This window comes from Cohnella sp. SGD-V74 (assembly GCF_003001675.1).
Taxonomy (GTDB): domain Bacteria; phylum Bacillota; class Bacilli; order Paenibacillales; family Paenibacillaceae; genus Cohnella.
Window position 1 is genome coordinate 57,672 of record NZ_PVYW01000004.1, and the last position, 57,671, is coordinate 115,342.

A 57,671-nucleotide genomic window follows, 5' to 3' on the forward strand; every position below is an offset into this window, starting at 1 on the left:
CGGCCGTTAAGGAACGGGTCCTCTCCTGGAGAGAAGAGGCTGCTGTCGAACAGCTCTTGCGTCGTTGCTCCTCGGGCCATGAGCAAGGAGTCGCGAGCCAGAAGCGCGTTCTCGATAATGGAGCGCCAACCGTCGGAATGGACGACGACGGTTTTGCCGTCGGCGCTGATCGGAGTCAGACCGTAATCTTCGGCAACGCTTCTCACGAACCCGGCAAAGTTCTGCATGATGCCCGTCTGGAAGCCGTAAACCCGTTCCCCATCCGTTCCATCGGACGGAAAGCGCATGGCCAGCTTCAGCGTATCCTCCCAGGACATCTTGTCCGCAGGCAAATCGATTCCGTGCTTGCGGAACAAGTCGACATTGTAATAGAGCGCGTTCGCGGAAAAGGAAGGAGCCAGCCCGTACAGTTTGCCGCCTTCCCCGCCTCTTATGGACTCGATTACGGAAGGATGGATGTCCTCGATATCGAAGCCGTCTTGCCGGATCAGCGGATCAAGGTCGACCAGTTGTCCGTCCGCTGCGAGCTTCTCATGAAAGGGCGAAGAGACGTTAATGATGTCGGGGGAGTTGTCCCGAATCTGCTGGAGAGTGTCTTCCGCCGTAGTCACGCCTTCGGAAGAGACCGGGGGCGTCAAGACTTCGAATTCGATGTTCGGATATTTGACTGCCAGCATATTGCCGTAGCGTTGATGGAAGTAGTTGCTGTCGCTGAACATGATCTTGAGTTTGACGGGCTTGTCGGGATCGAACGATTCGATTGTTCCGTCGCTGTCGGACTTGGAGCAACCCGTCAAGACGGTTGTTCCGAAGAGGATTAGAACGAGCGCGAATAAGGTGCGAATACGAGTGCGATCGGCGGTCATAAAGGTGCTTCTCCTTCTAAAGTCGTTTTGACATAGCTCTTGATCCGATCGATGTCGGGAACGAGAACGTCCATTCCATTGATGACGGCGTTCTTGAACGCGCCTGACTGCGGAATCTGGATGCCTTGCAAATTGCCGGTGTCCAGCTTGAGACCGAGACGGGCGAGCTCGAACAGATCGCCGGGCGGAATGCTCGTCTCGATGTAGGGGGCGATGCCGTTCAGCAGCTGAGGAAGCTTGAGCAGCGTCGTCGACGACTTCAGCTTGTCGGCGATCGCCGACAGGAATTTCCGCTGGCGTTCGGAGCGGGCGAAATCGGACAAGGCGTCGCTGCGGAACCGGACGTATTGCAGCGCGGTGAGCCCGTCGAGATGCTGCACGCCTTGCTCCAAGTTAATGTTGTATCTCGGGTTGTCGCGGTTGTCGGTATGTCTCATGTTCTTGTCGACCTCAAAATCGATGCCGCCCAGCTCGTCGATCAGCGAGATGAAGCCTTCGAAATCCGTATAGACGTAATAATGGATAGGCATCTCGATCAAGTTCCCGACCGTCTCCATCGCGAGCAGCGGACCGCCGAGCGTAATCGCGGCGTTCAGGCGGTTCGATCCGTGGCGCGGAATTTCCACGTAGGTGTCCCGCAGAAGCGAGAAGAGATGCGTGCCCTTGGAGACGGGATCGATCGAGACGACGATCATCGTGTCTGAGCGGGGTTTGACGGTGCTCTTGACGCCGCGCGAGTCGCCGCCCAGCAGAAGAATATTGATTCGCTCGTCCGCGAACCGCTCCGGCGGTTCGATGACGGCAACCGGAATGGGAGCGCTGCCATCTATCGGAACGACGGCGCTCGGCTGGTTGTCGGCAGGGGGCTGGTAGATTTCGCCGGCGAAAGAAACGATCGTGTAGATGTAGTAGGCCGCTATTGAAGCGATAATCAGAAAGACGCCCAGGCCTCCATATAGCAGCATTTTCTTTTTGCTCATGCGCGTCCTGGGGGCGCGCGATCTGGAGAGGTTCGTTGCTTCTGCTGATTCTCGATCCATAACGTCGTTCATCCTTCCCGAAGATTCGTTAACAATAATACGAGGCAAAGGGGAGGAAAGTTGTTCCATTCTCATGTTTTGTTTTGACAAAAGCCGACTAAACTGCTAGGATATCAACAGAATGCGTGCATTTCACACAGGGGAGAGAAAACAGATGAAAAAACCGTTTATACTCGTACTTATGCTTGTCATCCTGGGGGGAGTGCTGGCGGCGTGCGGGGCCAAAGATAAGAACGATGCGCAGAGCAGCCCGTCCGCGCCTGCGACGAAGTATAAAATCGCGCTGGTCACTCCGGAGCCGATCGGCGTCAACCCGTTCTTCCAATTGATGGACGAGGGCTTCAAGAAAGCGGGACAGGAGTTCGGCGTTGAAGTCAAGACGATCGAATCCTCGGATCCGGCTTCCATCGAGCAGAATCTGCAGTCGGCCGCGGCGGGAGACTTCGATCTGATTATTACGTCGACCTTCCAAGTGGAGGACGCGTTGAAGAAGATCGCGCCTCAATATCCGGACAAGTCGTTCGCGGTCATCGATACCGTCATTGATCTGCCGAACGTGCGCAGCGTCGCTTTCCGCGAGCATGAAGCCGCTTATTTGCTGGGCGCCGCCGCGGCGCTCGTGTCCAAGACCGGCACGGTTGGCAACGTCGTAGCGGTCGATATTCCGCTGATGAAGAAATATACGGGCGGCTTCGAGCAAGGCGCCAAGTCCGTTAACCCGGATGTCAAGGTTCTGGTCAACTACGTAGGCGGCTTTACGGATCCGGCCAAAGCGAAGGAGCTTGCCTTGCTGCAAAACTCGCAGGGAGCCGACTTCGTAGCCGGCATGTCCGCGGTAGGCGACTTGGGCGTCTTCGAAGCGGCTGCCGAAAAGGGCTTCTACACGTCTGGCCAAGATACGGACAATACCGACGGCAAGCAGGTCATTCTGGCTCAACTGAAAGGGACGGACGCCGTCGCTTACGAGACGGTCAAAGACTTCGTAGAAGGCAACTTCTCGTTCGAAGTGCGCGACTACGGTCTGAAGGAAGGCGGCGTGGGTCTCACGTACGTCAACAAGGAAAGCAAATCTCCGCTCAGCGACGCGATCGGCCAAGAAGCCGTTGACAAGCTGAAGCAGATCAATGATGATATCGTTGCAGGGAAAATCGTCGTAAGCGATTCTTTGCAATAATTCCATAGTCAATTCCATACTGCTTATTCGTAACCGGCTGCCTTAAGCAGCCGGTTTCCTACGCTTGCGACAAGGGATGGAGGCAAGTCCATGCTGCTCAAGATGGAAGGGATTTCGAAAAATTACGGCGACGTTCGGGCGAACCGGCAAATCGATTACGATCTGAAACCGGGAGAGGTGCACGCGATCGTGGGGGAGAACGGGGCCGGCAAAACGACGCTGATGCGCATTCTGTACGGAATGGAGCAGCCTTCCTCGGGGACGATCCGCATCGGAGGCCGCGAGGTTCGCTTTGCCGATCCGAAGGACGCCATTGCTCATGGCATCGGCATGGTTCATCAGCATTTCATGCTGTTCCAGAATTTCACGGTTGCGGAAAATATCGTGATCGGCAAGGAGCCGGGCAAGCTGCGGTTCGATCGTAAAGCCGCTATCGCCCAGGTGGAGGCGTTGTCGGAAAAATACGGGATCCGCGTGGACCCGAGAGCGAGAATCGTCGACTGCCCGCTGGGTGTTCAGCAGAGGGTGGAAATTCTCAAGGTGCTCTATCAAGGGGCGGAAATCATCATTCTCGACGAGCCTACGGGAGTGCTGACTCCGCTGGAGGTGGGCGAGCTGCTGGAAGCGATTCGTACGCTGACCAAGCAGGGCAAGAGCTTTATTCTGATCAGCCATAAGCTGAACGAGGTCATGAGCGCGGCCGACCGCATCACCGTCCTGAGGGACGGGGAGGTGACCGGCGTGCTGGAGGCGTCTCGGACCAGCATCGAGGAATTGTCCAGACTGATGGTCGGCAGGCCGCTCGCCGCGATGGACAAGCAGCCGGCCTTGCCGAAGGATAAGGTGCTGGAGGTCAAGGAGCTGTCCGTGCTCGGAAGCGGGAGCAAGCCTGCGGTAGATTCCGTCAGCCTGCACGTCAGAGCGGGAGAGATTGTCGGCATCGCGGGCATTTCCGGCAATGGCCAGTCGGAGCTGCTTCAGGCCATCTCGGGATTGATCAAGCCGGCCGGAGGAACCGTCGCGCTGCTCGGCGCCGACGTCACCGGGAAGTCGGCCCGAGAGTTCCGGAACGCGGGGCTGGCCCACATCCCGGAGGACCGCTACGTCTGGGGAGCCAGCAAGTCGGCGACGGTGGCGGAGACGGGAACGATGGGCCATCAGCGCAAGCTGGGCAAGCTCGGATTTCTGCAGGGGAGGATTGTAAAGGCACGCGTCTCGGAGTGGATCAAGCAGTATGCGATCAAGGCCGGCTCGCCGGACAACGAAACCCAGAACCTGTCCGGCGGCAATCTTCAGAAGCTGATCGTGGCCCGCGAGATTGCGCAGCAGACGCCTTTTCTTATCGCGGCGGAGCCGACCCGGGGAGTCGATATCGGAGCGATGGAGACGATCCACGAGCAGCTGCTGCGCAAAAGGGACGCCGGAGGCGCCATTCTGCTCGTATCGTCGGAGCTGTCGGAAATATTGAAGCTGTCGGATCGCATTCTCGTCATGTATGAGGGCAAGATCGTCGGGGAACTGCAAGAAGGGGATGCGACGGAAGAAAAGCTGAGTCTGTTAATGGTAGGGGGGAAGCGCAATGGATAAATGGAAGAAGCTGACGGCTTCCCTTCTCGGGCCGGCGGCCGCCATCGCGCTCGGCTTGCTCGCGGGATCGATCGCCATCGTCATTGCCGGGGGCTCGATCCTGGAAACCTATGCGGAGATGTGGAAGGGGGCGTTCGGCAGCCTCTACTTCCTCACCAGCACGCTTAATCGCGCCACTCCCGTCATTCTCGTCGGCCTGGGAGCCGCCGTCGCGTTCCGTTCGGGATTTTTCAACCTGGGAGCTCAAGGCCAGATGGCGCTCGGAGGCTTGGCGGCGGCGCTGACGGCGCTGTATGTGCCCGGACCTGGCTGGATCGTCGCCATCGTCTCCATGCTGGTCGGAATTGCCGCCGGCGGTCTGTGGTCGGCCTTCGCCGGGTATATGGACGCTCGCTTCCGCATGAACCTGCTGATCACGACGCTGCTGCTGAACTATATCGCAACGCTGTTCGCCAGCTATATGGTGGCCTATCCGTTCAAGGACAAGACCGGTTCGGCCGCGATGGCCCAGTCGCAGATGATCGATAACGCGATCTGGCTGCCCAAGCTGTTCAAGGGCATGCCCGCGCACGTCGGGCTGCTGCTGGCGCTTGTCGCGATGGTCGCGCTTTACGTGTATTTGACGAGAACCGTATCGGGATACGAAGCTCGGATGATGGGGGGCAACCCGCTGTTCGCCGTCTATGGGGGCGTCAGACGGACGCCCTTGATGCTCGGAGTCATGTTCGCCAGCGGCGGACTGGCCGGACTGGCGGGAGCCGGCGAGGTGCTGGGCTCGCAGTATCGGTACATCGACAATTCCTTCGTGGCGGCGGACTTCGCCTGGACGGGCATTATGGCCGCGCTGCTGGCGAACGCGCATCCGATCGGCACGGCGATCGCGGCCTTCTTCCTCGTCGCTCTGCAGACAGGAGGCATGGGCGTGGAGATGAATACCGACGTGCCGCTGGAGATCGGCGATGTCATTCAGGCGGTGCTGATTTTGTTCATTACCGTCAAATTCGTTCGGGGCTTCCGGAGACGCAGAAAGGAGGGGGACCCGAATGGAGCAGCTGTTTGATCTGGCTTTGTTCAATTCGGCGCTGCGCATGCTGACGCCGATTCTGCTCGCCGCGCTGGGGGGAGCCTTGTGCGCGAGAGTGGGACTGTTTAACGTCGGCCTGGAGGGTTTGATGCTGATCGGCGCGTTCTCGGCGATCGTCGGCAACCATTACTTCGGCAACACGGGAGCGGCCATCGCGTTCTCGATCGGCTGCGTGTCGCTTTTCGCGCTGCTGTTCGCCTATCTATGCATCCATTTGCGGGCCAACGTCATCGTCGTCGGCATCGCCATGAACCTTCTGGCTGCGGGGCTGACCACCTTCAGTCTGCGAACTTTATTTAACGTCAAGGGAGCTTATTATAATAAGGATATGGTCGGGCTTCCGAAGTGGGAGATTCCTTTGATCAAGGACATTCCCGTCGTCGGAGATATTTTGTCCGGCCATTCGCCGCTCGTCTATCTGGCAATCGTGCTGGTCGGAGCGATGTGGTACTATTTCTACCGGACGATCGGAGGCTTCCGCTTCCTGGCCGCCGGGGACAATCCGCTGGCCGCCCGGAGCCTGGGCATTCAAGTGCGGCGCTATCAGTATGGCGCGATGCTGGCGTGCGGCGTTCTGTGCGCGCTGGCCGGGGCGCAGCTGTCGCTTGGCCAGGTGACGATGTTCACGGAGGGCATGACGGCCGGTCGGGGCTTCATCGCGCTCGTGGCCACCATGCTCGGACAATCGGGGCCGCTGGGAGTCGCTGCGGCGAGCTTGCTGTTCGGGCTCATGGACGCTTTCAGCATTCGTCTGCAAGGCTTCGCGATGCCTTCGCATTTTACGCAGATGGTCCCTTACGCCGTTACGATCGCCGCGATGTTTTTTTTCAAGAACAAGGAATTCGTCAAGGACGCGCAAAGCTCGGGCACCAGCTCCAGATAGCCGGACCCCGGATCGGCGCGGAAGGATAGGAGGCGGCAACATGCATAACAAAGCGGAAAGATTAAAGAAGGCCAAACCGATCGCTCCGTCGGAGGCGCACGAAGCGCTCGGCGGGCGGCTGCCCCCGGGGCAGACGTTGACGGCCAAGTTTCCGATTCTGCACGAGGGGGATATTCCCCGATATGATATGGAGCAATGGCGGCTGACGATCGACGGAGAGGTGGAGGAGCCGCTTGAGCTGACGTATGACGACGTGCTCGGGCTGCCTGTCTCCCGAATCGAATGCGACATCCACTGCGTGACGCGCTGGTCGAAGTTCGGCACGCAGTGGGAAGGCGTGCTGTTCAGGGACTTGCTGTCCCGGGTCAAGCCGAAGCCCGAGGCCCGGTACGTGATGTTCCACGCCGACCCCGACTACGAGACGAACGTGCCGCTGTCCGATCTGCTGATGGATAACGTCATGCTTGCCTATCGTTACGATGGAGAGCCGCTGACTGACAAGCACGGTTGGCCGCTGCGCACGATCGTGCCGCACCGCTATTTCTGGAAAAGCGCGAAATGGGTGCGGCGGATCGAATTCATGACAGAGGATCGTCCGGGATTCTGGGAGCGCAACGGCTTTCACAATGAAGCCGATCCGTTTGCGGAGCAGCGTTTCTCCGGAGAGGCGCTGCCGATTCCCGAGGATGAGTGGACCAGGAAGGAGTTCGATTAAGATGTTACTGCCTATTCTGCAAGTCAATTCGGAGGATATCCCTCCTTACGTACTCGTATGCGGCGATCCGGGAAGGGCAGCGGTTATCGCCGCCCGCCTGGAAGGAGCCCGGGAACTGGCGTTCAGCCGCGAATACCGCACGTTCGTCGGACAGTACGAGGGCATTACCGTGGCAGTAGCCAGTCATGGAGTGGGGTCTGCCGGAGCTGCGATCTGCTTCGAAGAGCTCATTCGCGGAGGAGCGACGACATTGATTCGAGTAGGGACCGCAGGCTCCTATTCGGAGGAGACGCCGGCAGGCAGCCTGGTCGTCAGCACCGCGGCCGTTCGCGCTGAAGGGCTGACGCGCCAGCTTGTGCCGGACGGCTTCCCCGCCGTCGGAGACGGACGGGTCGTTCAGGCGCTGTATGAAAGCGCGCTGGAGCAAGGAGGAGTCGTCCGGCATGGCATTACGGTGTCGCTGGACGTCTTCTTCCAAGGAGCGCTGGAGATTCCGCATAAGGCCTACAAGCAGGCTGGAGCGGTCGCGGTGGAGATGGAAATCGCCGCGCTGTACGTCGTGGCGAGCCTGAGGGGAGCAAGGGCCGGAGCGATTGTGGCAGTGGACGGCTATGCGGATTCCGATCTCGCGGCGGAGTACGATCCGCATACGAACGTCGTAGCCCAGGCCGTCGAGCGGGAGATCGCCGCCGCTCTTGGCGCCGTGGTCAAGCTGTCCCGATCCGATCGCGGCTGAATTCGGGCCGCTTCTATCCGCCCCGGCCCGCGATGCGGAGGGGCGGAACTCCAAAATGCATATAAAGAGGACAAAAACTTCTCTCGTGGAAAAGCGTCGCCAAGCCTATAATAAAAGAGGCAGACAAGTTGGAAGCCGCGCGGACCGCCGCGCGAACAACCAAACCATGGGATGGTGGGAAATCAAATGAGCAAACCGCAGGTGGGCATTCAATTGTATTCCGTGCGCGACCGCAGCGAGAAGGACTTCTTGGGCACGATCAGGGAGATTGGCGAAATCGGTTACAAAAACGTGGAGCTGGCCGGCTACTACGGACATTCCGCGAAAGACGTGAAGCAGGCGCTGGCCGATGCCGGCCTTAACGCCCCTTCGGCGCATGTTGGCTTAACCGTGAACGATCCGGCGATCTGGGACAATCTGAAGAAGCAAGTGGAGTACGCGCAGGAGCTGGGACTGAAGCGGTTTATCGTGCCGTGGTATCCACTGGGAGACAACCCGACGCTCGACGACGTATACAAAATGGCGGACACGCTGGAGCAAGCGGGACGGATCGTGACCGAAGCCGGTCTCGAGTTCGGCTATCATAACCATGCGTTCGAGTTCAAGCCGGTTGGCGATAAACTGGTTATCGATCATATTCTGGAGAGAGTTCCGGCAGACTTGTTGTTCGCGGAATTCGATCTGGGCTGGGTGAAGGTCGGAGGGCAGGACCCTGCGGCATACGTGAACAAATATGCTGGACGTCTTCCGGTCGTTCATGCGAAGGATTTCAAAGAAGACGGCACCGACGCGGAGATCGGCAAAGGCTCCGTCGACTGGGATTCCGCGCTCGCGGCATGCGAATCGGCCGGCGTGGAATACGTCATCATCGAGCAGGAGCAATACGAGGTTTCTTCGATCGTCAGCGCGAAAAACAACTTCGAGTGGTTCAAGGCTCGGGGCTGGATTTAAGGCACTTAGAGAAGGCGTGACGGGGAAAGCCCGTCGCTGCCTTCCGTTTCATCGGTCGGCTTCTGCGTTTCCCGGCGTTCCGGGGACGCGAAGTCGGCCGTTTTCTATTTTCGGCGGGACGCCGCATTCTGTGCGGTATTCGACATTATTCATGTTTTTTCTGCACGTTTCTACTAGGTTTATCCGGTATTACCTGCTATGATACGACTGAAGCTAGACTAGATAGGGAGGAAATGTAACGTATGTTGAACAGCAGCCAAACTGACCTAAGAAGAAGGATCGCACTGCTCATGAGCTGCCTGCTGTTTCTAGGCTCTTTGCTCGCTATGGCCGCGGGAGACCGCCGGGCCGCCGCCGCTTCAGCCCCGTATGTTCCGCTGCCGGAGCCGCCTGCGGGTTACACGGGGCCATTGACCTGGATGGATTATACGCCCCCGGGAAGCCCCATCGGGCTAGGAGAGCGGTACATGCCTCGTTACTTGGACGTGGATGGAAACGGAGATGTATATGTTACGGAGACAAACTGGACGCTGGGCGCTCCCGGCAGGGTAGCGCGAATTTCCGGCGACGGACTATCCGTCACAGACGTTACTTATAATGGTAATTTTACATATCCGATGGGCATTGCGGTCGATAAAGACGGGAACCTGTATGTGGCGGACAACACGCAGATCAACGGGTCCTCCGCTCCCAACGCCGTTAGAATCATGAAGCTTCCGTACGGGGACGACGAATGGGATAACATTACGTACGGCGAATCGTTTGCTTACGGCTTCGGCGTTGCTGCGGATCCGCAAGGAAACGTGTATGTGGTCGACGGAAAAAATGGCAGCGCGCCATTCTCGCCGCGCATTATGAAGCTGGACGAGGACAAGGACGAGACCCCGGAGTGGGAGGATATTACCGGGGCGCCGTCGGTGTTTTCGTACCCCGTAGACATTGCGGCGGACGGGGCGGGAAATTTGTATGTCAGCCAGTCGCCTGAAACTGGAAGCCAGCAATCGCGCATGTTCAAGCTGCCGGTGGATGGCGGCTCGTGGACGGACATCTCGCCTGCGACCGCGGGGCCTGGATTTTTCGCCTCTGGTGTCAGTGTTGACAAGTACGACAACGTGTATTGGATCAGCTTATCCAACTCGCAGACGATGAAACTGGGTTACGGGGGAGGTTCCGAAGATTGGACGGAGATTGAATTGCTGACCGCGCCGTCTTCTCCCGTCCTGCGTTATGACGTTGCTGTCGACGGCGATAGAAACGTGTATAGTACGAGTCTTTCGAGCTACAACGTCAGCAAGCTAATGGCTTCCATCATCTACGACGGCAATGTCCCGAACGGCGGGGCCGTTCCCGTTGACCCTGTCGGCTACGAGGCGGGAGAGACGGCCTATGCGTCCGGCAACACGGGCAATTTGACGAAGACGGGCCATGCGTTCGGGGGTTGGAGCACCTCGGCCGGCGCGGGAGGCACGACATATCTTCCGGGCGATCCGATCGTGATGACGCAAAGCGTGAAGCTGTATGCGGTCTGGACGCCGATCCCGTCGTACACGGTTTCCTATCAGGCCGGGGAGGGCGGGACGATTGGCGGACCCGGCACCGAAACGGTGAGTGAAGGCGGATTCCCCGTCTCCGTCCCTGCAGTTACGCCAGACGAGGACTACACGTTCCTCGGCTGGAGCAGCGACGGCGGAGCAACGCTTCTAACGAGCGATCAACTGGCGGCAACCGCGATTAGGCGAAACGTGACGTACACGGCTTATTTCCAAGCGCCGGTTACGTTGACCGGTATCGCGCTGGACAGCGAAAATTATCGGCTAAGGGTGCGAGCAACGCACCAGACGGTGGTTGCCGCGGTTTATTCGGACCATAGCGAACGGACGATTACCTCGGGCGTCTCATTCTCTTCTAGCAATCCGGGAGTCGCCGACGTAGACGGAGCGGGGCTCGTAACGGCCAAGGCGGGCGGAACGGCCGTCATTACGGCCGAATATGGCAGCTTCCAGGCTCAGGCTGCCGTGAGCGTGTCCGCAGACACTGCCGCGGGATCGGGTGCATCCGGTCCACCGGCCCAGAACCCGGGAGCGGAAATCATTCTGGACGGGGTTAAGCAGGAGAAGCTGGCGACAGCCAAAGAAGAAACGGTGAACGGGAGAGTCGTCACAACGATCGTACTGGACAGCGAACAGGTCATCCGCAAACTGAATGCGGATAACAGCAAGCTGCTGACCATTCCGTTGCCCGGCGCACACGGCGACGTGGTCGGCCAGATGACGGGAAGTCTGGTCAAGGCGCTGGAGCGGAATGAGGCTGCGATACAGCTCGTCACCGGCACTGCGACGTACACGCTGCCGACGGCGCTCATTCAAATCGACCGCATCGCCGAACGGCTCGGAAGCGACGTTCAATTGGACAACATCGTGGTATCCATTCAAGTTTCCGAAGCTTCCGATGAGACATTGAGGCAGGCGAAGGAAGCTGCGGGACGTTATGGAGCGGAGCTGGCGGTGCGTCCGGTGAGCTTTACGGTATCTGCGTCCGACGGTTCGCGAACGGTGGAAGTCAGCCGGTTCAATAGTTACGTTGAACGGTCGATTACGCTGCCTGAAGGAACAGATCCAGACCAGATCACGACGGGCGTCATGCTTACGGAGGACGGCGAACTGCTCCATGTGCCGACCGTCGTCACCGAGCGGCAAGGTCAAGCGTACGCGCGCATGAACAGCTTGACCAACAGTACCTATTCGGTGATCTACAACCCTAGAGAAATGAGCGACGTCGCCAACCATTGGGCGAAAAAAGAAGTCAACGACATGGTTTCCCGGCTGATCGTTCCCGGCGTGACGGATACGCAATTTCGTCCTAACGCTCCGGTGTCGAGAGCGGAGTTCGCAGCGATCGTCACGCGCGCGCTCGGCATTCAGGAAGCGCCGTATGCAGGAGGCTTTGCCGATGTCCAAGCTGGAGACAGCTTTGCGGGAGCGGTGCAGGCCGCGATCGACTACGGACTGATCGGCGGATTCGGGAACGGCAAGTTCCTTCCGGATCGACTGATCAGCCGGCAAGAAGCGGCGGTGATTCTCGCGAAGGCGATGGAGGTCGCGAAGCTAAACATCGCGCTGTCCGCGGACGAAGCGGCACGATTGCTGTCCTCGTTCTCGGACGGCGGCGAAACGGCGAGTTGGGCGAGGAACGGCGTTGCGGCTGCGGTTCGCGCGAGCCTCATTGGAGGCCGAGGAGGGAAGCTTGACCCTGCGGCCAACGTGACCCGCGCGGAAACGGCCGTTCTCGTACGCCGGCTGCTGACGGCCGCCGAATTGATCAATCGGTAACGACATAAAATAAATCGATCGAATAGAAGCGGCCTTCGTTCTCGCAAGATGAGACGGAGGCCGCTTCCGTGCGTGCAGCCCGTACCGAAAATCGGCAGAAGCGCGACCGCCATGGACGCTCTTTCTTGAAGACGCATCGAACCCGGTGTAGTATGAAGGGACTGTCATCGGAAATCGAAAGGAACTTGAGCATGAGAACCTACATCGTCATCGGCGCCGGAATTCTCGGAGCGTCGACCGCATACCAGCTTGCCCGAAGCGGAGCCGACGTTGCCCTGATCGATCGCAAAGACGCTGGGCAGGCGACGGACGCCGCGGCGGGCATTATCTGTCCTTGGCTGTCGCAGCGGCGCAATCAGGCGTGGTATAGGCTGGCCAAGGCAGGCGCGCGCTATTATCCGGAATTGATCGAACAATTGCGGGAAGACGGAGAGACCGACACGGGGTACGCTCGAGTCGGGGCCCTTAGCATACATACGGATCCGGAGAAAATCGGCAAGATAGAGGAAAGGGCGCGTCTGCGTCGCGAGGAGGCGCCGGAGATCGGCGACATTGCGGTGCTGGACGAGTTGGAGACTCACAAGCTGTTCCCGTTGCTGGCGGAAGGGTGCCGCGCCGTTCGCATCGGCGGCGCCGCGAGGGTGGACGGCCGTGCGCTTCGCGATGCGCTCATCCGCGCTGCGGTTCGTCATGGAGCCGTTCTCGTCCGGGGAGACGCCGAGTTGATTTATGAGGGGACTCGCGTAAAGGGGGCGATTGCCGACGGGAAACGGTATTTGGCGGACGCCGTTATCGCGTGCGCCGGAGCGTGGGCAAGAGATCTGCTGCAGCCGCTGGGTCTCCGCTTTAACGTGAGCTTCCAGAAGGCTCAGATTATGCATCTTGAGCTGGAGGGCGATCAAGAAACCGACTCCTGGCCCGTCGTCATCCCGCCAAGCGATCAATATTTGCTCGCTTTCGAGCAGCGAAGGATCGTGATCGGGGCGACGCATGAGAACGGTGTCGAACGCAGCGATACGAGAATGACGGCAGGCGGCATGCAGGAAATTCTCAACAAAGGATTGGAAACGGCTCCAGGGCTGGCAGACGCCGCCTTCGTGGAGATGCGGACCGGGTTCCGCCCGTTTACTCCCGGATTTCTGCCTGTGATCGGCGCCGTGCCGGGATGGGAGGGGCTGCTCGCGGCCAATGGGCTCGGCGCGTCCGGGCTCACCGTTGGCCCTTATTTGGGAAGCCAATTGGCCAGACTGGCGCTTGGGCTGGAGACGGACATCGATTTGGGCGATTACGAGGTTGGGAAAGCGTTGCAGTCCTGAACGTCTGTCATTCCTCGCATGGAGGAGGGCGGTTTCGGATAAGGCTTCTTTTTGCTAGGATGAAGGGAGGCGTGATGACAAAGGAATGAGGTGGATGGAATTGGAGATTCGGCAACTGACGGAGCAGGACTACTATGAGAGGATGGCGCTGTCTCAGTTCGCGTTCCAGATGCGCTGGACGGAAGATCAGCTGGAGCAGCGAAAACGGACATACCTGCCCGAGCAGGACTGGGGCGTCTTCGACGGGGCGAATAAGCTGCTGTCCGCATTGACGCTGCTTCCGCTGGAAGTATGGGTCCAGGGGAAGAAGATGGCGATGGGCGGCGTGGCCGGCGTCGCGACATGGCCGGAGGCGAGAAGGCAGGGTTGCGTCGGCCGGCTGCTCTCTCATGCGCTGGAGACGATGAGAAACGAGGGGCAAAGCTTGAGCATGCTCCACCCGTTCTCTTTTCCGTTTTACAGGAGGTACGGGTACGAGCTGACGATCGAGCGCAAGAAGTATGCGATTCCGACCCGACTGCTGCCTTCCCGCAAGGAGACTCCGGGCGAGGTGAGAAGGATGGCGGAACCGGACGTCGCCGTTCTGGACGCGATCTATTCGGCTTACGCTTCCCGGTACAACGGGACGCTGGCGCGTTCGGCCGAGTGGTGGACGGAGCGGGCGCTGCGCAAAGAAGGGACGGCGGTCGTCTACTTCAACGAGGCGGGCTCTCCGGAAGGCTACGTGTTCTACGATTGCTTGGACAGCAAAATGACGGTGCACGAGATCGTCGCGTTGAGCGAAACGGCCAGGACGGCGCTCTGGACGTTCATAGCCAACCATGACTCGATGATCGGGGAGACGACGCTGTTCGCACCGATCGACGACGGATTTCCTTACCTGCTGGACGATCCCAGAATCGGGCAGGAGCTGCTTCCGTATTTCATGTCGCGGATCGTGGATGCGGAAGCATTCGCGAAGCAGTATGCCTGGGAACAGGGAACGGGCGAAGAGTCGGTGCTGCTGCGGCTGGAGGATCGGCATGCTCCTTGGAACGACGGAACGTTCCGGTTGTCGTGGAGCAAGGAAGGCGAAGGGACTTTGGAGCGTATTGATGGAGCAGAAGATTCCGAAGCGGACGTAATCGCCTGCGACATCCAGGCGCTGACAGCGATGCTGCTCGGAGAACGCAAGCCGACTTGGCTTGCATCGGTGGGCCGGGTTAGCGGCGCCGCGGAAAGCTTGAAGCGGCTGGAGCGGCGGATTCCGGAGAGAACGGCTTATTTGATGGATTTCTTCTGATTAATAAGCGTTCGTGTGTGTCCGATGGTTTGATATTTTTTGGAAGGTTGTCAACCGGGCGGAAGTTGTGATAAAATAAAAATACTGTTTTTGTAACGGGATTTAGGGGGTGTAAGCGATGGACGTCGTACTGAAAATTATCTTGGTCATCTTCTCGATCGGATTGATTGCGGTCGTTCTGCTGCAACGCGGGAAGAGCGCAGGCTTGTCGGGAGCGATCTCCGGGGGCGCTGAGCACTTGTTCGGAAAGCAGAAGGCTCGCGGAATCGATCTGTTCCTGCAGCGTCTGACGATCGGCTTGGCGGTTGGTTTCTTCATCCTTTCTTTGGTGGTTGCTTATTTCGTCAAGAACTAACGCGGGATAAGATCAGGCAGGGGGCGAGAGCTTCCTGCCTTTTTTGCATAGATGGCGCGCAGGAGGGAGATTCGTCCGATTGCCGAAGCCGCAATGTGTGTATACTATAATTGGACGAGGTGATTCGGATGCCGCTGTGCACGGAGCAGGAGCTGCTCGATTTTATGCGGGAGACCGCCTATAAACCATTAACGTACAAAGAGTTGGAGAAACATTTCGGCATCGAGGATGCGGAGGAGTTCAAGGAATTTCTGCGTCTTCTGACCGGGTTGGAGCAGGAGGGCAAGGTGCTGCTGACGCGCTCGAACCGTTACGGCGTTCCGGAACGGATGAATTTGCTGCGCGGGCGCATTCAAACCCATCCCAAAGGCTTCGCTTTTCTGATCCCCGAAGACAAGGAGCACCCCGACTTGTACATTCATGCCAATGACATGAAGGGGACGATGAACGGGGATATCGTGCTGGCGCGGGTGTCCGCGAAGAACGAGAACGGCAAGCTGGAAGGCGAGATCGTCCGCATCGTCAAGCGGGCGGTGACGCAGGTCGTCGGCCTGTTCCACAATCACGAGAGCTTCGGTTTCGTGGTGCCGGACGACAAGCGGATTACGAAGGATATTTTCATCCGGGCGGAAAATTTCATGGGAGCGGTGACCGGGCAGAAGGTTGTCGTGAACATCGTTACATACCCGGAAGGCCGCACGGCCGCGGAAGGCGAAATTATCGAGATTCTCGGCCATAAGGACGATCCGGGCGTGGATATTCTGAGCATTATCCGCAAGCACGGATTGCCCGAGGGCTTCCCTGGCGACGTGCTGGCCGAGGCGGAAGCCGCGCCGGATACGATTACGGAAGAGGAGATCGCGCAGCAGGGACGCCGCGATCTGCGAAACAAGGTCATCGTGACGATCGACGGCGAAGACGCCAAAGATCTGGACGACGCGGTGAACGTGGAACGGCTGCCGAACGGCAATCTGCTGCTCGGCGTTCATATCGCCGACGTCAGCTACTACGTGCGCGAGAAGTCCAAGCTGGACGAGGAAGCCTACAACCGGGGCTGCAGCGTCTATCTGGTCGATCGCGTCATTCCGATGCTGCCGCACCGGCTGTCGAACGGAATCTGCTCGCTTAATCCGCAGGTGGACCGGCTGACGATGTCGTGCGAGATGGAGTTCGAGCCGGGCACGATGAAGCGGGTCCGTTACGACCTGTTTACGAGCGTCATTCGCACGACGGAGAGAATGACGTATACGAACGTGCGGAAAATTTTGAACGACGAAGATCCGGAAGTGGCTGAGCGGTATTCGAGCCTTGTCGATACGTTTAAGCTGATGAAGGAGATGGCTTTGGGCCTGCGGTCGATGCGGATGCGCCGCGGCGCGATCGACTTCGATTTTCAGGAATCGAAGGTCATTGTCGACGAGCAAGGCAAACCGGTCGATATCGTCAAGCGCGAGCGGTCGATTGCCGAACAGATTATCGAAGAGTTCATGCTGGCGGCTAACGAGACGGTTGCGGAGCATTTTCACTGGCTGAAGGTGCCGTTCGTCTACCGGATTCACGAGGAGCCGACCAACGAGAAGCTGCTGACGTTCATGCAGTTCGCGAGCAACTTCGGCTACGCGGTGCGCGGCAAGGGAAATACGGTGCATCCAAGAGCGCTGCAGACGCTGCTGGAGGAAATTCGCGGCTCGAAGGAAGAGACGGTGCTCAGCACGATGCTGCTGAGATCGATGAAGCAGGCCAAGTACGAAGCGGAGAGTCTGGGTCACTTCGGGCTCGCGGCGGACTATTATACTCACTTCACGTCGCCGATTCGCCGTTACCCCGATCTCATCGTGCACCGCGTCATGCGCGAGGTGCTGGAGAACGACGGGGCTCTGCCGGAGAATCGCTATGATTCGCTGAACGCAAGGATGCCGGATATTGCCTCGCAATCGTCCGATCGGGAGCGCACGGCGGTTGACGCCGAGCGGGACACGGAGAAGCTGAAGAAGGCCGAGTATATGCTGGACAAGATCGGCGAGGAGTTCCCCGGCATCATCAGCGGCGTCACAAGCTTCGGCATGTTCATCGAGCTGGAAAATACGGTCGAAGGACTTATTCGTCTCAGCGATATGACGGACGACTATTACCACTTCCATGAGCTTCATATGGCGCTGATCGGGGAACGGTCGTCGAAGATTTACCGGATTGGCGACGAGGTCGAGATTCGCGTTGCCCGGGTGAACATGAACGAGCACACGATCGATTTCGAACTGGTCAACATGAAGCCGCGGAGCGCGGAGCGCGTCAGCTTCGTCGACGCGCGCGGCGGGCCGGGGACTGGGCCTGGGCGCAACGCCGCGCGCAAGCGCAAGAAGCTGAACGCCGCGGGCCGCTGGGTCGGCATTGGCGGCGGTGGCGGCTCGGGCTCCGGCGAGCGGAGCGGGCGCGGAGGTTCGGGCGGAGGCCGCGGGGGCGCAGGCTCGGGACGCGAGGAGCGCAACGACCGCCGCAAGGAGCGCGGTGCAGGACGCGGCGAAGCGGTGCCGGTCGAGCTGGACGGCGGCTTCTACAACAGCGTCGTCTCCGGCGGCGGGAAGCGGAAGAAGAAGCCGCGCGGCGAGGCGGAGAGCGTGAGCGCGCCGTTGCCCGCTGAAGCGCCGAAGCCCGTCCGGGTCGACGCTGAGGGTGGAAGCGGCGGCGCTCGAGAGAGCGACAAAGCGGCCAGAGGCAAGCGGCGCGGACCGGGGCTCGATATGTGGGGGCTGCCGCGTTCGGGCAACTACAAGACGATCGATGACGAGGCTGATGGCGGCAAGTCTTACGGCAAGCGCAAAGGCCGCGGGGACAGCGGCTCCAGGGGAGCGGGCAAACCGTCCAGGCCGTCCAAGCCTCTCGTCAAGCCGGATGCCGCGGTTCCGCAACAACAACAGCAGCAGGCCGGGGGCGGAGAGAAGAAGCCTCGGAAGCGCAAGAAAAAGAAAGAATAAAAAGAACCTTCCGGACAGGGCGTTGGATTGCCCTTCCGGAAGGTTTTTTTTGCTTTCCTATCCTGCGGAATGACCTCAAGCCCGCCGAAAGGGCTTATCTCACTCATTCCCGTGCAGGTCCACCGAATAAGCTCGTCCCACGGGCTCAACTCCGTCTAGTCAGCCGCCGATAGTTACAAACGTCTTGGGAAACGTTGTCAGCACTTCGACGCCGCCGGCGGTGACGAGCACGTCGTCCTCGATGCGGACGCCTCCGACGCCCGGGACGTAAACGCCGGGCTCGACGGTGAACGTCATGCCCTCGATAGCCGCGTCTTCGTTCTTCCCATGTATCGAAGGATATTCGTGTACGTCCATGCCGAGGCCGTGACCGAGCCGATGATTGAAGTACGGCCCGTATCCGGCTGCGGCGATTGTGTCCCGGGCGGCGCGGTCGAGGCTGCCGAGCGATACGCCGGGACGGATCGCTTCAATCGCCCGAAGGTTGCCTTGCAGCACGGCGTCGTAGATACGGCGCAGTTCATCCGACACTTCCCCGACCGCGAATGTGCGCGTGATGTCCGAGGCGTACCCGTCGGCATATACGCCGAGGTCGAACAAGATAAGCTCGCCTTCGGCGACCTTCCTCTCGTCAGGGGAGCCGTGCGGCAGCGCCGTTTTCGGACCCGTCAGCACCATTGTGTCGAAGGAAGGGCCGTCCGCCCCCAGCTTCTTCATTCGATACTCGAGTTCGGCGACGAGCTCGATTTCCGTTACGCCGGGCTTGACGAGGGAGACGCCTGCCCGGAGCACGTCCTCGACAAGGCGGACTGCGCGCTTCATGCGCTCGACCTCCTCCGGTATTTTCACCGCTCGCATCTCTCTTAACGGCAGACCGATGTCCACGTAACTTGAAGCTGACGCAACCGCGGAGACGGCTTCGAAGCGATTGACGTTGAGGTCGTCCTTTTCCACGCCTAATGCCGCCATGCCGGAAGGAAGAAGCCGTCCGAGAATCTCATATGCGTTGTCCGTATCCTGGTGCGTATGAATGCTCGCGACGGAGGAGGCCGCCTGGGCAGCTTCGTAATCGAGGGCGGGCACGAGCAGGCGAGCTTCTTCGCCTCTGGGCAGAACGAGCGCCAGCAGCCTTTCGTGAGGGTTGGTCGCAAAGCCGGTTAAGTAGTAAACGTGTTTCGGAGAGGTGATCAGCATCGCGTCAAGGCTGTGCCGGTCCATATAAGTTTGAAGTTGCCGTATTCGATCCGTCATGTGCAATCAACCGCCTTTCGTCTCTTCATTGTAGCGAATCGGAATGGTGCGTTCCAGTGGCCGAGCAGTTCGTTTGCATGCGTGAGGGATAGATGCTAGTGTGAAAGAATACGTGAAAACGCGGGGAGGAGCCGTCATGGAGAAGATCGGATTGGTGTTGGAGGGCGGCGGCATGCGCACGGCGTATACGGCCGGGGTACTGGAATATTTTGCGGAACGAGAGCTTTACTTGCCTTATACGATCGGAGTGTCGGCGGGTGCGTGCATCGCAGCGAGCTATCTGTCCAGACAGCGGGGGCGCAATAAAGTCGTCAACATCGATTGGGTGTCGGATCCGCGGTACTTGTCCTGGAAAAATTGGGTGAAGAACCGGCAGCTGTTCGGCATGGACTTTATTTTCGACGAAATTCCGAACTCCCTCGTTCCGTTCGACTTCGATACGTTCGCCGCGAGCTCGGAGGAGCTCGTCGTGGGGATGACGGATTGCGCGACCGGGGAGACGGTCTATCGGTACAAGAACGCTCCGGGCTTCGACGCTTTGAGGGCGCTGCGGGCGTCGAGCTCGCTGCCGTTTATCGCGCCGATCGTCGAATACGACGGACGTCCGATGCTGGACGGAGGGATCTCCGATCCGATTCCGCTGCGCCAGGCGGAACGCGACGGCTGCGTCCGCAACATTCTTGTGTTGACGAGAAACGAGGGCTACCGGAAGTCTCCGAATCGTTTTCCATGGCTGGTGCGGGCTTCATATGGGAAATATCCCGATTTCGTAAAGACGATGCTGAGGAGACACGAGGTGTACAACGAAACGTTGAGCTACATCGACAGGCAGGAGCAGGAAGGCGCGGCATTCGTCATTCGGCCCAGCGTCCCTCTCGAGGTCGGGCGAATGGAGCGGAACCCGGCGAAGCTGCAGGCGTTGTACGATCGAGGCTGGGAGGACGCAAAGGCGCTTCTGCCTTCTCTTCGGGAATGGATGGCTCGGACGGATGGGGAAAATTCGAGTGCCCCGAAGGAAGGGATACGGTTTTAAGCGGCGGATCGCCGTGGGAGCGTTGCGAAGGAAAGTGGAGTTGAGCTTCGGGCATCGGGCGGGTTGCCGAGCATTGCGGGCAGAGTGGGCTTGGGCGTGGGTTGGGCGGATTACCGATTTACAATCGTCCTCGGATCTTATACGATAATACTTGGTGTGCATGGACAGGTCCGGGGGAGGATGACAATAGATGAAACAGTTGTACCACGTGCTTGGAGCGAAGCAATTCGAAAGAAACGAGCTCGAGCAGTTGTTCGACGCGGCATTGGATATGGAAAAGGTCGTCGCCCGCGGCGGGGACCGGCGCCATGAGGGACGGATCATGACGACGCTGTTCTTCGAGGCCAGTACGAGAACGAGGCTGTCGTTCGAATCGGCAATGCATCGGCTGGGCGGAGGCGTGATCGGAACGGAGAACGCGGCCCAGTTCTCGTCCGCGATCAAGGGAGAGACGCTGGAAGACACGATCCGCATCGTCAGCGGATACAGCGACGTGATCGTCATGCGGCATACGGAGATCGGCGCGGCCAAGCGCGCGGCGAAAGTCGCTTCGATCCCGGTCATCAACGCCGGGGACGGAGCGGGGGAGCACCCGACGCAAGCGCTGCTCGACGCGTACACGATTCGCAAGGAGTTCGGCAAAATCGACGGCGTCAAGATCGCGATGGTCGGGGATCTCGCATACGGCCGGACAGTCCACTCGCTCAGCTACATGCTGGCGAACTACGACGACGTTAGGGTGTACTACATCTCTCCGGACAACGTGCGGATTCCGGACAACGTCAAGAGATATATGGAAGAGAAGGGCGTGCGCTACGAGGAGACGAACGATCTGAACTCGGTGGCCGGCTCGATCGACGTGCTGTACCAGACGAGAATTCAGAAGGAGCGCTTCCCCTCGGCCGAAGAGTACGAGAAAGCGTCCGGCCAATATATCGTGGACGCCGAGCTGATGTCTCGGATGAGCAAGCATGCGATCGTGCTGCACCCGCTGCCGCGCGCGGGAGAGATTACCGAGGAAGTCGACGACGATCCTCGCGCTGCGTACTTCCGTCAAGCCGTCAACGGCTTGTACATTCGGATGGCTCTAGTGGATAAGTGTATCGTGGAGTCCAAGCGGAGTTAAGCGAATGAGAAAAAACCTTAGCGTCTCGAGAACTCGAGAACGCTAAGGTTTTTTTGTTGCGGATCAAGGCAGAAGAAGGCGTTGTCCCGGGAAGATCAGGTTCGGGTTGGCGAGCTTGTTCAGCTTGCTCAGTGTCTGCCAGGTCGTGCCGTAGCGCTTGGCGATCTTCGTGAGATTGTCTCCCGATACGACCACGTAGTAATCCTGCGACTCGCTCGGCTGAGGAATCGGCTTCGGCTCGGTTGGCTTCTCTGGAGCCGGTTGAGGCTGAGGTGCCGATGCGGGAGCCTGGCTCGTTGCCGTGATGCGCCCTTCCTTCTGCGGATTCAGCTGTCCGGAAGCGCGAATGTATTTGATGACGGCTTCTTCCAGCGACGCAAAGTCGTTCTCGATCGGATAATCTTTGAACATCGTATAGTTGTCGCCGCCTGCGGCCATGAAGTCGTTGGTGGCGAGCAGGTAGGTCGCGTTCCTATCCAGCGGCTTGCCGTTTACGAGGGCAGATTGCACGCGCTGTCCTTGGGGCTTGCTCTCGTCGAAGGTGAACTTGATGCCGGCCACTTGCGGGAATCCGCCGAGCGATTCCGGATAAGAGCCTACGCCCAGCTCCAGCGCCGCGATCAGGTCGGAGCCTTTCACTCGTTTCGTCTGAATATAGTTGCCGAACGGAAGGACGGTGATAACTTGGCCGACCGTGATGTCGCCGGCCGGGATCGACGCCCGGATGCCTCCGCCGTTCGTCAGCGCGACGTCCGCGCCGCTCTCCGCCAGCATGGCGTCGGCAATCAGGTTGCCGAGATTCGTCTCGGAAGTGCGCACGAATTCTCTCTCGCCCTGAAGATCAACCTTCGAAGAGCCGACGACCTCGGACAAGACGGGGAGTTGGTCTTCTTTTATCTTGTTAATAATGTCCAAAATCTTGGTTTCGCCTTCGACTTCGTCGGCAGCCGCTCTGGCGATCAGCCGCGCTTGCCGGTCAACGACCTTGCCGGAGTCGTCGATCGTCAGTTCCACGACGCCGAGGTTGTTGCCGTACTCCCCGGTTTGCACGATCAGCGTGTCTCCCGTTTTTAACCCTTGCTCCAGTACTGTGTGGCTGTGTCCGTCCACGATGAGATCGATGCCGGACACCTGTTCGGCGACCAAGCGGCTCGTCTCCTTGCTCGATTCGTCCAATCCCAGATGAGTGAGCGCGATAAGGACGTCCGCCTTGCCGCGGAGTTCCTCGACCATTTTCTTGGCTTCTTCGACCGGATCGGTGAACGTTAAGCCTTTGACGTTGTTGGGGTGGGTCTTGAACAGCGTCTCGGGAGTCGCCAGCCCGAAGATCGCCACCTTGAATTCTCCTGCCGTCTTAATCGTATAAGGCTCCAGCAGTCTCGTTCCGTCCGCCCGGTAGACGTTGGCGGCGAGAACGGGGAAGCTCGCTTGCTGCGCGAGTTCGGTCAGCCTCTCGTAGCCGTAATTGTAATCGTGATTGCCGGTTACCATGGCGTCGATCCCGAGAATATCGAGAATTTGGACGATGCTTTCCCCTTTGACGAGATTGGCGACCGTCTGACCGTGTAACGTATCGCCGGCGTCCAGGACCAGCGTGTTAGGATTGGCGTCTTTCAGCTGTTGGATCAACGCGGCGATCTTGGCGTAGCCGATGCTGGTTGCGCTTTCCTCGACGCGCGAATGGACGTCGTTGAAGTGGACGATTTGCAGCTTGGCGGGCGCTGCTTGAACGCTGGACAGCCCGGCCGGAATCAGAAGGAAGAGAGCGGTGAGCCCGGCGATCAGCCTTTTCTTGAATCTGTTCATTCCATAGCCTCCCAAATAGAATAGTAGATTTAGCTCTATTTTAGCGTACAATTGTTTTCCGTGATCGTAGAAATGATGAGCCGAAAGTAAAGCGGGCTCAAACGAACTGGTGGTTTCCGGGGATCTTTCTTTGCTGGCAGATACAAGCGTTCATCGTTCCGTTCGGCTCGCGGAGCAGCCTTGTATTACGCGTTGTTGAAGGGGGAATAGGCGGCATGTTATAATGAGATTCCGGCTATTGAGGCATATTAGGAAAGCGGGTGAAGGAAAGTGGGCAAGAAAAGCCAGCACGACAAGCCATTAGCGCAAAATAAGAAAGCATCCCACGACTACTTCATCGAGGATACCTATGAAGCCGGGATGGTGCTGACGGGCACGGAGATCAAATCCTTGCGTACCGGCCGCGCGAATCTGAACGATTCGTTCGCGACGATCCGCAACGGCGAGATTTTTCTCCACAACATGCACATCAGTCCGTTCGAGCAGGGCAACCGTCACAACCCTTCGGATCCGACTCGGGCTCGGAAGCTTCTCCTTCATAAGGAGCAGATTCACAAGCTTCTCGGTCTGACGAAACGCGACGGCTACACCCTGGTTCCGCTTAAAGTGTACGTTCGCAACGGCTACGCCAAATGCCTGATCGGCTTCGGCAAAGGGAAGAAACTGTACGACAAGCGCGAGTCCGACGCCAAGCGGGACGCTCAGCGCGACATTCAGCGGATTCTTCGGGAGAAGCAAAAGGCGTATAATTAATTGCTTATATTTCGATGCGGGTCGACCGACATTGTCGGCGTGATTCGAACATTGGCTGCTTGAGCACATTGTACCAGCGTTGGCATCAACATTTCGGGTAATGGCCCGATGCATGTGTTATAATAGATTTTGCAACACAGCTTCATCCTAATCATCCTGTCGCGGGTGACCTTATGGAGTTCCGGCGCTTAAAGCGTTCGGCAACCCAATTTCGGGGCCGTTTATGGATTCGACGGGGACAGGACGAGCGTGTGTAGCGGGTAGTAGGGCTGCGTCTGCTTCACTAACGCGGAAGCCAATTTAAACGGCAAAGCTAAACAACCAACTCTGGCTCTGGCCGCCTAATAACGGTCACCAGGCTCTTACTCTCCATCGCCCATGTGGCGGGCTAAGGGCTCAACTTTAGTGGGATACGCTGTCTAGTCTCCGCCTGGGGCTAGCTGAAGAAGACAATCAGGCTGACCCGAAGGGAATCCGGTGACAGGGAGTCCCCAGGGTGACATCAAATCTGTCACTACACCCGTAGAAGCATTCGTGGCGTTGTCTTCGGACAGGGGTTCGACTCCCCTCGGCTCCACCAATACCATCAGTGAGACCACCTCGTGAGGTGGTTTTTCTGTGTTTTGCGTGCCCAGCCAAGCACGCATACTCTAGCCGGTGGAAGTCCGGTCACGGGAGGGGCCAAGAAGCCCCCGTGCAGCTAGGATGCCTGCGTATGGCGAAATCTGTGCGTAGAAGCGCATCGACGAAAGTACCTGTTGGAGACAGGGCGAGCAACAGACCAGGCCGCAACAGGAAGTGAATCCTGCCGCGTCGTCAAAAAGGCCTCGCAAGAGGGAGAAGAGGAAGCCGAGCCCCGGAGATATGGGCGAAGGCCAAGGAAGCTGTTTGGAACTTAGAGCGATAGCGAAGAATCCTCCGGCGTAGAGGGAACGACATGTTTTGAAAGAGGATGTAGTGAACTGGGGAGACCCTCCCTTGAACGGGCAACGTAAAATAAGTCATTCAAGTGATTCACTTGGATAAGTAATCACTTGGGCAAGTGCTGCATATATATTTCCTATAACTTATTGAGGAGGATGCAGCGTATGGATGATCGCGTTAGTGTATTGGAAAAATCATTTCTGGAGCTAAACAAGCGGATGAACATTCTGGAAGCTCAATTGTCCAAACACAAATCGAGTAGTGAATATCAAACGAACACCGTATCGAAGCATATGATTAAGCTCGTCTATCCTGGCATATTTGGCCGCATCAACGAACCGACTGCTGGATTCCCGAGCAATCGTAAGAAAGTAGCACTCCAATTAGCCAAGGGTCAGTTTATGTTCCTCTATGTCACCTCCCCCGAGAAGAAGATTATCGGGTTAACCACAGTGGCATCAGAATGCAAGCGAGTTGACGGCAGGTGGCCCTATTCGGTTGATCTTGAATGGGTTATCAATCCTAAACCAGGGGTTACACTTGCAGAAGTTGGACTTGATATTAGACCCCGCGTCGGTGACACATTATTCTCCATCACGGACGATAAAGCTCATCAGATTATAGCAGCTCTCCATTCTCAGGACGATCTGGACTCCAATACGCTAAAGTACTTGTTCGAGAAGTATAAGGACTTCTATGACTAGAACGATTCTGATATCTAACAGCATTAATCAGCAGGTATGCCCAAGTGGTGTACCTGCTTTTTTTATGTCCAAAATCCAATTAAGGAGTTGTAGCCAAATGAAAGTAGCTGTTTATGTCCGTGTATCCTCTGAACGTCAAGCCGAAAAGGAACTCTCTATTCCGGCACAACTGAAAGCCATCCAGCAGTATTGTCAGAATAAAGGATGGATGATTACTCAAGAATTCGTCGAAAAGGGGAAATCGGCAAAGACCGATGATCGTCCTGAATTTCAGAGGATGATCGCGATGGCGAAGCGAACCAGTAAGAACTTTGAAGCGATCCTGGTTCATAAGTTTGACCGCTTCTCCCGAAATCGGGACGATCATGTGATTTATAAGGCACTGTTGCAAAAGTATGGGTTGAAAGTAATATCTGTTACGGAGCAAACCGAAGCAGAAACTCCCCAGGATATGCTGCTGGAAGGGATGCTGGAGGTTATATCGGAGTTCTTTAATGCTAATCTCGCTGTCGAGGTGCGGAAGGGCATGAATCAGAATGCCAAGCAAGGTTATAACAATGGCGGCACTCCTCCATACGGCTATCGGACGGAGCATCTTGCTCTTGGAAGTCAAAAGACGAAGTCAGTATGGGTACTTGGCCCGCGTGAAGAAATTGATGCCGTCCGTTTCATATTCAGCCAGTATGCTTATGAGAACATGGGCTATAAAAGATCGCTAATCTGCTGAACGAACGCAACGTTCCAACTCAAAAAGGAGGGCAATGGTCAGCCAGCACCATTCGGGCCATCATTCACAATGAATCTTATATTGGCCGCAAAATATGGAACAAGCAGGATTATCAGACGACAGGAGTAAAGTGGCGGGATCGGTCGGAATGGGTCATCACGGAGAACGCCCATCCGGCTATTCTTAATGAAGAACTAATTTAACCTTTGCAAGCAGCGGTCCGAAGACAGGCATACAGGCTGCGGTGTAACCCATCATTCTTATCAGATTAAGCCGGCCTCTCGATTCTGGCTTCGCGGAATTTTTACCTGCAATAAATGCGGCTCAAAGATGGTTGTTAACTCAACCGCCTCCACAAAAAAGTATGGCGGGCCGAAGTATTATGTGTGCGGCGGCTACATGCGTAAAGGGAAAGAGTTTTGCCCTTATGTGAGCTGGAGAAAAGACCATATTGAACGGATCGTTGCCAATAAACTGCGAAGTACCTTGTTGAGACTAACGTTCGATAATCAGTTGGAGGAAGAGATTCAAAAGTGTCATGGGGAAGCCAATCGGCACTTGAAGATACAAGCTGCTAATTTTGAGGCAGAAATCAGTTTTCTGGAGAAGCGGATTATCCAGATGGAGAATGAACTGCAATCTGGCGGAGGGAAAACATACTACGCGGAAATGATTAAGGAAATGCGGGGAGAACTGGAGGAGAAGCTAGCGGAGTATGAGAAACTGAGTGAGCTATCACCGCAAATAGATATAGCACCGGAATACATTCAAACGGTGCTGAATGATATCAAGCAAATGATCTCGATGTTGGATGATGAGAATCCTAATCCGCAGTTAATGAATGAGTATGTGAGGAAATTTGTTTCGAATGTGAGCATTGATCGGGATACGAAGATGGTGCATATCAAAGTAAAAATACAAATTGAAGAATGTAAGTTGTTTGAAAAGACAGTAGTGGCAGAGTGGTGAAACGAGGAGGCCGATTGACCTCCTTTTCATGATGGCGGAGAAACGCACAAGCCGTTTGCTTCGAAGTCAGCTTCACCATCCTGGCTTCGTGGGATAATGTTTTATGATAAGCGTGGATTGCGGAAGGTGGGAGATTCGGCTTCTACGCGAACCAAGAGCGGCGGACAGCAGTATTACATCTGTGGAGGCTATATGTGGTAAGGGTAAGGAGTTCCGTTCTTATGTCGGATGGCGTAAAGAGCGTGTGGAGGAAGTTGTTACAACGAAGCTGCGGACAATGCTGTTGCGGCTGTCGATGGATAACCAGCTTGCAGATGAGATACAGCATTACTACAACGAGAAAAACAAAAGTCAGATACAGCGAGCAGAAACTTTTGAAGCAGAGGTTGGATTTCCACAAAAGCGTATTGAGGCCGTTGAGGACGATATACGAGCAGGAAGAGCGAAACCGTATCATCAGGATATGCTGTATGTAATGCAACAGGAGCTAATGGAGAAGATACAAGAGCTTGATGTGCTGTCGTCGAGCCTACAGGGCTTATCAGTGCCGGAGGAATACATTGCATCTGTCAAATACGATATGCAGACGATGATCGGGCTATTGGATGCAGAAGTTCCGAATCCGCAGTTGTTGAATCAGTTGGCGGCGAAGTTTGTATCAAAGGTTTTTATTCAACGAGAATCGAAGCGGTTGTTTTTGACGGTGCAGATGCGGAAGAAAGATGAGGTTTTGTTCGATAGGACTATTCTTCCGGAGCTATAGGTTCGTAGACCACTCAAGAATAAGAATTTTGATTTCAGATGCCAGCCATGTACTTTATTAAAAATCCAATGTTGTGGACTACAGAGTAGTGTCATAAAATATCTTAAGGAGGCAACCTTGCCTCCTCAGTTCTTTGTAGATGCAATAATACTATTTGTTATTGAAGGAATTTGGCGATAAATGTAGAAATATTTACTAATTAGTCTGTTTGCTAACGTTAGTATACAGATTAGCTGGAGGGGAATGTAGTGTCTTGGAATTCGGAGGAGGAGTTTGTGAAGTCTTTCCTCTCGTCTACAGGCTTTATGAGTCGTTCTATTAAAAATGATTATGAAGTATGGACAGAAGTGAAGACTGGTTTTGGCAGACCGGATATCGTCATAGTTGAATATAACTCTAACGTACTTGAGGAGCGTCGCGGATGTGATCAGAAATTATTGACGGCTCCTCTGTCAACAAAAACGGCGTTTGCTCTTTCGTACTTGTCAACTTGCCGCTGGGTTAGAAGAGAAAATCTTGGAAAGTTTCTAAATGTGAAACGTGCACAACTAAATTCCGTAGTACAGGAACTTCAAGCACGGGGACTTATCGAAGTTAAGGATCACTTAATTAAATTAAAGCCCAAGTCTGAGATTTTAGCTGTCAATCGTGTTAGGGTGTTTGAAGCAAAGTTGACTCAGTGGATGGACGCAATAGAACAGGCAGAAAGGCATCTTTGGTTTACTAACGATTCATATATATTGATGCCTGAAGTTGAAGGGAAGAGAGCCACTTCTATTACTCATGAGTGTGATAAACGTGGTATTGGGTTGAGTTTTTTTAATGAAGTTACAGGCTATAGTGCAGTAGTGAAACCGGCCCAATCTGGAGTACAGAACTCTCCGATGCTATGGCAAATAAATGAGAAGTTAGTTGGAGGTGCACGTGAGCGAGAACCTATTTTCAGTTGATTCTATCGTATTGGCCCAAGCTTTTCCTGATATTGAATTTGAAGCTAAGCTAGGTGAAGGTGGACAGAAATATGTATACAGAGCACAGACGCAGCCAGAGGGACGTGTAGCGTTTAAAATCATAAAATCTAACCAGCAGATCGAAAGAACAATTAGAGAAATCAATGCAGCGTCCAGTTTTTCACCACCTAGGTTCCCGCAAATATATAGATATGGCAATGCGAATGTTGCAAATATTGACGTTGTTTACATAGTCGAACAATTTGTAGACGGAGTCAGTCTTCGTGATCGAATCAATGCGGGAGCATTGAACGATGCTGAAGTATTTAAAGTAGGTTCAGAATTACTAATGGCATTAACTGAAATCTCAGAGAAAAATTTAGTACATCGAGATATTAAGCCTGAGAACATTATGCTTAGTAGTAGTACTGGAGTTGTATTACTTGATTTCGGAATAGCTAGACATTTAGATTTGACTAGTTTGACTCATGATGTTGCTATGTTCGGACCGATGACACCAGGTTATGCCGCACCGGAGCAAATTAACAACGATAAGCGAAGTATCTCAGCCCGGACGGACTTGTTTGCTTGGGGAATATTGATGTATGAAATGATCTCCGGCTTCAATCCATTTACACAAGGATGTACAACACCGGCTGAGGTTTTGATGAAAACATTAAAGTTCGAACCGGAAACACTTCAAAGTTGTAACCCGGAATTATCGAGAATCATTAACTGGTGCATGAAAAAGCAAGTTCATCGTAGACCACCAAGCCCGAGCTATATATTTGAATTGCTAAAGGGGGTTCTTCTATGACCAGTTTTTACTTACAACAAGGACATGGAATGCTGTCGATGAATAAAGAATTCGTAGAGAATAATCCCACTGCGGGGGTAATTATGTCTCCGCGGAACTGCACACGAGAGCAAATTGAACGTCATTCCAGTGAATTGCATGAGAGAAATGTGGCGGTTCTGTTCGACCCTCAATTCTATCAACCACGGACAGAAAGAGAGAATATTTTAAATTATCCATATTGGAATGATCTAAATTTTGAGACTGTTGATTTTGCAACGAGAGGTGCGACTGAGTTATGTAGAGGCGTAGTTACATATCAGTTAGAGCAACTGAATGTCTCTGAGATAATACTGCCCGGTCGATTCAGTAATGTAGTTTCTGAAGATTGGCTGGATACTCAATACGCGTTTGCAGATACGGCTAGTTCAATGCATACAGGAAGGTTAATTTATTCGACGGTTGCAATTGGACCTGATGTTGTAAGAGACAGAAATGCATTTGATCGTCTTTTAAATGAGGTTGTTAGTTACCCTGTTGCTGGGATTTATTTCATTGTTCAATCACCACGCGATTTTTTAGTAAACGATGAACTGTTTTTATATAACATTCTTGATGGATTGTTGAGTATCCGGCTTTCAAATAAGAAGGTCTTATTAGGATACGCTAATCAACAAAGCTTGATATACGGAACAGCGGGAGTAACAGGTTTCGCCACAGGCAATTTTCGTAATGTACGTTCATTTAATCCGGATACATTTGATGTTCAGGAACAAAGTGATAGACAAAGAGCGACTTGGTATTATGACGGAAATACACTCTCTGAATTTCGTCCACAAACACTTGGTTTGGCATATCAGCGAGGAATTTCTGGCAGATTCGGTCCGGTAACTGAATTTAGTAGTTCATTGATTGAGGCTGCAAATCCGGCGATTGTACCTTGGGGAGAGCCGCTTGCCTTCCGCCATTATTTAACGGTGATCAATCGTCAGTGGTCGGAGATGCTTAATGTACCTGGGTCGCAAAGACTAAATTATGTCATAGGATTAATCGAACACGTTGGAGAGCAACTTGCTCAGCTCGAACGTGATGGTGTTAGGCTTGGAGACAGATCATTCAAACAGATAGTTGAACTTACTCTAAACGCTTTGATGTCATTTAAAGCGGATAGACAACATGATATAGATTTGTTGAGAAGTTGAATAAACAAGCCTCACAAAGATTGTAGTACGTTATTAGATAAGTGCTAGATGTACGCTGATTACCTAAGAGGGGAGCTACACGTTTGTTTCAAAAACCATCAAAAATGATGCCAGTAAGAGAGTTCTGGTTTTTATTTGTAATATCTTTGCTTATACTAGTCACAATTAATGTGTTGGCGGTGTTATTTGGTACTGATAAGACAGCAGGTGCTGTACTAAACTTCACTGCCACTGCAATTTCAATTGTATTAGCCATTATAGCTATTCTAATCACATTACTTGATATTGCAGGACAAAAGAATAGTGTTCATCAGTTGGCTGAATTATCACAGGAACTCCAAAATTCATCTGATAACATAAAGGAACGTATTAATGAAGTAGCAGAGTTGAAAAATGAGTTTGTAAAAAGCATAACCGAAAATGAAGCTTTTCGTAAGGAAATAATAAGTCAGTTAGAAGAACTCAAGAAAGATATGAATCCTTCGAAATATAAGAAAGATGATGAAATTCAAGATAACGATAGTAACAGTGAAGTTGTTAATGATAAGTTAAATAAAATACTTGAGAATTTACATAGGAACAAGTCATTTTCATGGATCACTAAAGTAAGGGTTAGAATACATGATGTTTCGAATTTCTCATATCATCGTTTTTATCAAAGTATGGGTTTTGTAGCACAATCATTTGAAGTAAAGTACTTGATAAAAAATGTAGGAAATAAACCAAGGACATATGAGATACAATTTGATGATTTTTTGAAAAAGGATGAACTTGAAGCTGCAATTTCTGGTATTGATGAATATGGAGTCTTAGAAGTTTTTGATTTTGAAACTATATTTTAATATATCATTCATCACAAGCCAGCGGGTAGCAGGGCTGTGACTGCTTCAACAACGCGGAAAGCCTATTAAACGGCAAGAAACAACCTTCTCTGGCTTTGGCCGCCTAAGAAACGGTCACCAGGCTTCTACTCTCCATCGCCCATGTGGCGGGCTAGGGGCTCAACTTTAGTGGGATACGCTGTCTAGTCTCCGCCTGGGGCTAGCTGAAGAAGACAATCAGGCTGACCCGAAGGGAATCCGGTGACAGGGAGTCTCTAGGGTGACATCAAATCTGTCACTACACCCGTAGAAGCACGCGTGCCGTTGCCTTCGGACAGGGGTTCGACTCCCCTCGCCTCCACCATTATCGAAACCATCCGTATGAGGATGGTTTTTTTCGTGCGCGTGGCAGCGCGTCAACTAAGGATAATTCAAGAGATTCAGTCACAACAAAGAGATTATAGAACGAATCAAAGAATAGTCCCTAATTTGGTAAAAATAATCTAGATAAAGCGCAGTTATTTTTTCAATAAATCAATGTATCATATCCATATAATATTGAATTTATCTGAAATGGAGCAACGATTATGCGGTGGCAAACTAGAGGCTATCAAACGATATTATCTCGCATTCTACAGCTCTTATTTGTGTTTATTATATTGCCGCTCGTGCTTATTCTTGTGTTGTACACGGTCTCTACGCAAAGAGCGGTTCGTGAAGAAATTTACTCCGCAAATATGGAAGCGCTTAGAACCGAAAGTACGAGTATTGAAAGAATGATAGACGCGCTGCTTTCTTCCTCGAATTTAATTAGTCTCGATTCTGGGATTCATGACATGATCAAGAAATCAAGGGATGGCGGAAACAGCAGATTTGAACAATATCGCGTGCATCAAGAAATAACCAAAAAGCTGATGGACGTCAAAAATTATATTTTGCCCGGCGATGGCGAGATTACACTCATAGATTCATTAGGAACGATATATAGCACGGCTTCGCTTGCAAATGGCAAAAAGGCTAGCGACATTGTTCAAATGCCTTGGTATGAACAGACACTAGCGCTGAATGGTTATATTTATTGGTTTGCTTCCCCTCGTGATGCTGTTTTTGGCGATAAAGATGAGGCTTATTTTTCAATGGCACGTTTAATGAAGTTTGATTATGGCGATGAGGAAATCGTACTGCTTATTCATGTGAAAAACGAGGAGTTTTTAAGCAAAAGACATGCTGAGAGACAGGATGATACGATTTTCTATTTAGTTAATCAGCAAGGTATGATATTTATGTCTAGCCAGATCGAAGAAGTGGGAGAGACGATATCGGAGGAGTGGATTAAGGAACTTCCGCTATCCAAAGATTTATCCATCTCTTATAACGGAGTAAATAAAAATGTACTCGGTTACAAATTGCCTAACTTTAATTGGAAGCTAGTGATGATGTATGACCCGAAGGTTATTCAGGAGAATTTAGCTCAATCTCGCAACACACTAATCCTCATGGCAGGAAGCATGGGCCTTATATTTTTACTACTCATCTATTTGTTTGCCAAATATATTACAAAGCCGCTTAGCGTATTATCGCAATCCATTCAAAGGATTGACAGCGGTAATCTGGACATGCGCGTTCCGATCTCGGGGCCGATTGAAGTGAAAGTATTGACAAAGCATTTCAATCTTATGATTAGACGCTTGAACGATAGTATAGAACGAAATAAGGAGGAACGTAGGAAAAAGGAAGAAGCAAGGTATCAGGCACTTCAAGCGCAAATCAATCCACATTTCCTATTTAACACCTTAAACACGATTAAATGGAGCGCTTATATGAGCGAAGCTCCGCATGTCGCAGGAATGATTTCTAAATTGGGCAGATTGCTCGAAGTATCATTCAAAAAATGCGAATGAGCTTGTATCGCTTCAAGATGAGCTCGAATATTTGAAGTTATATATTGATATTCAAAACACTAGATTCAATAACAACTATCAATTGTATATCGCCGTTGATGAGTCGATTATGGGAACGAAAATACCCAAGCTATCCCTGCAGCCTATTGTTGAAAATGCCATTATTCATGGATTCAAAAATGGTTCGATTGCAGGGGAGATTTTCATAGAAGGAAGTACAACCTCAGAGGGCGTAGAGCTCATGATTTGCGATAACGGGATCGGAATGGCCAAAGATCTTCATCGGATCCCGGTTCATCAACTCTATGAGGAAGCAACAAGCTCATTTGGTATTGGGCTAAGAAATGTAACGGATCGTATTCATATTCAATTCGGTGAAAAATATGGCTTGTTTGTAAGCAGTTATGCGAGTGGCGGGACGAAGATAACGATGATTATTCCAAAACAGGCGGGTGATGAAAAATGCTGAAGGCAATCATTGTTGAAGATGAGATGATTGTTAGAGTTGGAATTAAATCGATGATCAAATGGCAGGAAATCGGATATGAGCTAATTGGCGAGGCGGCCAACGGTCAAGAAGCATTGAAGATGATTCAGCGCGAGCAACCTGATGTCGTCATTACGGATATACAAATGCCGGAAATGAACGGCATCGAACTGTTAAGTCATATTAAAAACCAATTTGAGCAGATTAAGGTCATTATTTTAAGCTGTCACGACGAGTTTGATTTCGTACAGCAGGCCTTAAAGCTTGGAGCGATAGATTATATATTGAAGCTTTCCATGGATCCGGACGAGCTGGCAAAAATATTAGTCCATATTCAAAAGCTAAAGCAGAAGGAAAAGGAAGAGCGAAGGCAGCAAGAACAAAAGCTGTACATTAGTGCGGAAGCGATGAAAAAACAGGCGCTGCTCGATATGCTGCAGGGGAGATACAAGTGGCAGGATGCCTGGCAAAAAGATGTGCAGACCTGGTCTATTGCTTTAACAAACTCAACGGGCGTTCTTATTTGTCGCGTGCATGAGCTTGCGAACCAGGTGCGCGCCTCCAAGCTTGAGCTATTGCTTTATTCAGTAGCGAATATAGCTCGCGAGCTTGTAAAAAATGACTTGGAAGGCGAGGTCGTTGAGTACTCCGCATATGATATTGTCGTGCTGGCAGACATTGAGGATCAGGAGGAATGGAAGCAATGCGCGCATAGACTTTCCAATAGAATCGTTAGCTCCGTAAAGCAGTATTTGAAGGCCACTATCTCTGTCGGTATTGCAGTTGAGCTCGGCACGGCACCTTATTTGTCAAGAACAATGGAGCAAGCGCAATTAGCGTTGCAATACGCGCAGTTTTATGAAATCTCGATCATGCATGACGGGACAACAGGCATGAATGTACAAAAGATCCGTGAAAATCAGATGAATGCAGATATTGAAGCGTATAAAAATACTTTGATTGACGAGTTGAAGATGAGCAATCCGGACGGCGTTATTGCCATTGTCCAACTTATTGAGGCGTATATGCATCGGCATAAACCCGATCCGATTACAGCAATCGGCATATTTGAGGAATTGCTCATTCCTTTCTATCAGCATGATCGGACATGTCCGGGTAAGTCCAATCAGCCCCCCAAATGGATTCAGTATTCATCGGATGCATTCATTAAGGAAGCGATGACTTTACGCGCATTAAGCCATAAATTCGTGGAGTGGATTGAGCAATATATGGCCAGTTTACGGGAAAATATGCGGAGCTATCGGGAGGAAATCAAGCAGGCGCGGAGTTACATGTATAAGCATTTTAGAAATCGAATCGCCGTTGCAGATATTGCCAAAGCGATTGGCCTTTCGGAGGCTTATTTAAGCCACCTCTATAAGAAGGAGACAGGCGAAAGCTTAATCGATTATTTAACTCATATACGCTTGGAAGAGGCCAAACAATTGCTTCTAAAGACGGATTTGCGGACGTATGAAATTGCTGAACAAATCGGGTTTTCGGAAGCTAATTATTTTTCCAAGCAATTCAAACGCTACGTAGGCGTTAGTCCGTTAGAGTATCGGCAAACGCAAACGAAAAATCTTTCTAGTTCATATAAGAATAATCAAGAATAAGAACCGCTCCGGATAAATCCATTTTACAAGCCAAATAATTGTCCTTAATGTACGAAGAATACTGCATTCATTGTAGAGCCCTAACTAATTACACTGAAGACATCACAAAACAGGGGGGTTATCTCATAGTGAAAAAACGTCTGGGACTTGTATTACTCTCCGTATTAGTTATGGCTATGCTTACAACGGCTTGCTCTGGAAGCAACGGTAACGATTCCGGCAACGCAACCACGAACAAGAATAATAATGGGGAAGTCGTTCGATTGAAAATTTGGGGCGGAACGCCCGAGGAAAATGGACCTAAACAAGTAGTGGAAAATTGGAACGCTCAGAACCCTAACATTCAGGTCGAATATGTACGCTTTGTGAATGATGACGCTGGTAATACGAAGCTCGATACGGCTTTGTATTCCGGTAAAGACGTGGACATTTTTATTGGCTACACCCCAACGCTTCGTAACAAACGCATTGATGCAGGTGTAGTGGAACCGCTTGATGCGTATATCAACGGAGATAGTTTTGATTTGGATAAAAACTTTGGTTCAGACAACATTGAAGTCATCGACGATCATATTTATTACATCCCTGCGCAAAAAGCGATCGACGGAATTCTTATCAATAAAACCATGCTGGATGAAATCGGTGAGCCGTTACCATCCGCAGATTGGACTTGGGGGGATCTGGCCGATCTTTCTAAAAAGTTAACAACGGGCGAAGGCGCTAATAAGCGTTATGGCTTTATGTTTGACTATGCGACAACAACGATCAGCTTTGAGCAGTATATGGCGATGAGCGAAGTCGGCGCAGATTATTATTATAATGCCGACGGTTCTTCTTCTTTCGATCAATCCTATTGGAAAGAGATCTACGCCTTGCATCAACGTATGCAAAATGTTGACGGATCCGTATATCCTTACGGTGACGTGGTAACGGCGAAACCGTCATTAGCACAAGAATTTGTTAACGAAAAAGCGGCAATGATTTTTGGTTCGTTCCATATTCGCAGCGTCAAAGATCTTGAGAATTACCCGCATGATTTCGTAACGGCGGTTTTACCGATTCCTACATTAAATAAAGATACAAAATCATATAACGGATTTGGCATGCAGGATTTTCTATCCATCAGTAAAAACTCCCAAAACAAAGATGCGGCTTGGGAATTTATCAAATGGTACTCTACAGAAGGCTACTCTCCAATGGTAGACTTTGGCCGCGTACCCAGCTGGAAGGATTATGATGTAACGAAAATCGTTGAGCAGACAGTTGGAGAGAATGCGCATTTGTTTGATATAGATTCTATGAAAGCATTCTACTCGGGGAATTATAACTTCTCCTTCCCTAAAAATAATACTGCGAGATCCGAGCTTGATAAGCTCATTAAAGAAGAAACGGAACAGCTTATATTGAACGATAAGAGCATTGACGATACATTGGCAAGCTTGAAAGAGAGAGCGGACAAATTAATCGGCGAGCGCAAGTAGGGTGTTGATGTAGGAGGTTGCAAACCATGCTTCCCTGGTACAACAAAAATAAAGAACAACTAACGGGGTATTTGTTTATCCTTCCTAACATGCTTGGTTTAATTTGTCTAACCTTTATTCCGATTTTGTTTTCAGCTTTTCTAAGCTTTACAGAGTGGAACTTTCTTGGAGGATTCAAAGCTTTAAAATGGATCGGCTTGGATAACTATTTTGCCATGTTTGAAGATCCCTGGTTTTTGAAGTCCTTGAGAAACAACTTCATCTATGTGGCGATTACCGTACCGTTAATTATGCTTTTCGCACTCCCGATTGCGCTTATTCTTAATAGCAAGGTGTATTGGAAAAACCTGATTCGCATGATGATTTTCATGCCTTATGTTTCAAGCGCGGTTATTGTCGCAGTCGTGTGGGGCTTGCTATATCGACCATCGGAGGGGCTTATTAATTCCTTCCTGCGGGATTTAGGCCTGGTTAATCCTCCAGGATGGATAGCCTCAACGACTTGGGCTCTGCCTGCTGTTATCATCATCGGTGTATGGGGATTAATCGGGTATACCATGATTTTATATTTGGCAGGCTTACAAGGGATTCCAAGAGACTTATACGAAGCAGCGGAAGTGGACGGGGCAAATTCAATGAAGAAACTGTTATATATTACGGTTCCTATGCTTCGTCCAACTACCTTTTTCATTATGGTCACATTGATCATTACAACATTCCAAGTATTCGGAACCATATTTATGCTTACGCAGGGCGGACCTGCAGGCAGCACTTCGATGCTGGCTTATTACATCTACATTACGGCATTCAACTTCCATAAGTTCGGATATTCATCAGCAATGTCTTGGTTCTTATTCTTGATGTTATTCATTGTAACGTTCTTTCAATGGAGACAGCAAAAAAAATGGGCGAACGATTTTTAGGCGGAGATGCATATGGAGAGAGTACAAGCAAGAGTATGGAGAGTACGTACGGCTAAAGGCATGCTTACATTCGTTATGCTTCTGTTAAGCTTAATTATGATCATTCCATTTGCGTGGATGCTGTCCACTTCATTCAAAATTGCGGCAGATGTGTTCGTCTATCCGATGGAGTGGGTTCCAAAGCGGCCAACTCTAGCGAATTATATCGAGGTATGGGCTGGGAAGTACCCTTTCTATACGTACTATTGGAACTCGATTAAGCTAACGTTTATTACCGTTATAGGCACGTTAATGACGAGCTCGATGGCGGGGTATGCTTTCGCCAAGCTTCAGTTTAAGGGGAAAGAAGCCTTATTCCTCCTGTATTTGGCTACGCTTATGGTGCCCAATCAAGTGTTGCTGATCCCGAGGTATATTTTGTTCGATACGTTAGATCTTGTGAATACGCATTGGGCCATTATTTTGCCGGGTATTACAAACGTAGTCAGTACATTTTTGATGAGACAATTTTATCAAACTGTACCGAACGATTATATCGAGGCGGCGAAGCTGGACGGAGCGGGACACTTCTATACCTACTCGAGGGTATTAACGCCATTAGTAAAGCCGGCTGTTGTTACCGTTATTATTTTGAATTTTATATGGCATTGGAATGAGTTTGAAAGTCCGTTAATTTTCCTGCATGATAAATCGCTCTATACGATTCCGCTTGGAATAACTAACTATACGGATGAGTTCGGAACTCATTATAGTTTAGTAGCAACAGCGGCGCTTTGCGCCTTAGTTCCGATGATTACGATTTATCTCATTTGCCAGAAGTGGATTGTCGAAGGAATTATGAGCTCTGGTGTGAAGGGCTAAGGAGGATATGGAAGTGACCTTGCAGGTTAAGGTAGTGGAACCATCAAGAGAATTAACGATAGCCGGCTATTACGACACGATTGTATGCGGAGGAGGGCCTGCCGGGTTTGCAGCTGCGGTTGCAGCTGGAAGAAACGGCGCTAAAACGTTACTTATAGAATTAGCTGGCTGCCTGGGCGGGATTTGGACTTCCGGTAATCTATCGATCATTCTGGATGGCAATGGTAAGGAAGGGGTATTTAAAGAGTTGCTAGACCGTCTGAAAGCGGAAGGCGGCTACCTGCATACGAATTACAAGGAAGAATTTACACATGACGCAGAGGTTATGAAGATTGTGCTTGAGCAAATGTGCGCGGAAGCGGGAGTAGACATTCATCTGCACACTCGCATCGTCGATGCCGTTGTGGAGAACGGGGCTATCCAAGCTGTCATTACAGAGAGTCATAGCGGCCGCCATGCGTTTACCGCGCATTCCTTTATTGATGCCACTGGCAATGGAGATCTGGCATTTAGAGCAGGATGCAGCTTCGAGACAGGTCATCCCAAGACGGGACAAACTCAGCCGGCTTCTATGCTAGCTATCCTTTACGGAGCTCCTCAGTCTCAAGAGAATACAAGTATTCCGGAAAAGCATCAGGAGCTAAGAAGCTTTTTACAATCTGCCGATGTTAATCCAAGCTACCAATCGCCCTGCATTTTCAAGTTGCCCAATCCAAACTTCTCGTTTTTCATGATGAATCATGAATATGCTGTGCGTTGCGACTCAACGGAGGATATTTCCAAAGCGACGCTAAATGGAAGAAAAGAGTTGTTCGAATCCGTTAAAAAGCTAAAAAAAGTCCCGGGTTGGGAAAATGTACATCTGGTATCGACTTCATCTCATATTGGCATTCGCGAAGGAAGAAGAATTAAAGGTTTGTACAGACTTGTTGCCGAGGATCTCATTACGGGTCGAACTTTCCCGGACGGAATCTGCGAAGTCAGTTTTCAAGTAGATGTGCACTCTCTTTCACGCGATGCCGAGATCGGATACTTCGATGGCGGAATTGAACCCAAACCCTATCAAATTCCGTATCGCAGCTTGGTATCAGGCGAGATTAGTAACCTTGGTATGGCTGGAAGATGCGTAAGCGGAGATTTCTGGGCCCATGCCTCTTATCGCGTTACAGGAAATTCCGTACCAATGGGTGAGGCTATCGGTTATGCTGCAGCCCATGCGTTCCAAAACAACTGCTCTCTTCATGAAGTAGATGGAACAGCAGTTTCTGCTTACATGAGAGAGCGGGGTTACTTGTAGTATAGGGGAAGCACACTGAAAACCCGGTCCGCAGGAGGGCTGGGTTTTTGGGTTGTATAGAAATTGCAGGTAAGAAATCATTCTGCGAAACGGGTTGGAAGGACTTGGGCGGAACATGTCGAATTAATGGTCTTTGTACCTAAATACGAGGTTGGAGGTCTTAATGGTGAACGAAGAATTTGGGGCGGCGGTTGTTCAGCCTGCCAATAATCCGGAGCCCAAAAACGCTCGCCATTCGAATACTGGTTATCGTCGCGCTGATCTTGGCGGGCGCCTCTGGCGGAGCCGCCGCTTATTTGTTCGTAAAAAGCAGCGACCTTGCGGAAGCGAATGACGCACAAGCGGCGCTAATCGAGGAACAAGCGAAGAAAATCGAGGGGCTAAGCGCTAAAATCTCGAAGTACGACAAACGAATTTCGGAGATTTCCACAATTAAGGAGCTGGCGAATAATCTTAACACCGATAACAACGTTTACGTCACGATTAAGAATTACGAAATCGGCAACACCACTTCCGGCCAATTTAAGTTAGTGGGAGAAAGATGAATCGGCTCATCCCAACGCGGTTCGCCTCCGCCATAAAAACTCCGACCGCATGAGCCCAGAGTTTTTATGGCGGTGAGAGGGAGGGATAGACATCGATCCGAAGGAGGACAGTTGGGGCGTCCCTCCGCGTAGGGAGCGAAGCGGACGAGTCACGGCATCTGATTTTACCGCTTAGATCGTCATTTGGCTTCGTTAGAGGGGCATTAGATTTTCTGCTCTCTTCTCCTGTATTTACTAAAGTACCAATAAAGAAACGCAAGGAATAACAAGACTAGTCCGACGTAAGCGATGTTCGAATACACATCCATAAACTTAACAATCGACGTCCAAGATTCTCCGACATAAGCCCCGACCAGGATTAAGGCAGCATTCCAAATCAGGGAGCCGAGTGTAGTCAGCAACAAGAAGGGGGTAAAATTCATGCGGGTCATACCTGCAGGCAATGAGATTAAGCTTCGAATGAGAGGAATAAACCGGCAATAGAAAACCGTCCATTTTTCGTTTTTGCTAAACCATGCGGCAGCTCGTTGGATATCCTTAGGGGAGATTCTCAAGTACCTCTCCCATTTGGTAACGAATGCTTCAATTCTGTTTGCGTTCATGACTCTACCTAAACTATACAAAATGATCGCACCGACTACCGAACCCAGCGTTGCAGATAAGATGACGCCAATGAGGGATAAATTGGAGTGCGTCGTTACAAACCCTCCGAAGGTTAAGATCACTTCGGATGGAATGGGCGGAAACAGATTTTCAATCATGATTAAAAAGAAAATGCCAACGTACCCATAGTCGTTCAAGATTTCCAATATGATTTCTTCCATCACGCTACTCCTCATCCCCGTACAATTTCTTCCTGAAAATAGCATCCGGAAATTTATACAGAATGAACATTCCGATAAATCCTAACGTGTAAATGATCAACATGCAAATGATGCTGACCATTGCGGTTGACCAGCCGACATAGCTGCTAATGACTGAAAGCACCAGGATCAGCATAGTGAAAATGACCGCATAACCAAGCAAGTAGGTGTGTTTCCCGAAGGTGAACAAGTTCTTATCTTTCACTAACTGATGGATTTCTTTAATGTTGAATTCATTCATTGCGCGGATCTGCGCATCCTTGTCAGACAGGTTATGCTGAACGACCAAGTCGGCGGCATAGTCCGTCAAATAGGATTTAAACTCTTGCGACTCTTCCGCGGAAAGATTCATCTTGTCCACATACTCTTCAATATCTCCATGCCGGATGGCAGTGGTCACGTTGTATTGGATATGAGAAATATAGTTCATAATCCCCCAGAGGGTAGCCAGACCGAAGGAAGTCCAATAGCCGGCTTGGAGAACGATCAGATTTTCATTCACTGAGGATCTGTCGATGTAAACCATCACGGCAAACAACAGCATGGAAGGGATGATTAACCGTTTATAGTTCAGTTGTCGCAGGTTAAACAGGGTATCTCGATATGCTTTCATAAGCGCCTCCTTAAATAAACCGATCAATCAAATTTCTGATTTCGATCCATTCTTTTCTTAACGTGTCGAGTTGAGCCTTCCCCTCTTCCGTTAGCGAGTAATACTTTCTTCGGCCTCCATTACTTTCCGTCCCCCAATAGGAATGTAGAATCCTTCTGCTTTCCAAGCGCTTCAAGGACAAGTATAGGGTGGGCTCGGGGATATCGAATTGTTTGCGGGATTTAAGCTTAATCGACCGTGAAATTTCGTAGCCGTAGTTGTCCGCCCCTTCTAACACGGATAAGATCAATAAGTCGACCATTCCTTTCATCATCTCAGTATTCAACGTTTTAACACCTCGCCATTATTACTTTTCATAACAAAGTACTTGTTTGAAAAAATACTGTGGTCTAAATACTTTGTTATACAATACCATTCTTTACTTTGTAATGCAATGTACTTTGCGTAATAAATTTTGATCGATCCAGATGGTTAATGGACATTCTGTTTCCTTTAGTGGATTCATGAGAAAGCTTTGTACAAAGTTTCTTTGTTATAATGGATGATATGGGATTATTCGCCGGCTGCGCTCGAATCAATTAAGTTCGTTCAATATGAATCCTTTGAAGAATAAGATATGAGCAAAAAGCGTTGTATTGAGTATATTACCTGTAAATTGGCTGGTGAATCTGAATGACCGAGAAATATTGGTTGGCGGTACAGTATCCTCTGAAAAGCGCAAAAGGCAGCCAACGTGACAACTGGTTAAGAGATAAAGTCATGGAATACTTAGAGATCTCCCTGGCAGATGCTAACTTAGGTTATGTGGATGGCTTTGATATGGGCAAATGCATCTCCGACCCGAATAAATGTGCTCTCAATATATTTTGCGTCATTACCGAAGAAGAACGGAGTATAGCCTTGGTGAAAAGAGTCTTAAGGGAGAGCAGGCTTGATTATACCCGTATCCAAATTGCCACGATGCCTCATGGAAAAGAAGATGAAACTTATACTTTGAAATATGCTCATAAGAAGGGGGTTACTGATTTTTCGTTATAGGATGGTTGTGTGCCCCCTGCAAGACGAACCATTTCCCCATCATACATCTCCTGAAGCCTTCGCGTGCCCATTGCAATGTTCTTCGGAGGCTTAATCTAATGTCGCCCATCCTAATATCTTCAAGTTACGCCTACTTCCGGTTCCTCTTGTTGAGAGTTTCGGATACCTCCGCGGACACAAGCGAGATAGGTGCATCGCCGCCGGAGTCTTCTTCTGAAGTGAGAACTACGGCGGCGGATAAGACGGCTTTGCAGATTCAAGCCGAACAGGACAACGTGCTGTTGCTGGATTATTGCGACCTGCACTCAACTGCTGCATTACGGATTGAAGGAGCATGATTTGTTCCCGAGCATTCAAACGTTGCCGCGGATATTGCGCAGGAACTGGTCGCCGAAGGTCTTGTTCCGGGGAGATCGCAGTAGGCTCCGACAGCTGCAGCGTCATACGTTTTGCTTTGACGACGTTGCTGCGGGTCACAATCTGCGAGACAAATTCGATATGGCCGCTGCCCTGCGATACGATGTTGTAATGCGCGTACACGATCGTGCCCGGCCCCGGCGTCTCCCTCCCTGTGGACGCCGGCGTTCGTTCGTTTAGACGACCGGCGCGCAACGGCGCCAAGGGCGGAGACGGTTCGAGCCGTCGCGGACGGCCGAGGAGCAGGGCGTGGTCATTCGCTCACCGCAGGCGTACGCCTTGCTCCACGCGTCAATGACGCTGCGGCTTCGTTTCGCAGTGCGGGCAGCTTGTCATCCCGGGCGTTCAGGACTCGGGCTGCTTCCTCAAGCCGGCGGCATACAACGGACCTTGCACCAGAATGGTTGTGAGGGTTCGCGCCATTTCCTCGGGTGACTCTTGCCTGCCGCTCTCCAGCCATTGTTGAATCACGCCGATGTGCGCCGATCCCACGTACGTAGCAAAATACTTTGCCGGAACGAGGCATTCTTCTTCATTGATCAGCACGTCCGTGCTTTTCCCCAGCATCGTCTCTTGCATGAATGCCTTGAGCTTGAGCTGAAAGGACATGTCTCCCTTTGGTCCCAATGCCGCGTTCATGAATCGGCTATGCTCGTTCATGAACGCGAAGAGGGCTGCAACGAACGGATAAATTGCCAATCGGGACGGTGACTGCTGCAGTTCCGTTTTCAACGATGGAAAAATTTTCTTCGCAATGTTCGACATCCCGATCATGATCTCTTCTTCGCACTTGGTCATCAGGTCGTATTTGTCCTGATAATGGGCGTAGAAAGTGCCCCGGTTGATTCTGGCCCGCGTCGTAATGTCTTTGACTGTAACCGCTTCGAACCCCTTCTCTTCGATCAATTCCACCAGCGCATCCCGAATCGCCAGTTTGCTGCGGACCACCCGCAGATCAGCCGTGTTCCCGATCATCCCAAACCCCCGATTCTCCTGAAAATTTTTCCAGACACCTTGGTCAGATGTGTTCGTTAACCGACACATTTGCCACTTTTGCACATTGAAGCCCTGCTTGCCCCACATCATAATAATCCACAAGGTGTTTATTAAATTATAAATCCGTAGTTGGGGAGGAGACAAGTTCTGTGTTATTCATGAAAAGGCGAAGAGTCATGTCTCTTGTTTTGTCTATCGTGTTGCTGCTTGTTGCGGCGGTTCCTTACGGTTCCGGGAAGGCCAATGCGGCGCAAACGGGAGTGGGAAGCGGAATCGTGAAAATCTCCGCGGGAACCTATCATTCGTTGGCGCTGAAGGGCGACGGCACCGTTGCCTCCTGGGGGTATAATGGTAGTCTTGGTCAATTGAACGTGCCGACCGGGCTAACCGGGGTCGAGTCGATCTCGGCGGGATGGTATCATTCGCTGGCGCTGAAGGAGGACGGCACCGTTGTCGCCTGGGGAATGGATACCCATGGTCAAATGAACGTACCGACCGGACTCTCCGGGGTGGCGGCGATCTCGGCGGGATGGTATCATTCGTTGGCGCTGAAAACGGACGGAACCGTTGTCGCTTGGGGAAATAATTTTTATGGTGAATCGGACGTGCCGGCCGGGCTAACCGGGGTCGTGGCGATCGCGGCGGGATGGAGTAATTCGCTGGCGCTGAAATCAGACGGCACTGTCGCCGCCTGGGGACGTAATTTTTCGGGGCAATCGAACGTGCCGGCCGGGCTTACCGGGGGCGTGGCGATCGCGGCGGGTTGGAATCATTCGTTGGCGCTGAAAGCGGACGGGACCGTCGTCGCCTGGGGAGATAATAGCGATGGTCAAACGACCGTGCCAGCCGGGCTAACCGGGGTCGTGTCGATCGCGGCGGGGGCGCATCATTCGCTCGCGTTGAAAGCGGACGGGACCGTCGTCGCCTGGGGAAACGCCTCGGGTGATGATAATTATGGTCAAACGGACGTGCCGGCCGGACTCTCCGGGGTGATGGCGATCGCGGCGGGAGCGGAACATTCGCTGGCGCTGAAAGCGGATGGCACCGTTGTCACATGGGGAGGTAATAGCGTTGGTCAAACGGACGTGCCGGCCGGGCTTGCCAAGCCGGTCAAGGGTGGCGCCGTCGCGGCGGGATCGATTCACTCGCTGGCGTTGAAGTCGGACGGCACCGTCGAAGCCTGGGGAGGCAGCGCGGGAGATGTCTGGGGAGACGGCGACCCGGACCTTGGTGAATTGACCGTGCCGGCGGGGCTTACCGGGGTGACGGCAATTGCAGCGGGAGCGTATCATTCGCTGGCGCTGACAGCGAACGGCACCGTTGTTGCCTGGGGAGATAACCGTGACGGTCAAGCGGACGTGCCCGGGCTCTCCGGCGCGAAGGCTGTCTCGGGGGGAACGCAACATTCGCTGGCGCTGACAGCGAATGGCACCGTTCTCGCTTGGGGAAGTGACTATTATGATCAAACGGACGTGCCGTCTGGACTCTCCGGGGTGGTGGCGATCGCGGCGGGAGGGTTTCATTCGCTGGCGTTGAAAGCCGACGGCACCGTCGAAGCCTGGGGAAGTAATACCCATGGCCAGACGGACGTGCCGGCCGGACTCTCCGGGGTGGTGGCAATCGCGGCGGGATCGACTCATTCGCTGGCGCTGAAAGCGGACGGGACCGTCGTCGCCTGGGGTGGTGATTTTCATGGTCAATCGTACGTGCCAGCCGGGCTTACCGGGGTGGTGGCGATCTCGGCGGGAGGACTTCATTCGCTGGCTCTGAAAGCGGACGGGACAGTCGTCGCCTGGGGTGACAATTTTAATCATCAATCGGCCGTGCCGGCCGAGCTTACCGGGGTGGTGGCGATCTCGGCGGGAGGGACTCTTTCGCTGGCACTGAAGTCGGACGGCACCGTCGTCGCTTGGGGAGCCGGCCCGGGAGATAGTGATTATTACGGTCAAACGAACGTGCCGGGCAATGACCGTCTGAGCGGCCTGACGGTACAGGAGGGCGATATAGACCCCGTGTTTTCCTCTTTGACCACCGAGTATACCCTCGATGGCCCGTCGGTATTGAGCGTGCATATTACGGCAACGCTGGCAGATCCGACATACGCCGAGCTGTATGTCGACAACAAGCCGCTAGCCAGCGGCAGCACGGCGACCGTAAACGTCTCGGGAGCAACGATGGTTATCCCTGTTCGGGTTGAACCGTATTTGAAGCCGCCTCGGACGTATACGATCACCGTGCATGGAGACGGAGCGCCTCCCGACGTTCAGTTCGCCGCGAACGGTCATGCGACGCCTTCGCAAACGGCGGAAAGCACCGTTACCGTGACGGATGCGGAAAGCGGCGTCGATGCGGCCTCGCTGCAATACGCCTGGACGCAAAGTACGGCTGTTCCCGCAGACGGCTGGACGACTTTTGCCAGCGGAGACACGTTGAGGCAGACAAGCGGAGACGGCAACTGGTACTTGCATATCCGCGCGCGGGATCTGGCCGGGAATGTCGCCGACGTAGTATCGAACGCGTTCGTGCTGGACAACACAGCGCCGGAGCTTACGCTCATCGGCAGCAATCCGATGAACATCCCGCAAGGCGGGACGTATACGGAACCGGGGGCGGTGGCGGCCGATGCAATCGACGGCGCGATTCCGGCCTCGTCCATCACGATTTCGGGCGCCGTGGACACGGCGCGCCTCGGAAATTATCCGGTCCAATATGCGGTCGAGGACCGTGCAGGCAATACCGCTACGGTAACTCGCGCCGTGTACGTGTACGACGGGGACGCGCCGGCGATTTATTTGAATGGCGCAAGTCCGATGACGGTGGAAGCGAACGGCCCGTTTGTCGATCCAGGCGCAACGGCGCAGGATGTGCAGGACGGCGACCTTTCCGCTTTGATCATCGTGACCGGAACGGTGGATTCGACGACCCTTGGCACTTATACGCTCTCCTATAACGTTTCCGATGCTGCAGGCAATGCGGCTGCGACCGTGACGCGCGCGGTCTATGTGCAAGATACGCAGCCTCCTGTTCTCGCGCTGCTCGGCGATCCCGTGATGAGCGTGCAGGCTGGCACTGCGTTTGCCGACCCCGGAGCGCAAGCGACCGATGACTATTACGGCGACATCTCCAGCCTCATTGTCGTGACAGGGACGGTAGATACAAGCCAGGCGGGCGAATATACGCTGCGATACAATGTGAAGGATCCCTCCGACAATGCCGCCGCGGAAGCGACGCGCACGGTGACGGTCACGGCTCGTAGCGGCTCTGGCGGCTCCGGAAATACGGGGAACTCGGGAACCTCGGGCGGCGAGCCTGCGTCCATCCGCCAGGTGAGCGTCAAAATCAACGGAGTGGTCAAGCGGGTGGGAGCATCGTACGAAACGTCCGGCGGACAACGCATCACCCGAATTTTCCCGACGGCGGAGCAATTGTCCGAAGCATGGACAACTAAGCCGAACAGCATTCGGATCGAAGCGCAAGACATCGGAGATTCGGTCAAGATGGACCTTCCGGCCGCTTCGCTGCTGCACGCGCTGGAGGTTCGTCCCGACGCCCTGTTGGAATGGAGCGTTAACGGAAACGGCTTGCGCATTCCGATCCACGTCCTGCAAGGCGTTCCGAAGGAAGCGACCGTTACCTTCGGGATAGCGGCGGCCGCGGGTTCCGTCGGCGACGCCGGGAACGGAGCGATCGCGACAGCGGGGGGAGAGCCGCTGCTCCCTCATCCGGTCGTCTTTTCTCTTCAGGCCAACGACGGCAGCAGCATCGATTGGGGCCGAACGTACGCGACTCTGACGGCCGCTCTGCCCGAACCGGCCAATCCGGATCAATCGGCTGCCGTACGCATCGACGCAAACGGGCGGATGCGGTTCGCGCCGGCTGTTTTCTCGAACGACGGGTCACCCCTGGCGACGATTCGTTCGCCTTATAGCGGCGCTTATTCGATCATCCGATCGGATCATTCGTTTGCGGATTTGAACGGGCATTGGGCGCAAAAGGATATCGTCCTGATGAAGAACAAGCTGCTTGTCGAAGGAAGAACGCAAGACCGATTTGTGCCGGACGATCTTATTAGCCGCGCCGAATTTGCCGCCATGCTCGTGCGCGCTCTCGGTCTGGACGACGAACCGGACGGTTCGACGCCTTTCCGGGACGTGGCGCCGGGAGCATGGTATGCGGGAGCCGTCCGGGCCGCTCATCGAGATCAGCTCATTGACGGTTTTGAGGACGGGACGTTCCGGCCGGAAGCTCCCATTACCCGCGAACAAATGGCGGTCATGATCGTCAGGGCGATGGAGTACGCCGGATATGCGCCGGATGCGAACGGGGCGACGACGAGAACGTTCGCCGACGAAGCGGACATCGCGCCATGGGCGGACGATGCGGTCGGTCGGCTGACCGGAGCCTCCATCATCCTCGGTGTGACCGAAACGAAGCTCGGTCCCCGGGAATATGCGTCCCGCGCGCAAGGAGCCGTCCAGTTGAAGCGGATGCTGAAGGCGATGCAATTTATTAATCCGTAGGGCAGGGGATAACTTCCTAACGGACCACATAGAAACACTGACCCATGGGGTCGGAGTTCAGGTTTTCTCGGCAGTCTGACACCCATCATTGGGTGTTTTTTTCTTTTCTGAAAGGGAAGAAGAGAAGAGCCTAGCAAAAGCCGGAAACCAACAGACCGCCCAACCGTATTAGCACTAAAAGGAGTGATTCCATTGCAACTCGTGCTGGACAAGATCGCGAAGCGCTTCAATGAGAAGCAGGTGCTTCAGGATGTGGAGCATCGATTCGAGAAGGGGAAAATCTACGGGCTGCTGGGACGGAACGGAGCGGGCAAAACGACGCTGTTCAATTGCTTAAGCGGCGAGCTGAAGGTGGACGGCGGACAAGCCTTATTGGAGACGGACGGCGAGAAGCGCGAGCTGCGCGAACAGGACGTGGGTTACGTCTACTCGCTGCCGATTCTGCCGGAGTTTCTGACAGGCTATGAATTCGTGAAGTTCTTCATCGATATTAACCGCCGCCAGAACGTGCCGATCGACCGAACGATCGACCAATATTTCGACATGATGAGCATGGCGGAGGAAGAGCGGCATCGTCTCATTAAAGGGTATTCCCACGGCATGAAGAACAAGCTGCAGATGCTGCTCTTCCTGATCACGAAGCCGCCGGTCATTCTTCTGGACGAACCGCTTACTTCCTTCGACGTCATTGTGGCGCTGGAGATGAAGAAGCTGCTCCGCGAGATGAAGCATAACCATATCCTCATTTTCTCGACCCATATTTTGCAGCTGGCATCCGACCTTTGCGATGAACTGGTCATTTTGAACCGCGGCCGGTTGTCGTCGGTTTCCCCCGAGCTGTTGCGCAGTCCGGAGTTCGAGCAGAGCATCGTCGAGCTGCTGAAGGATGAGAGCCATGCTGAGGATTCTTAGTACGCTGTTGGCGATTCGGACGTCTTCGGCGATCAATTTGTTTTTCTATTACCTCCAGAAGCTGCCGCTGGTCGGCAAGGCGATCAAGAGCACGGTTTATGCGAAAACGGATCTGAAGCGCTCGGTCTCCGCCCTCGTTTTTGCCGTACTGCTGCTCTGGAGCCCTGTGTCCAAGCTGCTCTACCTCTATGTTCTTGTCTATTTGCCGGTGACGGCTGCGAACGAAATGTCGCACGCCGATGAGCCGCTCCAGCTGTTCATACATATATTTGCAGTCATCAGCTTCCTAGTCGCAGGAGTCAGCAGCGCCAACGTGCTGGAACCTAAGCGGGAGAAGTATGTAGCAGTGAGGCTGATGCGAATGTCGCCTCAGCTGTATATGCATGCCGCCTTGTCCTACCGCTACATCGTATTTCTGGTCGGTTATATCCCGGCTCTGCTCGTATTCGTGCTGCTTCTGGAAGGTACGGTGCTGCAGGCGGTAATGCTGGCGGTTTCCGTGGCGGCGTGGAGAGTGCTGTGCGAATATGTTCATCTCAAGCTGTTCGAGAAGACGGGGATCGTGCTGGTCAAGCAGTTGGCCGTCGTATGGCTCGTCATCGGTGCAGGCTATATCGCTGCGTATTTGCCGCTCTTCCTGGAGAAGTTCCCGACAGTCGAGCCGGTTCTTATGCATTGGGGAGTGCAGCTGTTGATCGCTGCGCTGGGAGCGTGGGCCGCCGTTCAGCTTGCAAGATATCGTCATTTCCGCGAAGCTGTAGAGGCCGCAACCAAGCGGGACGATCCTTACTTGAACGTTAGAGGTATGGTTGCAGATGCCCAAAAGACGAGTGTTCAAGCCAAGGAGAGCGATTACTCCGAGGAAGCCTTGCGGCAGGAGCCCGTTAACAGCAAAGAGGGCTATGCCTATCTGAACGAGATTTTCTTCACAAGGCACCGCAGCTTGGTCAGCCGTCCGTTCCGCAAGCGACTCGCAATTATTGCTGCTGCCGGAATCGTCGGATCGATCGCGATGTTCGTCATGGGGCGTATACAGCCGGAGTTCCTGCAGTTGGAGCTGAAGATGCTGTTCGCCTTCTTGCCCATCGCGTTGAGTTTCCTGACGGTAGGCGAAACGACATGCAAGGCGATGTTCTACCATTGCGATATCAGCTTGACCCGATACAGCTTCTATCGAAGCGCGGCCTACGAGCATTTCTTGATCCGGCTGCGCAAAATGATCGGCCAGAATTTGTGGATTGCAGCAGCGCTAGGAGGCGCGCTGACGTTGGCGACCTTCGCTGCGGGCGGGAATATTCTGCAATGGGATGCCGTGCTGTTGTGGCTCAGTATTGCTGCGATTGCCGTCTTCTTTACTCTCCATCACCTGTTTCTCTATTATATTTTTCAACCGTATTCCACGGATTTGAACATGAAAAATCCACTCTACTTCGTCGTGGCTATGGCCGTGTCGGCTGTCTGCGGGTTCGCGGTCTTCTTCCCGATTCCGCCGGCCGTCTTCACGAGCGTCGTCATAGCGATTGTCATCGTTTATTTTGCGGTTGCGATCGCAGCCGTTCGCAAGTATGCGCATAAGACGTTTAGAGTGAGGTAGGGGATCGATCCATAGACATATACGCGTTAAGAACAGCCGAACCGTTCGGGCTGTTCTTTTTTTTGCTCTGATAGTCGGATTAGTTCGAAGCGGTGCAAAAAGTGCGAAGGGAAAGCTTCGGAAAAGTGCGCATTTGTGAGCGAATTTGCGATTTACGACGTTCGCCGGGCGATGGTAAGTTGAGTCCATTCGGAGCTGCGCGCTCAGACAATAAGGAGGTGGGGACTTTGACGAGGTTAGCGCGATTATACAAGAACGGCGCACTATTGGTGATGACGCTTCCGGGCCTGCTGCTGCTGTTGGCCCTTCATTATTTGCCGATCGGCGGGATCCTGATCGCCTTTAAGAATTACAGCTTATCGGGCGGCAGCTTCTTTCGGAACTTCGCGAACAGCCCTTGGATCGGTTTCGATAACTTCGAGTTTTTTCTGAATACGCCGGATGCTTTCATTATTACGCGCAACACGATCCTCTACAATCTGGTGTTCATTTTTCTGGGGACGGCGATTTCCGTCTTCCTGGCCGTGGCGTTCAATGAGCTTCGAAACAGGCGGATGGCGAAGATTTATCAGACCACGATTTTACTGCCGTATTTCCTCTCCTGGATCGCGGTGAGCTATTTGTTTTTCGGCTTCCTCAGCGCAGACAAGGGGATTTTGAACCAACTGGTGTTCGAACCGCTGGGCCACGAGGGAGTCGATTGGTACAACAGAAGCGTCTACTGGCCCTATATTCTCGTGTTCGCCAATGTATGGAAGTACGCGGGTTACAACTGCATTATTTATCTCGCGGCGATTATCGGGATCGACAACGATTACTATGAAGCGGCGGCGCTGGACGGGGCGAGCAAATGGCAGCAGATCCGGCATATTACGATCCCCTCCCTGTCGACGGTCATTACGCTGTTGGTGCTTCTTGGCATCGGGCGCATGTTTTTCGCCGACTTCGGTTTGTTCTATCAAGTGCCGATGAATTCGGGCGCGATCTTCGATGTCACGAATGTCATCGATACGTTCGTCTACCGTGCGCTGATCAACAGCGGCGATATCGGGATGTCCTCGGCGGCCAGCACCTTTCAGGCCTTTGTCGGATTCATACTCGTAGTGTTGTCCAACTGGATTGTCAAGAGAATCGATTCGGAGAAAGCGATCTTCTAGGAGGAACCCCATGAAAGTCTCATACAGAGGCAATGCCATATCGCAGACGGCGAATACCGCCATTCACGCGATCTTCATCGTCATCGGCTTATCGTGCGTCGTGCCGCTTCTGCTGGTAATCGCCGTTTCCTTCTCAGACGAACAGACCATAGCCGCGAACGGATACCGGTTCCTGCCCGAGAAGCTGTCGCTGGACGCTTACCGCTACCTGTGGCAGGAGGGGCGCACGATTTTGAACGCCTATGCGGTCACGATCTTTACTACCGTGGTGGGAACGGTACTCAGCCTGGCGGTCATCTCGACCTTCGCCTACCCGCTGACGAGGAAGGACTTCTCCTATCGGAAGCTCTTTCTATTCCTTGTCGTATTCACGCTGCTGTTTAACGGCGGACTCGTGCCCTGGTATCTGGTAACGACGCAAGTGCTGCATCTCAAGAACAACATATGGGCGCTAATCGTTCCCCATCTGTTCAACGGATGGTATGTGATGATCATGAAAACGTATTTCCAGACGACGATCCCGGATCCGGTGCTCGAATCGGCCAAGATCGACGGCGCAGGCGAATTCCGTACGTTCTTGACGATCGTCCTGCCGTTGTCTCTCCCAGGGCTCGCGACAATCGGATTGTTCAGCGCGATCGTGTTCTGGAACGATTGGTGGCTGCCGCTCATGCTGATCACGAACGATAAGCTGCTCAACATGCAGTATTTGATGTACAAAGCGCTGAGCTTCGCGGATTACTTGTCCAACGCCAGCGGCCAGAATTACGGCTCGATTATGCAGCTGTCGCCCCCTGCCTTAACGTTCCGGATGGCGCTTGCGGTCGTCGGGATCGGACCGATCGTGCTCGCTTATCCGTTCTTCCAAAAATACTTCGTGCAAGGGTTGACGGTAGGCGCTGTTAAAGGCTAACCCCAGTTATACTGGTTAGTATATAGAAAATTTCAGGAGGTTATCGCAAATGGGAATGGTCAAAAAATGGGCTGCGCTGGGCATGACGACGATTATGGGATTGTCGTTGGCTCTGGCCGGCTGCAGCACGGCGGGCAAGGAGACGTCGGGGACCGGCTCAACGCCCGGCACGACGACGGAGCCAACCGGCACAGAGGCTCAGAAGCTGGATCCGTACGTCATCGACTGGTACATCATCGGCACGTCGCCGCAGCCAGACAATGAGCTGGTCGAGGCGGAAATCAACAAAATCGTACAGCCTCGCATCAATGCGACGGTGAAGATGCACATCATCCCGTTCGGCGATTACGATTCCAAGATGACGGCGCTGCTCGCTACGGGCGAAAAGGTGGACCTCATGTTCACCTCCAACGGGAACATGAACTACAGCAACTTGATCGCCAAAGGCGGACTGGTCGATCTGACCGATAAGCTCGACGAGCTGGCTCCCGAGGCCAAGGCGCTTCTGTCGGAAGGATTCCTGCAAGCCAGCACGATCAAGGGTAAGATCTATACATTGGCCGCGTATAAGGAGAAGGGCGCTTGGCTGGGCTTCATCGCGAATCAAGCCCTGATGGAGAAATACAACATCGACATCAAGAGCATCAACAGTCTGGAGGACATGGAACCGGCTCTTCGAATCCTGAAGGAGAACGAACCGACGATCACGCCGATCCTGGCTTCGGGAGGCGGAAGGATTCCGTATGTCGTTAACCGTCATCTCTGGAACGTATCCCCGGTGCAATCGATCGTGCTGAAGAAAGATGGAAGCGAATACACGTTGGTGGCGGACGAGCCGGAGTACGTCGCTTCGCTGCAGACGCTCCACCGTTATTTCCAGGCCGGCTATCTTCGGAAGGACTCGGCGGTCATGAAGATTACCAAAGACGACTATCCCAAGAGCGCCTTCGCCTTTGCACAGCTGAAGCCTTATGTGGATGTCCAGGTTTCGAACCAGTATGGGGTGCCGTTCATCTACCACCATTTCGGCAAGCCGATCACGACGACCAACGATCTGGTCGGCTCGATGATGGGTATCCCGACCACCTCCAAAGATCCGGACCGCGTCCTGATGTTCTACAACATGATGTACCACGACGAAGAACTGATCAATCTGGTTGGCCGCGGCATTGAGGGCAAGCACTATATGAAGAAGGACGACAAGCGGATCGAGTTTCCTCCGGGTACGGATAACGGCGCGAAATCCGGTTATAATCCCGGAACGACCTGGGCTTACGGGAACCAGTACTTGACGTACCTCGTGCCGGGAGAGCCGGACGACATCTGGGAGCAATTCAAAGTATTCAACAGCGAATCCGAAGCCGTGCCCAACCTGGGCTTCAACTTCGACAGCTCCGAACTCAAAACTGAGATCGCGGCGATCAAGAACGTGGAGAACGAATTCCGACCGACGCTGGAGACCGGTTCGGTCAACCCGGACGAGAACCTGCCCAAATTCAAGGATAAGCTGAAAGCAGCAGGAATTGACAGGGTACTTCAAGAAATCAACAAGCAGTATGCCGAGTGGAAAGCGGAGAATAAAAAGTAAGCGCAAACAAACGATGGAGAGGCTTGCCGTTCGGGGGAACGGCAGCCTCCGATCGAGGGATAATCGAGCCGGAGGGATGATGGGCGATGTTGAAATGGGTGCCGGAGAAACACTTTTTTTCAAGCTTGCTCCTTTATTTCTCCACGCTCGTATCGCTGGTGATATTGACGGTCTCGTACATCCTGTATGTGCAGTTCGTGGACATCGAAAAACACAATATTTTCGAACGCGGCGAGGAATCGTTGTCCCAGATCAGCACGACGGCCGACAGTATGCTCGAGAACGTCAAGATGGCGGTCTCCCAAATTCTTCTCGACAAAGAAATCACCCGCGTCTTCTATTTGTCTGAAACCGAGCCGCAGGAGATGCAACGAATCGGGGAACGGCTCCACCTGATCGGGTCGATGCCGTTCCTCCACTCTGTCTACCTGTACAACAGCAAGATGGATCTGTTCTACACGAACCAACAGATGCTGATTCCCAGCTCCGGCTTCCATGATCAAGGAATCGTGGAGCTGTTGAAGACGTTCGAGCCTTCGCAAAATTTCAAGCCGATCACGCGCAGGATCCCGAATTCGACTCATTTTGCCAATATGGATTACAACGTTTACACCTTCATTTATACCGAATCGATGGGCCCTGACAGCAGGAATTCGATCGTATTGAACATTACAGACAGCTGGATGATTAACGCGATCTCCTCGTTGGATAAGAGCCAAGAGGGCGGCATCTTCATCATGGATTCGGGCGGTGTGCTCGTCAGCAGCGTCTACAAGGACCGAACGCTGAGCAACGTTCGCAGGCAGGAGTTCGCTCAAACGTTCTTGCAGTCGGAAGACATATCGGGACATTTCATCGGGGAAGTGGACGGCGCTCGTTCTCTCGTCACCTATGCTTCTTCGGAAGCGTTGGGATGGAAATTCGTGAGATATATGCCTTATCGGGATGCGATTCAGGAGGTTAGCCGGATTCGGGGGACCACGATTCTGGTTGCGCTTGCGGTATTCCTGGCGGGGCTTGCGCTTGCTTATGCGACCTCCCGAAGGCTGAACCGGCCCGTGGAGCATCTGACCGAGAAGCTGCTGCGTCAGAGCGATACGATCCGGGAGCATTCTTACAAAGGCAAGCAAGAGACGATGCGCAGGCTTCTGGCTGCGGAAGAGACGGAATTGCAGCACGGGGTCAAGAGGAAGCTGGCGGAGTTTGGATGCAAGCTGCCCCCGGAGGGGCCTGTTCGGATGCTTCTGTTGATGGTGGACCAAGCCAAAGCGTTTGCGTCGCAGTACAACTTACGCGATCGGGAACTGCTCAGATTTGGCATTATGAATATAGCCGCAGAAGTGATAGAGGGACGGGCAAGGTGCGAAACGATCGATGCGAACGAGGATCACCTGGTCGTCCTCTTCCGCGATGATGGAAATCAGGATCTCGAAGCGTGGGCGCGGGAGATCCGGCAGAACGTCCGCGATCACCTTAAGCTGTCCGTGACGGCCGTATTCAGCCCCCGGGGCTCGCGCTTAGCGGAAGCGGGAAGTCTATATCATGCTTGCCGCGAGGCCGCGGCCTACAGGGTGTTCGCAGGCTGGGGAGCGGTTCTGTACGCCGAGCGGACCGAACAACTGGAGGCGGTTGCCTACCGGTACCCGGTCCAAAAGGAAGAGCAAATGACGGACGCCTTGATGCTGGGTCACATGGGGGAAGTCCGGAGCCTTTGTCTGTCCATTCTGGACTCGACGGCGGGAAGCTCCTACCGAAACTTGCATTTGACGATGTCCCGCCTGTTCTTCGCCATTCATATGGTGGCGGATACGCTGGAGAAAGCGTCGGGCTTCGG

At 53.0% G+C, this 57,671-nt stretch carries 49 protein-coding genes and 2 other RNA genes (2 of these 51 cut by a window edge); 42 read left to right on the plus strand and 9 right to left on the minus strand.

Translation table 11 applies throughout. The features are described from left to right. On the minus strand, positions 1-866 hold the 5' portion of the coding sequence (locus B0G52_RS07555) for an ABC transporter substrate-binding protein (protein ID WP_094042934.1). Its footprint begins 508 nt before the window's first position; the window shows 866 of its 1,374 coding nt (coding positions 1-866); the start codon lies at positions 864-866; its stop codon lies beyond the left edge, outside the window. After that, positions 863-1,831, minus strand: a complete 969-nt coding sequence (locus B0G52_RS07560; protein WP_158223619.1) for an LCP family protein — start codon at positions 1,829-1,831, stop codon at positions 863-865. Before B0G52_RS07560 ends, B0G52_RS07555 begins: the two co-directional genes overlap by 4 nt. Before the next feature lie 229 nt (positions 1,832-2,060). On the opposite strand from B0G52_RS07560, the gene B0G52_RS07565 reads away from it, so the two are divergent. The 12 genes from B0G52_RS07565 to rnr all read left to right on the plus strand — a co-directional run bounded on the left by B0G52_RS07565 (position 2,061) and on the right by rnr (position 18,290). Further along, positions 2,061-3,080, plus strand: a complete 1,020-nt coding sequence (locus B0G52_RS07565; protein WP_094042936.1) for a BMP family lipoprotein — start codon at positions 2,061-2,063, stop codon at positions 3,078-3,080. Positions 3,081-3,170: 90 nt separating this feature from the next. Next, a complete protein-coding gene (locus B0G52_RS07570; RefSeq protein ID WP_094042937.1) occupies positions 3,171-4,667 on the plus strand; it encodes an ABC transporter ATP-binding protein in 1,497 nt (498 codons plus the stop codon). Continuing rightward, complete coding sequence (locus tag B0G52_RS07575; RefSeq protein ID WP_094042938.1) at positions 4,660-5,727, plus strand: ABC transporter permease; 1,068 nt, start codon at positions 4,660-4,662, stop codon at positions 5,725-5,727. The genes B0G52_RS07570 and B0G52_RS07575 overlap by 8 nt, the downstream gene beginning before the upstream one ends. After that, positions 5,711-6,634, plus strand: a complete 924-nt coding sequence (locus B0G52_RS07580; RefSeq protein WP_094042939.1) for an ABC transporter permease — start codon at positions 5,711-5,713, stop codon at positions 6,632-6,634. The genes B0G52_RS07575 and B0G52_RS07580 overlap by 17 nt, the downstream gene beginning before the upstream one ends. 40 nt (positions 6,635-6,674) lie before the next feature. After that, entirely contained in the window at positions 6,675-7,349 is a 675-nt protein-coding gene (locus B0G52_RS07585; RefSeq protein ID WP_094042940.1) for a sulfite oxidase-like oxidoreductase, read from the plus strand. Between the two features lies 1 nt (position 7,350). After that, the gene (locus B0G52_RS07590) at positions 7,351-8,085 is read left to right on the plus strand and encodes a nucleoside phosphorylase (protein ID WP_094042941.1); all 735 of its coding nucleotides are present in this window, start codon (positions 7,351-7,353) and stop codon (positions 8,083-8,085) included. 186 nt (positions 8,086-8,271) lie between these two features. Further along, positions 8,272-9,036: a sugar phosphate isomerase/epimerase family protein gene (locus B0G52_RS07595; protein ID WP_094042942.1), complete on the plus strand. Its 765-nt coding sequence runs from the start codon at positions 8,272-8,274 to the stop codon at positions 9,034-9,036. A gap of 242 nt (positions 9,037-9,278) precedes the next feature. Continuing rightward, positions 9,279-12,365, plus strand: a complete 3,087-nt coding sequence (locus B0G52_RS07600; protein ID WP_094042943.1) for an S-layer homology domain-containing protein — start codon at positions 9,279-9,281, stop codon at positions 12,363-12,365. Positions 12,366-12,556: 191 nt separating this feature from the next. Then, positions 12,557-13,681 (plus strand): NAD(P)/FAD-dependent oxidoreductase, encoded by a 1,125-nt coding sequence (locus tag B0G52_RS07605; protein WP_094043292.1) that lies wholly within the window; start codon positions 12,557-12,559, stop codon positions 13,679-13,681. A 94-nt stretch (positions 13,682-13,775) separates the two neighbouring features. Further along, a complete protein-coding gene (locus B0G52_RS07610; protein ID WP_233162461.1) occupies positions 13,776-14,963 on the plus strand; it encodes a GNAT family N-acetyltransferase in 1,188 nt (395 codons plus the stop codon). Between the two features lie 118 nt (positions 14,964-15,081). Next, positions 15,082-15,318 carry a preprotein translocase subunit SecG gene (gene secG / locus B0G52_RS07615; RefSeq protein WP_094042944.1) on the plus strand — a complete coding sequence of 79 codons (237 nt, stop codon included), beginning with the start codon at positions 15,082-15,084 and terminating at the stop codon, positions 15,316-15,318. Between the two features lie 134 nt (positions 15,319-15,452). Then, the gene (rnr, locus tag B0G52_RS07620) at positions 15,453-18,290 is read left to right on the plus strand and encodes a ribonuclease R (protein WP_198960611.1); all 2,838 of its coding nucleotides are present in this window, start codon (positions 15,453-15,455) and stop codon (positions 18,288-18,290) included. A gap of 159 nt (positions 18,291-18,449) precedes the next feature. On the opposite strand, the gene B0G52_RS07625 is transcribed toward rnr, so the two are convergent. After that, positions 18,450-19,541: a M24 family metallopeptidase gene (locus tag B0G52_RS07625; protein ID WP_094042946.1), complete on the minus strand. Its 1,092-nt coding sequence runs from the start codon at positions 19,539-19,541 to the stop codon at positions 18,450-18,452. A gap of 136 nt (positions 19,542-19,677) precedes the next feature. Between B0G52_RS07625 and B0G52_RS07630 the strand changes: the two genes are divergently transcribed. Both B0G52_RS07630 and pyrB read left to right on the plus strand, forming a co-directional pair. Next, a complete protein-coding gene (locus B0G52_RS07630) occupies positions 19,678-20,574 on the plus strand; it encodes a patatin-like phospholipase family protein (RefSeq protein ID WP_094042947.1) in 897 nt (298 codons plus the stop codon). A gap of 190 nt (positions 20,575-20,764) precedes the next feature. After that, a complete protein-coding gene (gene pyrB, locus B0G52_RS07635; protein ID WP_094042948.1) occupies positions 20,765-21,700 on the plus strand; it encodes an aspartate carbamoyltransferase in 936 nt (311 codons plus the stop codon). 63 nt (positions 21,701-21,763) lie between these two features. On the opposite strand, the gene B0G52_RS07640 is transcribed toward pyrB, so the two are convergent. Further along, positions 21,764-23,506 carry a 5'-nucleotidase C-terminal domain-containing protein gene (locus B0G52_RS07640; protein WP_094042949.1) on the minus strand — a complete coding sequence of 581 codons (1,743 nt, stop codon included), beginning with the start codon at positions 23,504-23,506 and terminating at the stop codon, positions 21,764-21,766. 270 nt (positions 23,507-23,776) lie between these two features. Here B0G52_RS07640 and smpB point away from each other — a divergent pair, with 270 nt between their 5' ends. The 20 genes from smpB to B0G52_RS07730 all read left to right on the plus strand — a co-directional run bounded on the left by smpB (position 23,777) and on the right by B0G52_RS07730 (position 41,226). Beyond that, positions 23,777-24,259 carry an SsrA-binding protein SmpB gene (smpB, locus tag B0G52_RS07645; protein ID WP_094042950.1) on the plus strand — a complete coding sequence of 161 codons (483 nt, stop codon included), beginning with the start codon at positions 23,777-23,779 and terminating at the stop codon, positions 24,257-24,259. 213 nt (positions 24,260-24,472) lie between these two features. Continuing rightward, positions 24,473-24,839: a transfer-messenger RNA gene (gene ssrA, locus B0G52_RS07650) on the plus strand. 508 nt (positions 24,840-25,347) lie between these two features. Further along, entirely contained in the window at positions 25,348-25,887 is a 540-nt protein-coding gene (locus tag B0G52_RS07655; RefSeq protein WP_094042951.1) for a hypothetical protein, read from the plus strand. 97 nt (positions 25,888-25,984) lie between these two features. After that, positions 25,985-26,614, plus strand: a complete 630-nt coding sequence (locus tag B0G52_RS36115) for a recombinase family protein (RefSeq protein ID WP_233162463.1) — start codon at positions 25,985-25,987, stop codon at positions 26,612-26,614. Further along, positions 26,611-26,817 (plus strand): recombinase family protein, encoded by a 207-nt coding sequence (locus B0G52_RS36120; RefSeq protein ID WP_233162500.1) that lies wholly within the window; start codon positions 26,611-26,613, stop codon positions 26,815-26,817. The genes B0G52_RS36115 and B0G52_RS36120 overlap by 4 nt, the downstream gene beginning before the upstream one ends. Before the next feature lie 127 nt (positions 26,818-26,944). Further along, positions 26,945-27,583: a recombinase zinc ribbon domain-containing protein gene (locus B0G52_RS36125; RefSeq protein WP_233162465.1), complete on the plus strand. Its 639-nt coding sequence runs from the start codon at positions 26,945-26,947 to the stop codon at positions 27,581-27,583. A 103-nt stretch (positions 27,584-27,686) separates the two neighbouring features. Beyond that, positions 27,687-28,346: a hypothetical protein gene (locus B0G52_RS07665; protein WP_094042952.1), complete on the plus strand. Its 660-nt coding sequence runs from the start codon at positions 27,687-27,689 to the stop codon at positions 28,344-28,346. A gap of 248 nt (positions 28,347-28,594) precedes the next feature. Further along, the gene (locus B0G52_RS07670; RefSeq protein WP_094042953.1) at positions 28,595-29,296 is read left to right on the plus strand and encodes a helix-turn-helix domain-containing protein; all 702 of its coding nucleotides are present in this window, start codon (positions 28,595-28,597) and stop codon (positions 29,294-29,296) included. Then, a complete protein-coding gene (locus tag B0G52_RS07675) occupies positions 29,271-30,113 on the plus strand; it encodes a serine/threonine protein kinase (RefSeq protein WP_094042954.1) in 843 nt (280 codons plus the stop codon). Before B0G52_RS07670 ends, B0G52_RS07675 begins: the two co-directional genes overlap by 26 nt. Then, complete coding sequence (locus B0G52_RS07680; RefSeq protein WP_198960608.1) at positions 30,110-31,294, plus strand: hypothetical protein; 1,185 nt, start codon at positions 30,110-30,112, stop codon at positions 31,292-31,294. Before B0G52_RS07675 ends, B0G52_RS07680 begins: the two co-directional genes overlap by 4 nt. A gap of 83 nt (positions 31,295-31,377) precedes the next feature. Beyond that, the gene (locus B0G52_RS07685; RefSeq protein WP_143762535.1) at positions 31,378-32,136 is read left to right on the plus strand and encodes a hypothetical protein; all 759 of its coding nucleotides are present in this window, start codon (positions 31,378-31,380) and stop codon (positions 32,134-32,136) included. Between the two features lie 6 nt (positions 32,137-32,142). Beyond that, positions 32,143-32,479: a transfer-messenger RNA gene (ssrA, locus tag B0G52_RS07690) on the plus strand. A 223-nt stretch (positions 32,480-32,702) separates the two neighbouring features. Further along, entirely contained in the window at positions 32,703-34,016 is a 1,314-nt protein-coding gene (locus B0G52_RS07695) for a sensor histidine kinase (RefSeq protein WP_094042956.1), read from the plus strand. 31 nt (positions 34,017-34,047) lie between these two features. Next, positions 34,048-34,485 carry a sensor histidine kinase gene (locus B0G52_RS07700; RefSeq protein WP_094042957.1) on the plus strand — a complete coding sequence of 146 codons (438 nt, stop codon included), beginning with the start codon at positions 34,048-34,050 and terminating at the stop codon, positions 34,483-34,485. Then, positions 34,479-36,119, plus strand: a complete 1,641-nt coding sequence (locus B0G52_RS07705; protein ID WP_094042958.1) for a response regulator transcription factor — start codon at positions 34,479-34,481, stop codon at positions 36,117-36,119. The genes B0G52_RS07700 and B0G52_RS07705 overlap by 7 nt, the downstream gene beginning before the upstream one ends. Before the next feature lie 128 nt (positions 36,120-36,247). After that, the gene (locus B0G52_RS07710) at positions 36,248-37,600 is read left to right on the plus strand and encodes an ABC transporter substrate-binding protein (RefSeq protein ID WP_158223620.1); all 1,353 of its coding nucleotides are present in this window, start codon (positions 36,248-36,250) and stop codon (positions 37,598-37,600) included. Between the two features lie 26 nt (positions 37,601-37,626). After that, positions 37,627-38,523, plus strand: a complete 897-nt coding sequence (locus tag B0G52_RS07715) for a carbohydrate ABC transporter permease (RefSeq protein WP_094042960.1) — start codon at positions 37,627-37,629, stop codon at positions 38,521-38,523. Positions 38,524-38,535: 12 nt separating this feature from the next. Further along, positions 38,536-39,384, plus strand: a complete 849-nt coding sequence (locus B0G52_RS07720; protein ID WP_233162467.1) for a carbohydrate ABC transporter permease — start codon at positions 38,536-38,538, stop codon at positions 39,382-39,384. Between the two features lie 7 nt (positions 39,385-39,391). Next, entirely contained in the window at positions 39,392-40,681 is a 1,290-nt protein-coding gene (locus B0G52_RS07725) for an FAD-dependent oxidoreductase (RefSeq protein WP_094042961.1), read from the plus strand. Between the two features lie 179 nt (positions 40,682-40,860). After that, positions 40,861-41,226, plus strand: a complete 366-nt coding sequence (locus B0G52_RS07730) for a dihydrodipicolinate synthase family protein (protein ID WP_143762536.1) — start codon at positions 40,861-40,863, stop codon at positions 41,224-41,226. A gap of 203 nt (positions 41,227-41,429) precedes the next feature. Here the strand turns inward: B0G52_RS07730 and B0G52_RS07735 are convergent, their stop codons facing one another. From B0G52_RS07735 to B0G52_RS07745, 3 genes are read right to left on the minus strand one after another with little or no spacing between them, the layout of a single operon-like run. Next, positions 41,430-42,050 (minus strand): DedA family protein, encoded by a 621-nt coding sequence (locus B0G52_RS07735; protein ID WP_094043300.1) that lies wholly within the window; start codon positions 42,048-42,050, stop codon positions 41,430-41,432. A gap of 4 nt (positions 42,051-42,054) precedes the next feature. Then, positions 42,055-42,702 carry a hypothetical protein gene (locus B0G52_RS07740; RefSeq protein WP_094042963.1) on the minus strand — a complete coding sequence of 216 codons (648 nt, stop codon included), beginning with the start codon at positions 42,700-42,702 and terminating at the stop codon, positions 42,055-42,057. Between the two features lie 10 nt (positions 42,703-42,712). Next, entirely contained in the window at positions 42,713-43,015 is a 303-nt protein-coding gene (locus B0G52_RS07745) for a PadR family transcriptional regulator (protein WP_198960612.1), read from the minus strand. A 359-nt stretch (positions 43,016-43,374) separates the two neighbouring features. Between B0G52_RS07745 and B0G52_RS07750 the strand changes: the two genes are divergently transcribed. Beyond that, positions 43,375-43,740, plus strand: a complete 366-nt coding sequence (locus tag B0G52_RS07750) for a hypothetical protein (protein ID WP_094042965.1) — start codon at positions 43,375-43,377, stop codon at positions 43,738-43,740. A 225-nt stretch (positions 43,741-43,965) separates the two neighbouring features. Here the strand turns inward: B0G52_RS07750 and B0G52_RS35235 are convergent, their stop codons facing one another. Both B0G52_RS35235 and B0G52_RS07760 read right to left on the minus strand, forming a co-directional pair. Further along, positions 43,966-44,280 (minus strand): hypothetical protein, encoded by a 315-nt coding sequence (locus B0G52_RS35235; RefSeq protein ID WP_143762537.1) that lies wholly within the window; start codon positions 44,278-44,280, stop codon positions 43,966-43,968. A 222-nt stretch (positions 44,281-44,502) separates the two neighbouring features. Next, the gene (locus B0G52_RS07760) at positions 44,503-45,132 is read right to left on the minus strand and encodes a TetR/AcrR family transcriptional regulator (protein WP_094042967.1); all 630 of its coding nucleotides are present in this window, start codon (positions 45,130-45,132) and stop codon (positions 44,503-44,505) included. A gap of 179 nt (positions 45,133-45,311) precedes the next feature. Here B0G52_RS07760 and B0G52_RS07765 point away from each other — a divergent pair, with 179 nt between their 5' ends. The 7 genes from B0G52_RS07765 to B0G52_RS07795 all read left to right on the plus strand — a co-directional run. Then, complete coding sequence (locus B0G52_RS07765; protein ID WP_233162504.1) at positions 45,312-49,673, plus strand: RCC1 domain-containing protein; 4,362 nt, start codon at positions 45,312-45,314, stop codon at positions 49,671-49,673. A gap of 201 nt (positions 49,674-49,874) precedes the next feature. Further along, positions 49,875-50,585 carry an ABC transporter ATP-binding protein gene (locus B0G52_RS07770; protein WP_233162506.1) on the plus strand — a complete coding sequence of 237 codons (711 nt, stop codon included), beginning with the start codon at positions 49,875-49,877 and terminating at the stop codon, positions 50,583-50,585. After that, a complete protein-coding gene (locus B0G52_RS07775) occupies positions 50,569-52,179 on the plus strand; it encodes a hypothetical protein (RefSeq protein WP_094042970.1) in 1,611 nt (536 codons plus the stop codon). The genes B0G52_RS07770 and B0G52_RS07775 overlap by 17 nt, the downstream gene beginning before the upstream one ends. A gap of 272 nt (positions 52,180-52,451) precedes the next feature. Next, entirely contained in the window at positions 52,452-53,336 is an 885-nt protein-coding gene (locus B0G52_RS07780; RefSeq protein WP_094043302.1) for an ABC transporter permease, read from the plus strand. A gap of 10 nt (positions 53,337-53,346) precedes the next feature. Further along, entirely contained in the window at positions 53,347-54,249 is a 903-nt protein-coding gene (locus tag B0G52_RS07785; protein ID WP_094042971.1) for a carbohydrate ABC transporter permease, read from the plus strand. Positions 54,250-54,298: 49 nt separating this feature from the next. After that, positions 54,299-55,837 (plus strand): ABC transporter substrate-binding protein, encoded by a 1,539-nt coding sequence (locus B0G52_RS07790; protein ID WP_094042972.1) that lies wholly within the window; start codon positions 54,299-54,301, stop codon positions 55,835-55,837. Between the two features lie 86 nt (positions 55,838-55,923). Then, on the plus strand, positions 55,924-57,671 hold the 5' portion of the coding sequence (locus tag B0G52_RS07795) for a helix-turn-helix domain-containing protein (protein WP_094042973.1). Its footprint extends 484 nt past the window's final position; the window shows 1,748 of its 2,232 coding nt (coding positions 1-1,748); the start codon lies at positions 55,924-55,926; the stop codon falls past the right edge of the window.

Excerpts from the sequence above, each read along its gene's own strand:
- B0G52_RS07705 (WP_094042958.1), top strand. The coding sequence starts at position 34,479 with ATGCTGAAGGCAATCATTGTTGAAGATGAGATGATTGTTAGAGTTGGA.
- B0G52_RS07785 (WP_094042971.1), top strand. The coding sequence starts at position 53,347 with ATGAAAGTCTCATACAGAGGCAATGCCATATCGCAGACGGCGAATACC.
- secG (WP_094042944.1), top strand. The coding sequence starts at position 15,082 with ATGGACGTCGTACTGAAAATTATCTTGGTCATCTTCTCGATCGGATTG.
- B0G52_RS07605 (WP_094043292.1), top strand. The coding sequence starts at position 12,557 with ATGAGAACCTACATCGTCATCGGCGCCGGAATTCTCGGAGCGTCGACC.
- B0G52_RS07765 (WP_233162504.1), top strand. The coding sequence starts at position 45,312 with ATGAAAAGGCGAAGAGTCATGTCTCTTGTTTTGTCTATCGTGTTGCTG.
- B0G52_RS07610 (WP_233162461.1), top strand. The coding sequence starts at position 13,776 with ATGGAATTGGAGATTCGGCAACTGACGGAGCAGGACTACTATGAGAGG.
- B0G52_RS07780 (WP_094043302.1), top strand. The coding sequence starts at position 52,452 with ATGACGCTTCCGGGCCTGCTGCTGCTGTTGGCCCTTCATTATTTGCCG.
- B0G52_RS07655 (WP_094042951.1), top strand. The coding sequence starts at position 25,348 with ATGGATGATCGCGTTAGTGTATTGGAAAAATCATTTCTGGAGCTAAAC.
- B0G52_RS07640 (WP_094042949.1), bottom strand. The coding sequence starts at position 23,506 with ATGAACAGATTCAAGAAAAGGCTGATCGCCGGGCTCACCGCTCTCTTC.
- B0G52_RS07790 (WP_094042972.1), top strand. The coding sequence starts at position 54,299 with ATGGGAATGGTCAAAAAATGGGCTGCGCTGGGCATGACGACGATTATG.
- B0G52_RS07735 (WP_094043300.1), bottom strand. The coding sequence starts at position 42,050 with ATGGAAGAAATCATATTGGAAATCTTGAACGACTATGGGTACGTTGGC.
- B0G52_RS07760 (WP_094042967.1), bottom strand. The coding sequence starts at position 45,132 with ATGATCGGGAACACGGCTGATCTGCGGGTGGTCCGCAGCAAACTGGCG.
- B0G52_RS07680 (WP_198960608.1), top strand. The coding sequence starts at position 30,110 with ATGACCAGTTTTTACTTACAACAAGGACATGGAATGCTGTCGATGAAT.
- B0G52_RS07750 (WP_094042965.1), top strand. The coding sequence starts at position 43,375 with ATGACCGAGAAATATTGGTTGGCGGTACAGTATCCTCTGAAAAGCGCA.
- B0G52_RS07745 (WP_198960612.1), bottom strand. The coding sequence starts at position 43,015 with ATGATGAAAGGAATGGTCGACTTATTGATCTTATCCGTGTTAGAAGGG.
- B0G52_RS07565 (WP_094042936.1), top strand. The coding sequence starts at position 2,061 with ATGAAAAAACCGTTTATACTCGTACTTATGCTTGTCATCCTGGGGGGA.
- B0G52_RS07590 (WP_094042941.1), top strand. The coding sequence starts at position 7,351 with ATGTTACTGCCTATTCTGCAAGTCAATTCGGAGGATATCCCTCCTTAC.
- B0G52_RS07595 (WP_094042942.1), top strand. The coding sequence starts at position 8,272 with ATGAGCAAACCGCAGGTGGGCATTCAATTGTATTCCGTGCGCGACCGC.
- B0G52_RS07630 (WP_094042947.1), top strand. The coding sequence starts at position 19,678 with ATGGAGAAGATCGGATTGGTGTTGGAGGGCGGCGGCATGCGCACGGCG.
- pyrB (WP_094042948.1), top strand. The coding sequence starts at position 20,765 with ATGAAACAGTTGTACCACGTGCTTGGAGCGAAGCAATTCGAAAGAAAC.
- B0G52_RS07715 (WP_094042960.1), top strand. The coding sequence starts at position 37,627 with ATGCTTCCCTGGTACAACAAAAATAAAGAACAACTAACGGGGTATTTG.
- B0G52_RS07775 (WP_094042970.1), top strand. The coding sequence starts at position 50,569 with ATGCTGAGGATTCTTAGTACGCTGTTGGCGATTCGGACGTCTTCGGCG.
- B0G52_RS36125 (WP_233162465.1), top strand. The coding sequence starts at position 26,945 with ATGGTTGTTAACTCAACCGCCTCCACAAAAAAGTATGGCGGGCCGAAG.
- B0G52_RS07600 (WP_094042943.1), top strand. The coding sequence starts at position 9,279 with ATGTTGAACAGCAGCCAAACTGACCTAAGAAGAAGGATCGCACTGCTC.
- B0G52_RS36115 (WP_233162463.1), top strand. The coding sequence starts at position 25,985 with ATGAAAGTAGCTGTTTATGTCCGTGTATCCTCTGAACGTCAAGCCGAA.
- B0G52_RS07585 (WP_094042940.1), top strand. The coding sequence starts at position 6,675 with ATGCATAACAAAGCGGAAAGATTAAAGAAGGCCAAACCGATCGCTCCG.
- B0G52_RS07720 (WP_233162467.1), top strand. The coding sequence starts at position 38,536 with ATGGAGAGAGTACAAGCAAGAGTATGGAGAGTACGTACGGCTAAAGGC.
- B0G52_RS07725 (WP_094042961.1), top strand. The coding sequence starts at position 39,392 with ATGGAAGTGACCTTGCAGGTTAAGGTAGTGGAACCATCAAGAGAATTA.
- B0G52_RS07740 (WP_094042963.1), bottom strand. The coding sequence starts at position 42,702 with ATGAAAGCATATCGAGATACCCTGTTTAACCTGCGACAACTGAACTAT.
- B0G52_RS07665 (WP_094042952.1), top strand. The coding sequence starts at position 27,687 with ATGATAAGCGTGGATTGCGGAAGGTGGGAGATTCGGCTTCTACGCGAA.
- B0G52_RS07580 (WP_094042939.1), top strand. The coding sequence starts at position 5,711 with ATGGAGCAGCTGTTTGATCTGGCTTTGTTCAATTCGGCGCTGCGCATG.
- B0G52_RS07625 (WP_094042946.1), bottom strand. The coding sequence starts at position 19,541 with ATGACGGATCGAATACGGCAACTTCAAACTTATATGGACCGGCACAGC.
- B0G52_RS07570 (WP_094042937.1), top strand. The coding sequence starts at position 3,171 with ATGCTGCTCAAGATGGAAGGGATTTCGAAAAATTACGGCGACGTTCGG.
- B0G52_RS07575 (WP_094042938.1), top strand. The coding sequence starts at position 4,660 with ATGGATAAATGGAAGAAGCTGACGGCTTCCCTTCTCGGGCCGGCGGCC.
- B0G52_RS07560 (WP_158223619.1), bottom strand. The coding sequence starts at position 1,831 with ATGCTGCTATATGGAGGCCTGGGCGTCTTTCTGATTATCGCTTCAATA.
- B0G52_RS07695 (WP_094042956.1), top strand. The coding sequence starts at position 32,703 with ATGCGGTGGCAAACTAGAGGCTATCAAACGATATTATCTCGCATTCTA.